The 57,671-nt window shown below is 43.5% G+C and carries 51 protein-coding genes and 4 tRNA genes (2 of these 55 only partly in view); 17 read left to right on the plus strand and 38 right to left on the minus strand.

Annotation, left to right across the window (positions count from 1 at the left end; translation table 11 throughout):
* Positions 1-197, plus strand: the final stretch of a protein-coding gene (locus KH172YL63_RS21150; RefSeq protein WP_173107927.1) for a GntP family permease. Its footprint begins 1,159 nt before the window's first position; only the last 197 of its 1,356 coding nucleotides appear in the window; the start codon falls outside the window, past its left edge; its stop codon occupies positions 195-197.
* Positions 198-295: 98 nt separating this feature from the next.
* Here the strand turns inward: KH172YL63_RS21150 and KH172YL63_RS21155 are convergent, their stop codons facing one another.
* The 4 genes from KH172YL63_RS21155 to KH172YL63_RS21170 form a co-directional block, all read right to left on the minus strand.
* Positions 296-883 carry an uL1 family ribosomal protein gene (locus KH172YL63_RS21155; RefSeq protein ID WP_173107928.1) on the minus strand — a complete coding sequence of 196 codons (588 nt, stop codon included), beginning with the start codon at positions 881-883 and terminating at the stop codon, positions 296-298.
* A gap of 9 nt (positions 884-892) precedes the next feature.
* The gene (locus tag KH172YL63_RS21160; RefSeq protein WP_173107929.1) at positions 893-2,071 is read right to left on the minus strand and encodes a ParM/StbA family protein; all 1,179 of its coding nucleotides are present in this window, start codon (positions 2,069-2,071) and stop codon (positions 893-895) included.
* 464 nt (positions 2,072-2,535) lie between these two features.
* On the minus strand, positions 2,536-3,312 hold the full coding sequence (locus KH172YL63_RS21165) for a 3-hydroxybutyrate dehydrogenase (RefSeq protein WP_173107930.1): 777 nt from the start codon (positions 3,310-3,312) through the stop codon (positions 2,536-2,538).
* Positions 3,313-3,334: 22 nt separating this feature from the next.
* The gene (locus tag KH172YL63_RS21170; protein WP_173107931.1) at positions 3,335-4,618 is read right to left on the minus strand and encodes a GntP family permease; all 1,284 of its coding nucleotides are present in this window, start codon (positions 4,616-4,618) and stop codon (positions 3,335-3,337) included.
* A 174-nt stretch (positions 4,619-4,792) separates the two neighbouring features.
* Between KH172YL63_RS21170 and KH172YL63_RS21175 the strand changes: the two genes are divergently transcribed.
* Positions 4,793-5,668 (plus strand): LysR family transcriptional regulator, encoded by an 876-nt coding sequence (locus KH172YL63_RS21175; protein ID WP_173107932.1) that lies wholly within the window; start codon positions 4,793-4,795, stop codon positions 5,666-5,668.
* Positions 5,669-5,821: 153 nt separating this feature from the next.
* Here KH172YL63_RS21175 and essA read toward each other — a convergent pair whose 3' ends face one another.
* The 7 genes from essA to KH172YL63_RS21210 all read right to left on the minus strand — a co-directional run bounded on the left by essA (position 5,822) and on the right by KH172YL63_RS21210 (position 16,742).
* Positions 5,822-6,301, minus strand: a complete 480-nt coding sequence (essA, locus tag KH172YL63_RS21180) for a type VII secretion protein EssA (RefSeq protein ID WP_173107933.1) — start codon at positions 6,299-6,301, stop codon at positions 5,822-5,824.
* A complete protein-coding gene (gene esaA, locus KH172YL63_RS21185) occupies positions 6,291-9,287 on the minus strand; it encodes a type VII secretion protein EsaA (RefSeq protein WP_173107934.1) in 2,997 nt (998 codons plus the stop codon). Before esaA ends, essA begins: the two co-directional genes overlap by 11 nt.
* On the minus strand, positions 9,284-13,741 hold the full coding sequence (gene essC, locus KH172YL63_RS21190) for a type VII secretion protein EssC (protein WP_173107935.1): 4,458 nt from the start codon (positions 13,739-13,741) through the stop codon (positions 9,284-9,286). The genes esaA and essC overlap by 4 nt, the downstream gene beginning before the upstream one ends.
* A 14-nt stretch (positions 13,742-13,755) precedes the next feature.
* Positions 13,756-15,036 carry a type VII secretion protein EssB gene (gene essB / locus KH172YL63_RS21195; RefSeq protein WP_173107936.1) on the minus strand — a complete coding sequence of 427 codons (1,281 nt, stop codon included), beginning with the start codon at positions 15,034-15,036 and terminating at the stop codon, positions 13,756-13,758.
* Positions 15,037-15,051: 15 nt separating this feature from the next.
* Complete coding sequence (locus KH172YL63_RS21200) at positions 15,052-15,291, minus strand: ESX secretion system protein YukD (protein ID WP_173107937.1); 240 nt, start codon at positions 15,289-15,291, stop codon at positions 15,052-15,054.
* A gap of 80 nt (positions 15,292-15,371) precedes the next feature.
* Entirely contained in the window at positions 15,372-15,665 is a 294-nt protein-coding gene (locus KH172YL63_RS21205; protein WP_173107938.1) for a WXG100 family type VII secretion target, read from the minus strand.
* 462 nt (positions 15,666-16,127) lie between these two features.
* Positions 16,128-16,742 (minus strand): hypothetical protein, encoded by a 615-nt coding sequence (locus KH172YL63_RS21210; protein ID WP_173107939.1) that lies wholly within the window; start codon positions 16,740-16,742, stop codon positions 16,128-16,130.
* Between the two features lie 175 nt (positions 16,743-16,917).
* On the opposite strand from KH172YL63_RS21210, the gene KH172YL63_RS21215 reads away from it, so the two are divergent.
* From KH172YL63_RS21215 to KH172YL63_RS21230, 4 genes are all read left to right on the plus strand, one after another.
* Complete coding sequence (locus KH172YL63_RS21215) at positions 16,918-17,607, plus strand: response regulator transcription factor (protein WP_173107940.1); 690 nt, start codon at positions 16,918-16,920, stop codon at positions 17,605-17,607.
* Entirely contained in the window at positions 17,604-18,608 is a 1,005-nt protein-coding gene (locus tag KH172YL63_RS21220; RefSeq protein WP_173107941.1) for a sensor histidine kinase, read from the plus strand. The genes KH172YL63_RS21215 and KH172YL63_RS21220 overlap by 4 nt, the downstream gene beginning before the upstream one ends.
* 100 nt (positions 18,609-18,708) lie before the next feature.
* Positions 18,709-19,470, plus strand: coding sequence for an ABC transporter ATP-binding protein (locus KH172YL63_RS21225; protein ID WP_173107942.1), 762 nt, complete (start codon positions 18,709-18,711; stop codon positions 19,468-19,470).
* Complete coding sequence (locus KH172YL63_RS21230; protein ID WP_173107943.1) at positions 19,460-21,403, plus strand: FtsX-like permease family protein; 1,944 nt, start codon at positions 19,460-19,462, stop codon at positions 21,401-21,403. Before KH172YL63_RS21225 ends, KH172YL63_RS21230 begins: the two co-directional genes overlap by 11 nt.
* A gap of 51 nt (positions 21,404-21,454) precedes the next feature.
* Here the strand turns inward: KH172YL63_RS21230 and KH172YL63_RS21235 are convergent, their stop codons facing one another.
* The 6 genes from KH172YL63_RS21235 to KH172YL63_RS21260 all read right to left on the minus strand — a co-directional run bounded on the left by KH172YL63_RS21235 (position 21,455) and on the right by KH172YL63_RS21260 (position 26,095).
* Positions 21,455-22,267, minus strand: coding sequence for a hypothetical protein (locus tag KH172YL63_RS21235; protein ID WP_173107944.1), 813 nt, complete (start codon positions 22,265-22,267; stop codon positions 21,455-21,457).
* A gap of 507 nt (positions 22,268-22,774) precedes the next feature.
* The gene (locus KH172YL63_RS21240) at positions 22,775-23,206 is read right to left on the minus strand and encodes a hypothetical protein (RefSeq protein WP_173107945.1); all 432 of its coding nucleotides are present in this window, start codon (positions 23,204-23,206) and stop codon (positions 22,775-22,777) included.
* Positions 23,207-23,248: 42 nt separating this feature from the next.
* Entirely contained in the window at positions 23,249-23,953 is a 705-nt protein-coding gene (locus KH172YL63_RS21245; protein WP_173107946.1) for a hypothetical protein, read from the minus strand.
* Positions 23,954-23,988: 35 nt separating this feature from the next.
* Positions 23,989-25,428: a ribonuclease YeeF family protein gene (locus KH172YL63_RS21250; RefSeq protein WP_173107947.1), complete on the minus strand. Its 1,440-nt coding sequence runs from the start codon at positions 25,426-25,428 to the stop codon at positions 23,989-23,991.
* A 13-nt stretch (positions 25,429-25,441) separates the two neighbouring features.
* The gene (locus KH172YL63_RS21255) at positions 25,442-25,720 is read right to left on the minus strand and encodes a YwqI/YxiC family protein (RefSeq protein ID WP_173107948.1); all 279 of its coding nucleotides are present in this window, start codon (positions 25,718-25,720) and stop codon (positions 25,442-25,444) included.
* An 18-nt stretch (positions 25,721-25,738) separates the two neighbouring features.
* Positions 25,739-26,095, minus strand: coding sequence for a DUF5082 domain-containing protein (locus tag KH172YL63_RS21260; RefSeq protein WP_173107949.1), 357 nt, complete (start codon positions 26,093-26,095; stop codon positions 25,739-25,741).
* Positions 26,096-26,360: 265 nt separating this feature from the next.
* Here KH172YL63_RS21260 and KH172YL63_RS21265 point away from each other — a divergent pair, with 265 nt between their 5' ends.
* From KH172YL63_RS21265 to KH172YL63_RS21285, 5 genes are all read left to right on the plus strand, one after another.
* Complete coding sequence (locus KH172YL63_RS21265) at positions 26,361-26,879, plus strand: PH domain-containing protein (RefSeq protein WP_173107950.1); 519 nt, start codon at positions 26,361-26,363, stop codon at positions 26,877-26,879.
* On the plus strand, positions 26,876-28,297 hold the full coding sequence (locus tag KH172YL63_RS21270) for a PH domain-containing protein (RefSeq protein ID WP_173107951.1): 1,422 nt from the start codon (positions 26,876-26,878) through the stop codon (positions 28,295-28,297). Before KH172YL63_RS21265 ends, KH172YL63_RS21270 begins: the two co-directional genes overlap by 4 nt.
* Positions 28,298-28,477: 180 nt before the next feature.
* Positions 28,478-29,950 carry a L,D-transpeptidase gene (locus tag KH172YL63_RS21275; protein ID WP_173107952.1) on the plus strand — a complete coding sequence of 491 codons (1,473 nt, stop codon included), beginning with the start codon at positions 28,478-28,480 and terminating at the stop codon, positions 29,948-29,950.
* 121 nt (positions 29,951-30,071) lie between these two features.
* A complete protein-coding gene (locus KH172YL63_RS21280; protein ID WP_173107953.1) occupies positions 30,072-30,836 on the plus strand; it encodes a sulfotransferase family protein in 765 nt (254 codons plus the stop codon).
* A gap of 159 nt (positions 30,837-30,995) precedes the next feature.
* Positions 30,996-32,192: an MFS transporter gene (locus KH172YL63_RS21285; protein WP_173107954.1), complete on the plus strand. Its 1,197-nt coding sequence runs from the start codon at positions 30,996-30,998 to the stop codon at positions 32,190-32,192.
* 94 nt (positions 32,193-32,286) lie between these two features.
* On the opposite strand, the gene yiaA is transcribed toward KH172YL63_RS21285, so the two are convergent.
* Positions 32,287-32,757, minus strand: a complete 471-nt coding sequence (gene yiaA, locus KH172YL63_RS21290; protein WP_173107955.1) for an inner membrane protein YiaA — start codon at positions 32,755-32,757, stop codon at positions 32,287-32,289.
* Between the two features lie 323 nt (positions 32,758-33,080).
* Here yiaA and KH172YL63_RS21295 point away from each other — a divergent pair, with 323 nt between their 5' ends.
* The 3 genes from KH172YL63_RS21295 to KH172YL63_RS21305 all read left to right on the plus strand — a co-directional run bounded on the left by KH172YL63_RS21295 (position 33,081) and on the right by KH172YL63_RS21305 (position 37,960).
* Positions 33,081-34,073, plus strand: a complete 993-nt coding sequence (locus KH172YL63_RS21295; protein ID WP_173107956.1) for a tRNA dihydrouridine synthase — start codon at positions 33,081-33,083, stop codon at positions 34,071-34,073.
* 224 nt (positions 34,074-34,297) lie between these two features.
* Positions 34,298-35,317, plus strand: a complete 1,020-nt coding sequence (gene adhP / locus KH172YL63_RS21300; protein ID WP_173107957.1) for an alcohol dehydrogenase AdhP — start codon at positions 34,298-34,300, stop codon at positions 35,315-35,317.
* Positions 35,318-35,608: 291 nt separating this feature from the next.
* A complete protein-coding gene (locus tag KH172YL63_RS21305) occupies positions 35,609-37,960 on the plus strand; it encodes an EAL domain-containing protein (protein ID WP_173107958.1) in 2,352 nt (783 codons plus the stop codon).
* A gap of 424 nt (positions 37,961-38,384) precedes the next feature.
* Here the strand turns inward: KH172YL63_RS21305 and KH172YL63_RS21310 are convergent, their stop codons facing one another.
* Positions 38,385-38,831, minus strand: coding sequence for a DUF4385 domain-containing protein (locus KH172YL63_RS21310; protein WP_173107959.1), 447 nt, complete (start codon positions 38,829-38,831; stop codon positions 38,385-38,387).
* 262 nt (positions 38,832-39,093) lie between these two features.
* Between KH172YL63_RS21310 and KH172YL63_RS21315 the strand changes: the two genes are divergently transcribed.
* Complete coding sequence (locus KH172YL63_RS21315; RefSeq protein WP_173107960.1) at positions 39,094-39,390, plus strand: nucleotide pyrophosphohydrolase; 297 nt, start codon at positions 39,094-39,096, stop codon at positions 39,388-39,390.
* Between the two features lie 131 nt (positions 39,391-39,521).
* On the opposite strand, the gene rlmH is transcribed toward KH172YL63_RS21315, so the two are convergent.
* The 18 genes from rlmH to KH172YL63_RS21405 form a co-directional block, all read right to left on the minus strand.
* A complete protein-coding gene (gene rlmH / locus KH172YL63_RS21320; protein ID WP_173107961.1) occupies positions 39,522-40,001 on the minus strand; it encodes a 23S rRNA (pseudouridine(1915)-N(3))-methyltransferase RlmH in 480 nt (159 codons plus the stop codon).
* Between the two features lie 95 nt (positions 40,002-40,096).
* Positions 40,097-40,255: a CxxH/CxxC protein gene (locus KH172YL63_RS21325; protein WP_173107962.1), complete on the minus strand. Its 159-nt coding sequence runs from the start codon at positions 40,253-40,255 to the stop codon at positions 40,097-40,099.
* Positions 40,256-40,376: 121 nt separating this feature from the next.
* Entirely contained in the window at positions 40,377-41,615 is a 1,239-nt protein-coding gene (locus tag KH172YL63_RS21330; protein WP_173107963.1) for a S1C family serine protease, read from the minus strand.
* A 499-nt stretch (positions 41,616-42,114) separates the two neighbouring features.
* Positions 42,115-42,909 (minus strand): MBL fold metallo-hydrolase, encoded by a 795-nt coding sequence (locus KH172YL63_RS21335; RefSeq protein ID WP_173107964.1) that lies wholly within the window; start codon positions 42,907-42,909, stop codon positions 42,115-42,117.
* Between the two features lie 5 nt (positions 42,910-42,914).
* Positions 42,915-43,718, minus strand: a complete 804-nt coding sequence (locus KH172YL63_RS21340; RefSeq protein ID WP_173107965.1) for a two-component system regulatory protein YycI — start codon at positions 43,716-43,718, stop codon at positions 42,915-42,917.
* The gene (locus tag KH172YL63_RS21345; protein WP_173107966.1) at positions 43,719-45,053 is read right to left on the minus strand and encodes a YycH family regulatory protein; all 1,335 of its coding nucleotides are present in this window, start codon (positions 45,051-45,053) and stop codon (positions 43,719-43,721) included. It lies immediately after the preceding gene.
* A complete protein-coding gene (walK, locus tag KH172YL63_RS21350; RefSeq protein ID WP_173107967.1) occupies positions 45,050-46,876 on the minus strand; it encodes a cell wall metabolism sensor histidine kinase WalK in 1,827 nt (608 codons plus the stop codon). Before walK ends, KH172YL63_RS21345 begins: the two co-directional genes overlap by 4 nt.
* 6 nt (positions 46,877-46,882) lie before the next feature.
* A complete protein-coding gene (gene yycF / locus KH172YL63_RS21355; protein ID WP_173107968.1) occupies positions 46,883-47,590 on the minus strand; it encodes a response regulator YycF in 708 nt (235 codons plus the stop codon).
* A 214-nt stretch (positions 47,591-47,804) separates the two neighbouring features.
* Entirely contained in the window at positions 47,805-49,292 is a 1,488-nt protein-coding gene (locus tag KH172YL63_RS21360) for a M23 family metallopeptidase (RefSeq protein WP_173107969.1), read from the minus strand.
* Positions 49,293-49,642: 350 nt separating this feature from the next.
* Positions 49,643-49,715, minus strand: a tRNA-Phe gene (locus tag KH172YL63_RS21365).
* A 172-nt stretch (positions 49,716-49,887) separates the two neighbouring features.
* Positions 49,888-49,964: transfer RNA gene (locus KH172YL63_RS21370), tRNA-Asp, on the minus strand.
* A 143-nt stretch (positions 49,965-50,107) separates the two neighbouring features.
* Positions 50,108-50,179: transfer RNA gene (locus tag KH172YL63_RS21375), tRNA-Glu, on the minus strand.
* A 9-nt stretch (positions 50,180-50,188) separates the two neighbouring features.
* Positions 50,189-50,264, minus strand: a tRNA-Lys gene (locus KH172YL63_RS21380).
* A 180-nt stretch (positions 50,265-50,444) separates the two neighbouring features.
* Positions 50,445-51,410: a nuclease-related domain-containing protein gene (locus KH172YL63_RS21385; protein ID WP_173107970.1), complete on the minus strand. Its 966-nt coding sequence runs from the start codon at positions 51,408-51,410 to the stop codon at positions 50,445-50,447.
* A 350-nt stretch (positions 51,411-51,760) separates the two neighbouring features.
* Positions 51,761-52,174, minus strand: coding sequence for a DUF350 domain-containing protein (locus tag KH172YL63_RS21390; RefSeq protein WP_173107971.1), 414 nt, complete (start codon positions 52,172-52,174; stop codon positions 51,761-51,763).
* A gap of 17 nt (positions 52,175-52,191) precedes the next feature.
* Positions 52,192-53,433 carry a glutathionylspermidine synthase family protein gene (locus tag KH172YL63_RS21395; protein ID WP_173107972.1) on the minus strand — a complete coding sequence of 414 codons (1,242 nt, stop codon included), beginning with the start codon at positions 53,431-53,433 and terminating at the stop codon, positions 52,192-52,194.
* Position 53,434: 1 nt separating this feature from the next.
* Positions 53,435-53,743 carry a hypothetical protein gene (locus tag KH172YL63_RS21400; protein ID WP_173107973.1) on the minus strand — a complete coding sequence of 103 codons (309 nt, stop codon included), beginning with the start codon at positions 53,741-53,743 and terminating at the stop codon, positions 53,435-53,437.
* Complete coding sequence (locus KH172YL63_RS21405; protein ID WP_232066078.1) at positions 53,740-54,234, minus strand: hypothetical protein; 495 nt, start codon at positions 54,232-54,234, stop codon at positions 53,740-53,742. The genes KH172YL63_RS21400 and KH172YL63_RS21405 overlap by 4 nt, the downstream gene beginning before the upstream one ends.
* Positions 54,235-54,325: 91 nt before the next feature.
* On the opposite strand from KH172YL63_RS21405, the gene KH172YL63_RS21410 reads away from it, so the two are divergent.
* Positions 54,326-55,348 (plus strand): ion channel, encoded by a 1,023-nt coding sequence (locus KH172YL63_RS21410; RefSeq protein WP_173107974.1) that lies wholly within the window; start codon positions 54,326-54,328, stop codon positions 55,346-55,348.
* A gap of 48 nt (positions 55,349-55,396) precedes the next feature.
* Here the strand turns inward: KH172YL63_RS21410 and KH172YL63_RS21415 are convergent, their stop codons facing one another.
* A complete protein-coding gene (locus tag KH172YL63_RS21415; protein ID WP_173107975.1) occupies positions 55,397-56,689 on the minus strand; it encodes an adenylosuccinate synthase in 1,293 nt (430 codons plus the stop codon).
* A 311-nt stretch (positions 56,690-57,000) separates the two neighbouring features.
* Here KH172YL63_RS21415 and KH172YL63_RS21420 point away from each other — a divergent pair, with 311 nt between their 5' ends.
* On the plus strand, positions 57,001-57,671 hold the 5' end (the start) of the coding sequence (locus KH172YL63_RS21420; protein WP_173107976.1) for an ABC transporter ATP-binding protein. It continues 1,054 nt past the right edge of the window; the window shows 671 of its 1,725 coding nt (coding positions 1-671); its start codon is at positions 57,001-57,003; its stop codon lies off the right edge, out of view.

Here is a 57,671-nt window from a genome sequence, read left to right on the forward strand (position 1 = left end):
CACTTGCACTGGTCGTCATGTCTATCGGGGCAGGTGCAATGACGGTCAGCCATGTGAATGACAGCTATTTCTGGGTCGTCACCCAGTTCAGCGGCATGAAAGTCACCGATGCGTACAAAGCACAGACCGCCGCCACGCTTGTTCAAGGGGTAACGGCACTCGTTTTCACTTTATTGCTGTGGATCATACTCGTTTAACTCGTTCAACGGATCAGCGATTCCTCCCCGGGAAATAAAGGGGATCAATAAAAAAGAACCTGAAGCATCAGCGGTTTCGCCATGCTTCAGGTTCTTTTCTATTTATTCATCTGCGAAAGAAAATCCCCTAAAAGATCTTCCATCGTTTCTTCCGGTTCTTCTACCTTCTCCACCTCAGGCTTCACGGCGCTTTCCCAATCGAAATTGTCGAGCTCTTCATCGGTTGAATGGGAACGGTCATCCACTTCTTCCTCTGATTCTTCGATGACCTGCTCGATATGCCATTCATGGGAGGGCTCATTGCCTGCAGCCGATTCTTCCTGAAGATAGAGGGCTTCATCGATATCCAGTGCATTGCTGCTTAAGGAAGCAAGCAGGGACGCAGTCCGGACGGGATTGGATAATAATTGATAAACGATGCTTCCGAGAAGGGCCTCTGAGTGTTCGTGCTTCAACCAATCCCGCTGCGACTTTTCCAACCCTTTTGGGAGGGGGATCGTGATCGCTTCACGCTGCCTGGAAATCGTATCATTCACACCATTCAGCACAAGCTCTGCAATTTTGCTCGAGAAGTTCCGTTTCTCTGTTTCCTTTAGCTTCTGCAGATGCTTTAATACATGATCAGGTGTATCTGAAGGAAGCCTAAATGTGATCGGCTGCCCCCTCGACATCCCTTTGTCTTTCATACCATCACCCTATTTGGTTTTCGCTAATTTTTGTTCTTCTTGCTGCTGAGAGGCCTTCTGGGCCTTTCTTGAAAAGTCGGCGATGAGCTTGTAATAAGCATTGGCCATCATCCAGATGCTCTCTTTTTCATCTTCAAAGAAATCGATATTGTATCCATCAAGATTGTTATTGAGCGTCTTGATATATTCTTTTAATACGCTTGATCCACCGCCGATGAAGTAGCAGATCTCCGTCTGGGAGTTCTTTTGCCACATATTGCGCAGGTGACGGTATTGCTTCTTGGCAAGCTCAAGCATGATGCGATCCACGATGTCATGGACGCTTGTCCGACTGCCTTTGACCATGATATGGTTGCGATCATTTTTCTTCGTGATGATCTCCACCACGTCCCGGCGGCTGTCGAGCTCGATGCCGTGCCTTGAGCGGATTTCTTCCCGGATCAGTTCAAGAGATTCGGAAACCCCAAGGTTGAATCCCTGCGCCTTGTCATCGTCCACTTTCCTGTCCTTGATGACTGCGATATCCGTTGATAATCCGCCGATATCCTGAATCAGGATCCGCTTATCGATCAAATCTTTATTGATGATATTCAGGTTATTATCCATCACAAGATTGATGAATGCAGCAAAGCCTTCAGGGTACACCTTCACTTCATCAAATTTAATATTTACTTTCAACCCCTGATAACGGGGCGTGACAAGGAACTCCACCTGGTGGACAGATCCTAGTAATTTAGAACGGTACCCGACGTCCTTTCCTTCTTTCACTTCACGTAAAGGAAGTCCTGTGCCCAACGTATAATTTGCTTCTATTACATTATTATTCTTTTTAAATTGTGTATCGTTACTCGCTGCGTCCAGTGCGATGGAAGCAAACAGCATGATCAGTGTCTGATCTTCTTCCGACTTACTGCTGCCCGGATCCAGTTCAGTAGAGTTATTGCTCTTCGCTGCCAGGTGACCTACACGATAAATCGCATTGTTATCTTTCAGGGTAGGGGAGTGGACACGGATATGTATGCCGTCTAGAGGTTCTTGTGTATCCAATTCCTCGATTCCGATAATCGGTCTGTCTTCAATATCCCTTGCGATCACGTTCGGTATATTGACCTCAGCGTCCATCTTTCCAAAAATACCTTTTAAAGAATCATTTCCAACATCAATGGCTGCAATTCGTGAATTCGTCATTCCAATCATCCTTCCATTCATGAATAAAAACTTTTCAAAAAATTTCAACTCTTATTAAAAGAGTAAACAATTTCAGCGCTCCGGTCAATGCTACTTTTTTATCGATTATGTGACAGGAAGAGAGGAGGGGATGTGTACATTTTTGTATCGTTGTATACGATTTATGTACACATCCCTTCAAATCAACAAGTGTACGTATTTGTATACTTGTATACATTATTGTCTGCATTCGTGTACATTTATGTTTACAAGTATACATTTTTGTAAACAAGTGATTTTTTTACATATATTTACTCCCTTCCCCTATGATTCTACTATGATAAAAATCTTTGAAACTACCATTCTACTGGAAACGAAACATAAAGGCGTACATGATCATGAAGAAAATAAGGGAAAAGAAAATCAAATAAAGATAAAAAAATACCCCGACAGATTTCCCTGCCAGGGTAAGTACTTCATAAAAATTATTGTGCTGTATATCCGCCGTCGATGACAACTGCCTGACCCGTCACACTCTTTGCCTTGTCACTTGATAGGAACATTGCATAATCAGCAATCTCACTCACATCAAGCAAGCGTTTCTGAGGGACTAACGGGTAGATGACTTCTTCCAGTACTTTTTCAAGGGGAACATTGCGTGTCGTTGCGATGTCCTTTAACTGGCCTCTTACAAGGGGTGTATCAACATATCCAGGACAGATCGAGTTCACTGTGATCCCGTAAGGAGCAGACTCGAGTGCTGCGACTTTCGTTAATCCGATGACACCGTGCTTTGCACTGTTGTACGCTGCTTTGCCGGCAAATCCTACTAGACCATTAATGGATGAAACATTGATGATCCGACCGAATTTCTGTTCCTTCATGATTGGCAGGACGTGTTTAATGGCAATGAAGGGTGCCGTCAGCATGATGTTGATCATAAGCTCGAACTTTGCTGTCGGAAATTCTTCAAGAGGAGATACATGCTGTAATCCCGCATTGTTGATCAACACATCGATGCGTCCGTATTGCTTATATGCCGTATCGATCATATTCTTGATATCGTCTTCACTTGTCACGTCTGCTTTCAGGCCGATCGCTTCATAGCCAAGACTTTTTAGCTCTTCTGCAGCTTTCTCTACGCCTTCAGCATTCAAATCGGTCAGGACCACTTTACTTCCGTTTTCTGCATACGATTTACCTAATTCAAATCCGATTCCGCTAGCAGAACCTGTAATGACTACCACTTTATTTTCTACCATGTTCATTCACTCCTTTTGAAATTTAAATAATCCCTATACTTGCCATGATGATCCCTACGATCATTGCGATTGTAGGAATGATCAGTCCAACGACAAACACATCTTTATAACAGTCTTTATGGGTGACGTTTGTGACGGCTAGAAGCGTCAGCAACGCGCCGTTATGGGGCAGGATCGATGCCCCCGATGAAATCGATGCCATGCGGTGAAAGGCCTCAGGACTGATGCCTGATGATTGGGACAGCTGATAATACGTATCCCCAAGAGCCTGCATGGCGATTCCCATTCCGCCAGAAGCAGAACCGGTGATCATTGCAAGGATCTGGACAATCAGAGATTCTGAGATTAATGGGTTAGATGAGATCCCAAGCAACACGTCCGTAATCCGGTCAAAGTCCGGTACGCTCGTCACGACTGCACCGAATCCAACGGCAGCACTCGTATTGATAATGGCCATGACAGAACCTTTTGCCCCTTCATTGATCGAAGGAATAAACTTCTCATACCGTTTGACATTGATCAGCAGGATCAGGATGATTCCTGCTAACAGTGATGGGATCGCGTCCAATTTGACTGCATTCAACAACAGGACGACCACTAACAAAGGCAATAAGGAAATGATCCAATTCGGCATCGTTTCCTCTTCTTTCGCGTCAGACCCTGCACGTTTGCTTTCTTTGAATGTATCACCTGCTGCCGCCATTTTCCTTTGGCGGCTGACAAGCCAGAAATAGCCGCCGACTGCCATGATGAGGGATGCGACGATCCCCATGAAGGAACCGGCCATCGGAGACGTCTGGAACGTCTTCATCGGGATCAGATTCTGAATCTGCGGTGTGCCTGGTACGGCCGTCATCGTAAAGGTGAAGGCACCCAGCACAATCGTCGGCGCGATGAGCTTTCTTGAAATGTTCGCTTTTCTGAATAATGCAAGTGAGATCGGATAGATCGCGAATACCACGACAAAGAGACTTACCCCTCCGTACGTCAGCACCGCTGCGGCGACGAGAACTCCGAGAATCGCCCTTTTCTCGCCGATCATTTTCGTAATTTGATAGGCAACGGATTTCGCTGCCCCCGTGTCCTCCATCAGCTTTCCAAACACAGCCCCGAGAAGGAAAATCGGGAACCACTGCTTGGCGAAATTCACAAATCCGGACATATATGTATTCGTATATGCATCCATCAAGTCCATTCCGCTTAATAATGCGACAATCCCTGCAACAATCGGCGCGATCCAAATGATCGACCATCCTAAATAAGCAAAGACCATCAACAGAATCAAGCCTAATAAAATACTAAACAATGCCTTTCCACCTTTCTTCCGGTAAAAACAAAAGAGAGTGCGCTTTCACGCGTCTCTCTGTGAACGTTTCACTAAAATTTTTAACGTAAGAAAGTTTACTCTTCTCTCATTAATAAGTAAAATGAATTAATATTATAAGTAGTATGCATAAAAGTTATAGAATGGATGATGTTCATGGATATCCGTCAGCTCTCCTATTTTAATGAAGTGGCCAAATATAAAAGTTTTACGAAAGCATCCAATATCCTGCACCTTTCACAGCCGACGCTGAGCAAGATGGTCAAGAGCCTGGAAGTGGAGCTTGAAATGGAGCTGATCGACCGTTCATCCCGTCAGATCGAACTGACAGAAGCAGGAGAAATCGTGTACGAGCAGGGGCAGGTCATTTTAGAATCTCTCGAACACCTTTCAACACACCTATATGACTTAATGAATTTAAAAAGGGGGACCATCAAGATTGGCATCCCCCCTCTAATCGGTTTTTTATTTTTCCCCCGCATCATCAAACGGTTCAAGGAAATCTACCCGAACATCCATATCCAGCTCAATGAACACGGGGCAAACAAAGTAGAGCAGGACGTGGCAGACGGATTGCTGGACCTCGGGGTGGTCGTCCTGCCTATGGATGAAGACATGTTTGATGTCGTCCCTTTCTTATCTGAAAAGCTCATGGTATTTGTCCACTCTTCCCACCGGTTGGCCGGTAAGGATTCAGTCGAAATGAACGAACTGAAGGACGAGGACTTCATCTTGTTCAGTGAAGATTTCGCCCTCCACGATATGATCATCCATGAGTGCAGAAAAGCGGCATTCCAGCCGAAAATCGCCTACGAAAGCTCTCAATGGGATTTCATCAGTGAAATGATCGGAGAAAACCTGGGGATTTCGATCTTCCCTGAGTCCATATCCAATAAAGTAGATCAAAGCGTGGTGAAAGCCATCCCGATTGTGAATCCGACGATGCCTTGGAATCTCGGGATCATTACGAAAAAAGGGAGATATGTTTCGCATGCGGTGAGAGAGTTTATTGTGATACTTGAGGAGCGGTAAAAATTTTCATTAAAGAACTTGAGGAGTAACTTTATAAAAGTGATTCACATGTACAACAAAGCCCAGAATGCAGATTAACTGCATTCTGGGCTTTTAAAATGAAATATCTATGAGGATTCCCACTAAGAAATTCCAATCGCTTTCTCCATTATCCTACCTTTGTTTTCCTTGAGTCGTTTTATTCAATATGATCATGACGGCGATTAGAAGAATGACACATATCCCAGCAAATACTGATATTAAGAGAGATAAGGAGGAAGAAGATTTGCTTCCCCCTTCAAGACTTGCAAGCCTCACTGTTTCTGCATTGCTAAACAGTTTCAGTGTTTCTGCCTTTGCTTTTATTGTATTTGTGTCACTCATTTCACTTTGAAAAATGTTCCCCTTCAGATCGGTCAGCCTGGTGTTTGCTGACCCTTTAAATGTGAGGTTCTTTTGCTCATCCGGAATCTTCACCTTTTGATCAGTTGAAGACTGATCATGAATAAAATCACCATTCTTCTTAAACTTCTTTTCTTGATAGTTGTTGGGGGTAAGTTCATGGATGCCTGTATTCGCCAAAATCGGCGGGGACGCAAGCATGAACATGCTGCTAATGATGACACTAATAACGAAAAGATCCTTAGCCTTCATAGGCTTCAGCACCCTCACCTGATTGCTTGTTTGATCGTTTATCCAATAGTATTTGTACAATGGTTAATCCTATTACCGTTAAAGCCAAGACGATTACTGCTTGATTGAATAATGATTCTGATCCATATTGAATGGACATATACACTGTAGACATTGGATCTTTAAAATGAAAATTAGGTGTCGTCAAAGCCAATAACGGAGTAACAAATAAGGCTACCAGCCCTACTGACACAAACCAGCCTAATAACCGATGTGCGAAAAACGCCACGCGAACTATACCTGAACCCGCTAATAATAGTAAGATAGTAAAAATTGTCCATTCCACTGAACGTGATTCTTCCAATGGATAAATATCAAGTCCATAAAGACTGATGACGAAACCTACGATTAGATTTAATAGGATGAAGATCACACCTTGTATCCAACGGGGTGCGTGTTGAAAATAGTAACTTGTATAACCTATCAGTAAGCTGGATATCAAGATGATGAATAGTATGACTACCGGTGGAAGCACACTCGCACTCTTCTCTTCCGGCACCTCCCCTTTCACGTTTAAAGGGTTCGTTAAGAAGTCATATACATACCCATTTGACTGTCCATCCACAAAAGCATTACCAAGAACACTGAATACATCATCACGGAATAATTGAGTGGAAGCCACGTTCGTCGCCCACTTGTTATTCAATGTATCAGCATCAGTTTGAACATTCGTCACATTTGATTGTAGCTCGCTAGTATAAGAAACGATTGTACTTTGACTCTCATTTACTGTATCCAGGAATGAATGGATAGACCTGATTTCACTCCCTATATGTTTCTGATTCCCTACCAAGTCCGGACCTGTAGATCCTGATGTTGGATTTGGTGCAGGCTGTTCAGGCTGTTGAATACGATTGAGTACAGTTTGAGCTTCTTGATTGATTGCATTCAAGCTTTCATCAAGCTGTTCTTGCTGGTCATTGAGCATTTGATTATATTCTGCGGCAAAGACCGTAAAGGAATCTTGAAGCGTATTCAATGCATCTTCCGTATCAGGTAAACCTTCATTAAGTTTTTCCCATTCTAATTGTTCACTACTACTTACCTTCAGGATTTCATTTACTTCGTTTTTAAGACCCTCATCTTGAAGAACCGTCGCTTTTACGCCATTTTCAGTCAGCATCCTGTTTAAGGTCGCTTCATACCGATCCAGGTAAGCATAATACTTCAGAAGATTCATGAGCTTATAATTATTGATCCCGCGGGCAAAATACCCTGACAATGCATTACGTCTGTTTTCTGATAGGGCTGCCGAATTCAAGATAGACATTTCCTTATCTTCTATCGCAGCAACGATATTATGAATGTTCTCAGAGAACATTTCCAATTGCTTCATCAATTCTTCATTTGTTTCTATTAATGTTTTCACCTGTTCTTTGAGCTCTTTATTTTCGGACGTCAAGGACTCAATTTGCCGGGTCAACTCATCAACCTTGTCAATAAGAGTCTGATTATCCTCAAGAAGTTTTGATACCTCTCTCAATAGCCTATCAACCTCTGCCTGAAGAGGGTTTTCAGACTGATTATTTTTGCCCTGCAGACTCGTACGGACTTGCAAGATCCGTTCATTGATGGTCTGAATATTATTCACGGCTAAATTGATTTCTTCAGCAGTGGGTTCTGTTAGATTTTTCAGCGTATTCTTCAACTCATCCATTTCTGTAGATATCAATTCAAGCTCGGTTATCTCATCGCTTAAATTGGGAGGATGAGGGGTGGGATCATTTGGTTTCCCTGGTTCCTGTTCCCCTTCCTGAGATGAAATGACGACTTGCTGAGGAAATGTCTCCTCTTTATCTGTAGTCGGTTTCGGTATGTCACTTTCTGGCGGAGGATTAAATATTCCTCCATCTCCTTCAGACAATTCATTATTCAATTCAAATATATTGCCCTGTAGACCATTTAAAGTCGTGGTGTCCTGCAATTGTTGGTAAAAATCCAGCACCCTTTCTTGAAGTGAGTAGAAGTCATCCACCTGTCTGGCTACCTCTTCAAACCTGGTCTGTTGCAGGTCTGTAAACATCTGTTGATTGTTTTTCATCCCATTGTCAATCTGTGTCAGACCAGTTGTTACTTCATCACTTCGCTCGGTGAAAAAGGACTTTGATTTTAGGTAACGGGGTTGCTGGTTCTCGGTTGATTTATTGATCAACTGAACAGACTGTGACTGAATATCAGCTAATAATTGTTTCTGATTATCTTGGTATTCTCTATATTCATTCACATATTCCACAAAGCTTGACAGGCTCCTTTCAAAGGATTCCAATGTATCCTGCTGTTGTGGTGTCCTGCTGTCAGCTTCTTGGATGGAGTTCTGCAGATTCGATAACATCGCTGTCTGCTGTTGTATCTGACCGGCAAGGTCTTTTGAGCTAGGTTTATAGAATGCTAACATAGTTTCCTGAAATGCCTGCTCTTTCTGTAGGATCTCATCGAATTCAGCTCGTATGTTTTCCATATCTGAGGAAACATAATTCCAATAAAGGGAGGACATTTTGTGATTGACCCTTTTGGTTGCCTTTTCGATTTCCAACAATACCTTTTCCTTATTCACGGCATTTAGCTGACTCTGTATTTTGTAATTCAGGTTTGTTTTTTCAGGTCTTTCTTCATCGTAAGTCATGACTTTGTCAGAGAAATCCGAAGGGATATACACAACAGCATCATATTTTGAATTTTGAAGGCCATTTTCTCCTGCACTTCTTCCTACGACTGTCCATTCAAATGAAGATTGATCCTCTAGTATAGACGTTACATCCCCACCAAATGCCAAGGGCTCCCCATCAACTTCAGTCCCTGCATCCTCATTCACGATCGCAATGGATTGAGTAGCGTTTTCTTTTACTTTCAGGGGGTTTTCACCTACTGAACGAAAAAATAGAAGAGGAGTTGCAAGAATCATCATGACCGCGATTAAAAGTTTAAACAAACTTACTTTTTCTGTCATGCGTGTACTTTCCTTTCCGTTACCATAAGCGGTATTTGAATTTTTGTTTCTTTTCCATTTTCAACATAGTAACCGAATCCTGGTTGAATCTCTGGCTCCCTTCGGTCATAACTGAGTGTGAACAAGGTTTGTTCTGACTTCTTCATCAATACAAGGGCTTGTCTAATTTGTTTCATTTCGACAGTCAATGTGTCATAGCCCTTTGTCAACTCACTGTTATTTCCAGATACAATCATAGAAAAACCTAGGTGACTATAGTTTTTCATACACTTTACAATCCTGTCCTGGAGAAGAGGATCAAGATGTTGGAGGAACCTTGCATACCCATCTACAATCAGCATTACAGGTGAGAAAGATGGGAGAGAGCTTCCCTTTTGTATGGACAAGTGATATTGCTCTTCTCTTGAGCTGAATAACTCTTCTATCCTGTTTAGCCACATGGATATATGCTCCTTATTTTCCATATAAACGACCCTGTCTTCTCTCATCAGATTCGATAGTCCCCTGTCGATGGAATCAAAGATCGCGATATGTTCACTATCCTGAAAGAGTGCAGTATTGGCTAATACTTTTAAAACATTGGTCTTTCCTTTTTGAGCCTGCCCCAATACTAAACAATGTTTTGTTTTTTTGAGGTTCACATATACTGGTGTTACCGTTTCTTCATCCAAACCTATCGGTAGCAGTCCTGCTTTCCGGCCTGAATCTGTATACTGGGTAAAGTTAACCATGGTTAACTCTGTAGGCAGCATCGGTACCTGCTTCGGTGAGGATAAGCCTTTATACTTCTCAATTAACAACTGAATATCTTCTTTCAACAGACTTAACTGTTCGTAATCATCCTTTCCTTCATTCGGAAGAAAGACTTGAGAGAAATAGGCCGTGTCTTTCTTTACAATGGCCCTTCCTGGAATGGCTTCGGGAGTAAAAGGCAATCTTCCAAGCATCGTATATGCCTCAGAACTGTCCATCAAATAGTGGACGATTTTCGTTTTAAGATTATTCATCAGGGACTGTCGTACAGAATTCACTCTTGTTGCTGTGAAATACATATAAACACCGAGTGACTGTCCGTCCCTGGCAAACTGGTTGATCTGTGCTTCGAGCTCCTGCATCTCTTCTTTAACGAGATCGAAATTATCAATGGTTACGAATATTAGAGGGAGCTTTTCTTTACTTACTCTGTTATACATCTTGATTGAACTAACCTCTTGTTTCTGGAACAATTGTTTCCTGCTTGCCAGTTCATCCTCTAATATTCCGATGAACTTCTCGATTTTCCTTTCCTCATCAATGAGGAAATAATCTGCAGTATGAGGCAATTGTTTTAATGGGAGCAATCCTCCATTTCCAAAGTCAAGGAGGTAATAGTGGATTTCTTCAGGTGTAAACTGATTTGCCATCCCCATCAATAAGGTGATGAGCGTTTGCGTTTTACCATAACCCGATGAGCCAAACACCCCTATATTCCCATCTTCAATCACTTCATAATGATATGGTGTTTGACTTTGCTTTTCCGGTTCATCGACCATTGAGAGAAGGATTTGGTTTGCCTCAGTCTGGACCATATCTGTCTTATATACACGATTGGCCAAAGGAGGCAGCCATGGACTCGACAAACGCTTTAAGGCGAGTTCATTCTGTAACACTTCTATACGGTCGACAACCGCATCAATCTCACTGAGCATTTCTTTTTGCGTGCTCTGGTTCATTGAAACCTCTGATAAAGGGATCAGCCCCAAATCTGTCACAATCGCCACTTCATCCTCCGCTTCAAAAGATTCCTCCTGATAGGGCGCCCCGCTCCAAGCAGACTGGAACAAATCGTATACTTCATTATTCCCTACCTGAAGGTACCCTCTTCCTGTTACCGTGAGGGAAGCTGCATCTCCGTTTTTAAGAATTTCACGACTGTCTTCTGTATTCTGGACTTTTAATGCGACCCGGAAACGGGCATTACTCCATATCTGGTTGTCAATGACACCACCGGGCTTCTGTGTAGCCAAGATAAGGTGAACACCCAGGCTCCGGCCTATACGGGCAGCACTTACTAATTCTTTAATGAATTCCGGCTCTTCACTCTTCAATTCTGCAAATTCATCACTAATAAGGAATAAATGAGGAAGAGGTTCCTCTGTTTCCCCTCGTTTATATAGCCTTGTATAATCGTTGATATGATTCACTTCATACTGGTCAAACAAGCGTTGGCGCCTTTTCAGTTCGCTTTTTATGGATGCAAGTGCACGGGTACTGAAATTCTTGCTTCCTTCAATATTTGTAATCGTCCCTAATAAATGAGGGATATTTTTGAAGGGCTGAGCCATCCCCCCGCCCTTATAATCAATTAGTAAGAACGCCACCTCATGGGGATGGAAGTGGACAGCTAATGATAGGATATACGTTTGCAGGAATTCACTTTTACCTGAACCCGTCGTTCCTGCCAATAATCCGTGAGGGCCGTGGGCCTTTTCATGTAAGTTAAGTTCAACAATGTCTTCCTTACCTTTTAATCCGACAGGGACAGCAAGGGATTTAGCGGACTCCCTCGTCTGCCAGTTCTCTTCGATCGGCAGCTGGTCTACATCCTTTACCTTGAGCATATCAAGGAAGGATACACTCGTAGGAATGGAGTTTGTCATCCCTATTTGATGATTAAGAGTCCTGAGGGTCCTGGCAAATTTCTCATTTCCATCTTGTTCGTATCGATCCATTCTGAATGGAATTTTCACAGCCTTCTTATCCTGAATCAGGATATCACCTTCGTTGTCATTGATATAACGTACAAGGGTATGGACATTGTCTGAAAGGCTTTCTTTTGCCTCGGCTGCAAAGATGACCGACATACCAAGATAGCCGTACTCACCTTCCAAATACTCCAATATTACATGGTCTGAAATGAGCTGGTGATTGGTGATCACAAAGACGAAATGAGGACTATACCTGACTGTTTCAGCGTCCTCGTCGATATCCCTTTCACGAAGCACCTCGTAAATGGAAGAAAGAATCTGGTCACGGGTTTTCTCATTATAAATAAATCCTTTTGCAAATGACTGGGGCAATTGCAAATGGGGAAGCCACTTCATCCACTCCCAATCCTTATACTCTTCCTCATGAAAGATAAAGATGAATCTCACGTCATGATAACTGTGGAAGAAAGCTAATTGGCCAATTAACTGGTGAAGCTCATTTTTATATACGGATTCCTTACCGATTAAACCTATCGCTCCTTTATGAAGATCCACTGTTACCGGCAGTTGATCTACTTCACGATAAGCTTCTTCCAACTTCTGCGATTCTTCCAACAAATCGTCCATTTCACGATTTGACATATCAGAAGAACTCACTGAAATACTGTAGCTTGATGGTAATTTCCCTCTTCCCAATCGAAACTGAAGAAAATCGGGGCTCTCAATGCTTCTCTCCCACAATCTGTCGGAAAGCTGGTCAGTAAGGTATTTCATTCTTTCAAAAGAAGGAAAATGAAATTGTAATACTTCTGACTGCTTATCTGCCAGAGACTGCAGTTCTTCTCTTTTACTCTCCAAATATTGAGTATAGATACGCTTTCTGCGTTCCTGTGATTTCTTTTTATTACTTTTATCTTTGAAGAACTGCACGGTTGAAGTTACCAGGGTGGTTGTAAACATAACCATTGAAATGATGATGAATATCCCTCTTGGAATCACAATGGCCACAATTCCCATAAGAAGCAACATCATCAGTGGCGGAAGGATAATTAACCACAAACTCCTGTTTGTATCATTTGATTCCTGACTCGGAAATGATAACTGAACCTTTTCATCCGGCAAATCGTAAACCATCCTTGGCGTTCGGCGGTAGTTCGGATATTTCTTCTGCATTTCAGACATAGGGCGTACAGTTTCCATAAGCGATGTCTGATAGTCTTCAATACTATGTATCTCGATTAAATCATCTTCTACCAACGTGATGGATAAGAACGGCGCAAATACAATATCACCGACTTCAAGTATATGTTTGCCTGTGACTGAATGACCGTTTATATAGATAGCATCCTTTGTTTCCAACATCCATTCCCGATTACCTTTCTTGAACAATGTAAAATGGAAGTCTGATCCTTTACAAGGATGATAGATGGTGGCATCCCCATTCACAGAAGATATGTCGAATTCCTGTTTATGGCCTATATAATAAATTTCAGTCTTTGGGTTGAATGAAGTGAGGACGACCTTTACATTTGTATGTGTGTCATCACTTCGCACCCATTGCTCTAGACCAGGCTCGAGAATGATCCTGTCATATCCATTCTGAACAAGCTGAACGTCTGCACCAATCCACTCTATTTCAATAGGAGAAGACAATGACTGAATGGTGACTGTATTTTCTATATGTGGTCCCAAGGTTATTTTTTTATATTCTTCTTCCAGAAGGATTGATTGATAATAGTGATCATGAAATACCCATAGGATATACATCTGCTCACCCCCTGTTAATTCGTTTTCTTCTGTTGTTCATTCGAATTTGATTCTGAAGGTGAAGAACTTCCGCTATCTGAAGCAGAGGGCTCGGATGAAGGTTCGGCATCGTCTTCCCTCGAATTTATAGATTCTTCTTCCAACGTCTTCATTTCTTCTTCATATTCTGAGATTTCACTCTCAATCTCATTTAATTCCTGCTGTCTTTCCTCACTGTCAAGGTCTCCATCTGCCTTTACCTGCTCCCGGTATTTCAGAAGGCCGAATAATATCAGGTCACGATCCTCCAAAAAGCGGGCCACTTCAAGTGCGTCCTTGGCATTTCCTCTTCCGATATTAATCCAATACTCATAATAAAGCGGGTCTGATTGAAGAGAGACCGTATTACGAACATTTTCTTTTTGAACCTCCGTCAATGATTCATTAATGACATAGGAAAGGGCAAGCTGGTATTGAGAAACCTTAGGAATTTCATCGATTTCATAAGGTTGAAGTTCTGTCACCACATCACTATACTTCTCGAGCAGAAAACTTTCTTGGGCAGCAACCACCCTATCTTGTTTAGGGTTCATAAAGAATAGAGAATAGATGGAATATAGCAAGGCAGGAATCAAACAAATTGTCACCCCAAACAGGACATACCGATTCATTTTCCACTTCTTTTTGCTTACCTTCATAAAGAAACTTTCGTTTTCTTTCGTTTCCGTAATGGATTCATTTAAGATGTCACTCAATTGATCCAGGCTTTCCACTTCCAAAATCATTTTAGACAATGGAGACAGTTTCAATGTTCCAGTGAATTTGAGGTATTCTTTAAAGGTATATTGTGAGTCTACTAATGCAGCAACCGCGGCTTTCGTTTCCTTCAGCAACAGCTCCTTGTCTTTTTCATAAGGGGGAAGACTTTCTTTCACACCGAAGTGAATAAAATGAGGAGTCAATCCTTGATCAAACACAATGTTTTCGGGACAGACGATAAGATGAAGACGGGACAAGCTATGATTCTGGATTTGTTGTACTAGTTGATAAGCAGTCATCAATCTTTCCTTTTTACTCGCCTTTAAACCTGAAAAAAATGCAAAAGACTCCGGGATGCTGTTTACAATGGAGAGTTCGTCGTTTTCCATCATGATTTCTTTTTGAATAAGAGGGGACAAGTCCTTCAGGAAGTTGATCTCTGAAACTTCATCCAGCTTGATCTTTTCTTTTTGAAAGATCAGGGTGACTCGATTTTCTTTTCTATGTATGTCTGCTTCCAGTTTTTCCTGTAAGTAAGATCCACTTCTATGCACCATTTCTATTGGTCTCCTTTATAAAATCTCAATACGATCTCCTGTACGGATTCCAGCATCAATCAGGCGTATATTTCCTGGAATAACCTCCTGCTTGTTGGTTATCCGGATCCAATAGCCTTCCCTGGAGCCTGCTTCAAGCTTTTGAGACTGCCATACTAAATCGATCAGCTTTTTTACAGTGTGATAATTGGATAATCTCATATCGATGCGTCTATCATCGTAGCGTTTTAAATCTATGGTGATTTCTATATACATAACCGTTGTCACCTCATAAGGAAGGAGCGCCCCACATAATGATAAGCGCTCCTTCTTCTTTAAAATGGATTGGGATAAACTTATCCACGAATTTGATTGGCGATTTGAGCATCTGCATCTTCAAGGGACTTCGCTGTGCTAGTCAATTGCATTGAGATGTCTTCAAGAAGCTGTTGCATCTGAAGGAATGAAGGACGAAGAGTTTGATACTGCTCAGCAAACGCACGGCTTGATTCACCTTCCCACATACCTTCAAGCTCAGAGATCATATTGTCAAGGCGTGAGATCTGCTCACCTACTTGACTGCTTTCTCCTGTGTATCGGTTTGACATACTAATCAATTCTGCCGGGGTAACGCGAATTATTCCTGACATGTAATTCCTCTCCCTTACTTTAAGTTGTTGGTAATCATCTATTTCAATTCAGAATACCCAAGTAAATTGCCAAAGTACCAATATGTAACGTCCACAACCAAAAACCATAATATTACAATTAATGCCACACTTCCAATATCATACTATTATAAACATACATATAAACACAATTTTTACAGAAAAAAGGAAACTTTATAACTACAAGAATATTTTTATTCAGGTCCTTTGTTGTATGACGCTCACGATCCCATTAGGACATTTGTAACAGTATGGTTACTTAAAGCCTTCTGTTGATGTAAACACTGTATATATAACTTTCAATGAGCACTTTGGTTACAAGTACTTACTATATATCCTTATTTTTACTTTTATAAACCATTTTTTTGAAACAATTTACCAGAGAATCATAGACCTAAAAAAAACTCCCTCCATGAGGAAGTGAGTTTTTACAAGTGAAGATCTTTATAATTCTTCTACATTTTGTTTTGGTTTATCCATGTTATATGTGACACCATACTCCTCAGCGAGAAGTTGCATATCTGCATGATAAGCCTCCACAAGCTTATAATATTCCTCCATTTTTTCATTGGATTCATGAATCAACTCTTCATTCTGATCTTCAATCGCTTCTTTTTCGAGAATGAGAGCTTCATAGAAGGTTTCGGTCGCTGTCACGATTTGGATCGCCATGTCTTCAAGCTCTGGTATATCTGACTCAATACTCCTCGCTTCTTCCAGTGCTTTCTCGTAGGCTGGAATCGTATTACTTGTCAGTTCTTCGTAGACTGTTGGGTCATCGGTATAGTTGCCACCCGACACCGAAGCCAGTGACTGAAATGCGACGACTTCATATTGAGCCACCCTGTAGACATCTTCATTAATAAATTCAAGGATTGCTTTTTGCCTATCCCCCACCCCTGTATCGTCTTTCATCGGTTCCACTATTTCTTTTTCCTCTGAATCGCTCCCTATCTCTTTGGAATCAGCTACCTGCTCCTTATTGATTGAGTTCTCTCCTTCAACGCATCCACTTAATAAGAACAGTATGATGATTGACGCAAAACGTAGCTTTCTCATGGGTTAATTCCTTTCTTCTGCAATTGGCTAAATTGCTTTTAGAAGATAAATACCCATTTTTTGTTAAAATAATCTGGATTCAACCTATTAAACTCATGATATCTTCAGTCAGATGGCAAAGTGATTCGATTTCCTATACAATTTATGTAAATAGCAAAATAGTGTGGTGAATGTGATGTTCAAATTATTACTAATAGAAGATGATACCTCCCTTTTCAATGAACTACGGGATAGGCTTTCCCAGTGGTCCTATGACGTATATGGCATCCAAGACTTTAATCAGGTGATGGCAGAATTCGCAGCCATTAAACCTGATCTTGTGATCATCGATATCCAACTGCCTAAATTTGATGGATTCCACTGGTGCCGGATGATCCGGAGTCATTCCAATGTACCGATCTTGTTCTTATCTTCACGTGAACATCCGACGGATATGGTGATGGCCATGCAGCTTGGTGCGGATGATTTCATTCAGAAACCATTTCATTTCGATGTACTCATCGCCAAGATTCAAGCGACGCTAAGAAGGGTGTATAACTACAATACCGAGCAGGTCAGTATCAGGACATGGTCCGGAGCAACGGTTGATGTGGAGCGTAATACCGTATCCAATGAAATTGGCTCCATTGAACTGTCGAAGAATGAAATGTATATTCTAAAGCTGCTGATCGAGCAGAAGAATAAAATTGTCAAAAGGGACGATCTCATCAACAGCCTATGGGATGACAAGCGATTCATCAGTGATAACACGTTGACCGTCAACGTAAACCGCCTCAGGAAACGTCTTGAAGAAATAGGATTGGGTCGCTATATCGAAACGAAAGTTGGGCAAGGGTATGTTGCCATAGAAGAGGATTCGCTATGATCCGTACATACATATGGGAGAGGAAAAGCTGGATTGGGTTCATTATCGGACTTCACTTGATGTGGATTTTCATTGCTTACATCGATTCAGCCATCCCCCTGCAACCGATTCTGTACATGACATTTCTTTCACTGCTATTTTTCATATTATTTTTGTTCATCCGTTATCAGAAAGAAACCCGTTTTTTCAAACGTCTGAAAGAATGGGATCATAACCTGCAGGTTACAGGGCTCGACTCTCCAGATTCACCATTTGAAGAAATGATCTCAGAAAACCTGGCTGAGCAGGCTGGTCTGCTGCGGAAAGAGGTAACAGGCAACAGACTGATGCTTCAACAGGAGAAAGATGAGCTTCTCGCCTGGATCCATGAAGTGAAGACGCCGCTGACGGCGATGCATTTGATGATTGAACGGATGGAAGATAAATCATTAAAGGCCCCATTAATATATGAGTGGCTCAGGGTTCACCTTCTATTAGACCAGCAGCTTCACCGTAAGCGGCTCGCCTTTATGGAAAATGATTTATATATTGAGGAGACGGATCTTGAGGCCGTCCTGTTCCAGGAAATCAAAACCCTCCAGTCCTGGTGCATCCAAAAAGGGATTGGCTTTGATATTGAGCTGCCGTTCACTCATGTATTGAGTGATGCCAAATGGCTTGCCTTTATGATTAGGCAGCTGTTAACCAATGCCGTTAAATACAGTACAGAATCGGATATTCAAATAAATAGTGAACAGATTAATGGGAAAACGAAACTTACGATCCAGGATTCAGGCCGGGGGATCGATTCCAGGGACATGCCGCGGATTTTTGACAAAGGCTTCACTTCGACAGTCGATCATCATGATCATGCCTCCACCGGAATGGGGTTGTACCTGACTAAACGGGTGGCAGAATCCTTGCTCATATCCGTAGAGATCCAGTCAAAAAGAGGAGAAGGGACCACCGTGGCCCTAATCTTCCCAAAGAAAAATGATTTCCTGCAATTGACCGGCGTGTGACAAAAATGTCACATGCTTTTCTGTTTTGTTCGAACAATAAAAGGAAAAGCAACTTCCTGCTTTTTATAATAAAGGTATTAAATCAAAGGAGTTTTTCAAGATGAGGATATTAGAAGCAAATAAATTACAAAAAAGCTACGGAAACAAAATGAATAAGCAGGAAGTGTTAAAAGGGATTGATTTATCCATCGGGAAAGGAGAATTCGTCAGTATCATGGGGGCATCCGGGTCAGGCAAGACAACCCTTTTGAACGTCCTATCTTCCATCGACAAAGTGAGCGCTGGATCGATTAAAATCGAAGGAAGCGAAATGACTCTCATGAAGGAAAAACAGCTTGCACAGTTCAGGAAAAACCACCTTGGTTTTATCTTTCAGGATTACAATCTTCTGGACACCTTGACGGTGAAAGAGAATATCCTTCTACCGTTATCCATCACCAAAATCCCAAAAAAAGAAGCAGACCAGAAATTTAATGACCTTGCTGCGGAGCTCGGCATCTACGAATTGAAAGATAAATATCCAAACGAAATCTCAGGCGGTCAGAAACAGCGGACATCAGCAGCCCGTGCCTTCATCCATGAACCAAGCATCATTTTCGCAGACGAACCGACTGGTGCCCTCGATTCAAAATCTGCATCCGACCTTTTACACAAGCTGAGTCAACTCAATCAAAAGCTTCAAACGACGGTCGTCATGGTCACCCACGATCCTGTCGCCGCAAGCTACTGCAGCCGGGTCATCTTCATCAAAGACGGTCAGATTTACACACAATTAACAAAAGGTGATCAGGAAAGACAGCCATTCTTCAAAGACATCATGAAAACCCAAGGCGTGCTTGGCGGGGTGCAAAATGAACATTAATACCCTCATCTTCAGAAACCTGAAGAAGAATCTGAACAATTATTACTTATATGTATTTGCGTTAGTATTCAGTGTCGCCCTTTATTTCGCCTTTGTCACTTTACAATATGACCCCTCCATGGATGAAGCGAAAGGAACCATAAAAGGTGGGGCTGCCGTACGCACAGCCTCGGGGCTGCTTGTCGCAATCGTCTCGATTTTTCTCTTATATGCCAACACCCTTTTCATAAAGAGAAGAAGTAAAGAAATCGGCCTTTTTCAGCTAATTGGTATGACCAGGAATAAAATTTTTCGTATATTAAGCACAGAGAATTTCATTCTTTATTTTGGTTCATTGATACTCGGCATCGGTATCGGTTTCTCCTTCTCGAAACTGATCACCATGATCCTTTTTAAAACGACGGGAGTAGATGCGGTCGCCAAACTGCACTTTTCCAATCATGCTTTTGTTCAGACAATCCTCGTTTTCAGTGTAATTTACTTGCTGATTATGCTCATGAACTTTTTATTTATTAAGAGACAGAGCATCCTCTCACTGTTCAGAGTCCAATCATCGACCGAAACGAAAGTGAAGAAGATGTCTAAGTTTGAAATCATTATCGGGATCCTTGGACTGATTTCCGTTGCATCTGGTTACTATGCCTCTTCCAAACTGTTTGGGGGGGATTTCACAACAATGCCGCAGTTGTACGGGGCTATGTTATTTATCCTTGGAACAGTAATCATCGGGACTTACCTGTTTTATAAAGGGTCCGTAAGTTTCATATTTAACGTCATACGAAAGAAAAAAGGCGGATACCTGAATATCAACGAAGTGATGTCCCTTTCTTCCATCATGTTCAGGATGAAATCAAATGCCTTACTGCTGACGATCATCACAACGGTATCGGCACTTGCCATCGCCTTATTATCCTTAAGCTACATCGGTTATTACTCGGCTGAAAAAAAAGCTGTCAATAACGTTCCGACGGATTTCACTTTCATCAATACGCAAGACTTCGAACGTTTTAAGGAAGCTTTAATTGAACAAGACATTGATTATAAGAAAGAAGAAATTGAAGTCATCCAAGTCCTTCTCAATCTAAAAGATATAACAGACACTGAGTCCGGTATCCTGAACGGCACACTGGATGCCATGCCAAATTCGGTCATCAGTGAAAAAAGCTTAGAAGGTGTCGACCTCCAAGAAGACGAAACCCTCTTTACTGGTTATAGTGACTTACTACAAAGGATCATTCCTTTACATGATTCAGGCGTGACGGAGCTTAAAGGAAAGAACCAAGTCACCAGGCTAAAGTACTTGGGCATGCGGAGGGAATACCCCATTTCAGGATGGTTCACAGCCGGTGGCTCCCCGGTCGTCATTGTGGATGATCGGCTATTCCAGCAGTTGAAACAAGATTTGGATCCTGCTATTCAGAAAGAATCTTCACTCTACATCGGTATCAGCATTGAAGAAGATGACCTCAGGGAAGCAAACGACCTGTTTCAGAAGTTAAACCTCCAAGAGAGATGGGGAAATGCCTCACAGCAAGATATGATGACTGACCAGAAAAAAAGCATCGGTCTCATCATGTTCATCGTCGGCTTTCTGGGTCTCACCTTCCTCATCACATCCGGTTGTATTTTGTACTTCAAACAAATGGATGAGAGCGAAGACGAGAAACCGAACTATACGATTTTAAGAAAATTAGGTTTCACACAAAAGGATTTACTGACAGGCATCCAGATCAAGCAACTCTTTAACTTCGGGATTCCTTTGACCATCGGCCTCCTCCACGGTTATTTCGCTGTACAGTCAGGATGGTTTCTGTTCGGAGCAGAAGTTTGGACGCCAATGCTTATCGTCATGGGCTTATATACGCTGTTATATTCCATCTTCGGTGTATTGTCGGTTTATTATTATAAGAAAGTGATCAAAGCATCACTATAACGAAAAGAGCCGTCCCAATTCACGGGGATGGCTCTTAGATGTATTCCCTATTTACTTCCTTTTCTGACTCTTTATTATGAGAGGATTTCCTTTTACTCGATCTAACACGCCTAAGATCTCTCTTACTAAATTAACTCCGGATGCTTGCTGAGCTTCCAACCACTCCATACCGTCTTTATTCACCATTCTTAACGTCCAATTATAAGTTGGAGATGAAAGGACGTGAACACCTTCTATATTCCATTTAAGTCCGTTCCTATAGAAAACCATCAATCTATTCGTATGAATCTTTCTTTGTATTGTTCTATTAAAATGCTTTAATAGTAAACTATCAGAAGCAATGTTATTATTGATCCTTACTTCGTTTACATTATCAATGGCCCGATTTTTACAATAGATCTGATAATCATTCGGAATTATATAAAGGGGATCATTCAATCGAACCGACCGGTCTTCAATTCCCATCAGCATCCTTGGAAAGATAATTTGTTTCATTGTGTAGTCAGGCGCAGGATGCTGAATGACCTTATAGCTCATTTCATCTTCTTTTATACACTCAATGACTCGATCATCACTGAAATAGAAAATACTTTGTTCAATGTGATCAGTTACAATTTCTGCAACCAGATTGCTTCTTGCCAGAACCCACATGGCCTCAATAAATTGATCCTCAAATTTTAATTCTCCGTGAATATAATCTACAATGCCCATCATCTTGAGCTTTTTGAACATACTCTCCCATTCCTCTTGCAGATCATCTTCTTGGTAATAAGGAAATGGGTTTGTTACTCCTATCAGTACTTTCCCGCCTAACATCTTTACCAGTAAGTACAAATCTTTGCTGGTCACTACCCAATCACCCAATTGTAATCCCCCTTTACTCAACGGATAGAATATGCGATGACCATGACAATCATATACACAGAATCAGTTATGAAGTATAACATCAAAATTGTTCGATAATATATTCAAAAATTGAAGCGTCTACTATTAAAGATACATTCAACTATGATTCTTCATTTTGGAGCTATGTACAAGTAATGGAATACATCATTTTCACGTTCATAATTTGAATCGAAGTCAACAACAAAACCATCAATAATAGCCCTAATACAAAGTAATCGCTAGTTTTCACGCAAATATGTTTTCATAAAAATTTCTGTTTAACAAAGTCATACACAAACGTATTAGCCATACCAAGATAACAAGATACTAGTAATAAGACATTTTGAATTTATAAGGGGCTACTATATAAAAAAAGAGCCCAAGCATGAATACCAATAATCGGAAAAAGACCTGCCCAAAAAATGGGGCAAACAAGATATACCTTAGAGAGAAAGTCCATGCAAATTAACAAAAGCCCGATATCGTTTATACTATTTTCTTATTTTCATGAATATAGGATATAACTTTATTAATATCCGTCGTATAAAATAAAATTTGGTTCATGTCATACATTACTTTATGTTCAACGATAAGATACTCATCAGGATGGATGTTGTTAAAAAATTTTTTCCACTTGTGCATCTTCTCCATCTTCTTTGTTTCTTCGTCTAATTTTTCAGAATCAAATTTATAGACTCCGTAACTTGGTACCTCTATTTTCGTTTGGGGGAATTTCATCTGTAACTCCTCTATCATATCTCTTTGAGGTTCAATTTCTGTTACGACCACTACATTTTCTTCTGCTGCATCCAGTATTTTGTTCGATTGATTATCATATTCTTCATCGCTCAATTCTTTTTCTGGGAAAATAGCGATGCAAAAAAGGTTTTCTTTTGTTTCTTTTTTATTAAAGAACATGTTTTTCGAACCTCCAATTATAAAAGTCTTCTGATTGACCATTTAACCATTTTTTCTAAGTCTTCTTGGTAGTCCAAATTGCGGATATACTTTTTTTAATATATGTTCATTCTTACGGATAAAATAGTATCGGTACAAAGACGTTGAAAAGAAAGCCGTCAGTAGTGACAAAATTGATACTCCTGTAATTATGATAATGTTAAAAACAGACATCGTCATGAAAGAAGTAATGATAATTTGAGCTACTACATACCCAATGCTTGAAACGGTTAATATTGGTGATATTTTTATCTTGCTTCCTTTCTTATGTAGTCTCTCATAGGAACCTGAATGTAGCATTCTGTAATTAAATACTTGAAAGAATACTAATAATGAAAGCAAGAGTATTAGCCCAGATATAAAAGGAAGCTTACTTAAAACACCAATATTCACATATAGGAATTTTTGTACAACCAAAAAATATATATAGGTATTCACCAGTCCGTATATCCCAAAAAACAGATGATAGGATTTCTCATATTTATAGGGATCCACAATATAAAGAACCGCCCAAATATGTAATATGCCCACCGGAACGATTGATGGCCAGAAAAAAGCATATGAGAAGGGTTCTCCCAAAATAGGAAGTAGCCCAATAAGATCCAAAAAAAAGATGAAAAAGGTAATGATATTTCGTCTATTCTCCAATGGCCTTTGTAAATTCAAGTATGATAATGTTATTGGGTCTATATCTCGATGTTTGTTCAAAACTGCCACCTCTTAATTTTTTTCATTTTATTTTTTTAACTAAACCATGACCCGACTTTATTAATTAGCCCAGTAGTCCCTTTTTTAATAGCATCTCCAATTGAATCACTTTCGCCATCACCATCGACATCCATAAGCTTTAAATCACTTAATAGGGTGGTCACTACTACCCCTCCTACTGCCCCTGCAACTGCACCTACCGCTACTCCAACTGGTCCTCCCAATGTTCCTGCATAGGCACCCGCCTGCGCTCCTGCATAGGCGGCACCCCAAATGGATGCTCCTGCTACTACAACATCTCCAGTTACATTTCCAGCTATTTCACTTCTAGACTGATTATGTTGAACACCGTGGACAATATCACCAACGACAGTTGTCCCAACACCAATATAACCAATTTTATTTCCCGACCACTTAAATGACTCTTTTATACTAGTCATGGGATCGACTAGTTTATAAAGTTTTTTATAGTTTGTAGCATTTTTACCTGAATAGGTCCTTTTTTTCACCTTGTATACTTCGGGTCTATCCACCTTGACCCTTATCCTTTCCTTACCCTGCGCTGTTGTATATGTGCTTTTTGTTACACCAAAACCTTTTCTGGAAAGAGTGACGCCTTTTGCAGCCCCATATCCTGTTGAAGCCATCACCCCAAAATTAGTCGCCGCATTAATTGGTTGCTCACGCCACTGATCAAAATTAATCCCTAATGTGGGAGTCGGATCCCATGCAGGCTGCAGCCCATTCACAGTATCTGCAGCTTCTACACCATTTTCAACAAATCTAGGATTGTTTGTTAATTCATAATAGGGGTTTGTTGCCTCGCTGTCTGTATATTGAGGGTTATAGCAGCTATTTGGCTGATAGGTGACAATTGATATCTTCCCACTGGAAAAGAGACCTTGAACCTGCTGGATATATTGATTCATTCTGGTAACATCTTGCTGGATAGGTTGAAGGGCATTAGATTGACTCTGGTCAAACTGGTGTAATTTTTCTACCGTATGATCCTTTTGACGCTTTGCTATGTGGACCTCTTGAAGAAATGAGTCATCTGAAAGCTTTGGTAAAGAGACAATGTCCTGGACACTTTGAATCATTGCGTTGGATTCACTTGTTATATCCATAACCATATTTTTGGATCGGTTCAGCCCATTGTCGACATCGTGCTGGAGGAAGCTTTCCTCTATATAGCCATTTTGTGAGGGCTCCATCTCTTGTAATTCACCTTTAATTGATTTTAGAGTTGATTCATAAGTCGAGACCATTTGCTGGTAGAATTCCAGGAAAGATTGATGGGAATCCCGATAGAAAGCCCGTATAGATTGGCCTCCCCTGCCCTTAAAGGATTCTTCTTGTGCGATAAAATCACGTATGGAGGATTCAATTTCAAGCATCTGGTCTTTTTGTTGATTTAATGTGTGAAGCAATTTTTCCAAACCTGACTCTAAAGACATGACATCGAGTGTTTTCATCCTTTTTCTCTCCCTACCTTACTTTCATATGTGACGAAAGATTTCGGTCTGCTTGAGCCATATCCTGGACAGCCTGACGCGTCTGTTCTTCATTTCTCATAAGTAATTGTTTATAATCCTCTATCATCTGTCCCATCATCTGGTTTAACTCATTTATTTTGGTGACTACCTCCAAGGCGTTTCCCTGTCCTATGTCATAAGGCAGATTAGATTGAAGTGCTTCTGTTGAAAATTTCAACTTTGTAAGACTTTGCTCTATTTCCCCATGAACAACCTTTATTTCTTTGACCATTCAAAAAACCTCCAATCATCATTTCTGGTGCTCTGAATTCTTTTCCTCTAACTGCATGATCTGTATGATATGTTCAATCGACTCAATTTCACTTCGAGTTTGCTGCATTTTACTTGTTAGTATAGAAAACACTTCATGAAATTGATTTATCTCGATGTCATTAAAATAATGAAGCATCCCTTCATGTCTAATTTCATTAAAACTATTTGCAAGCGTACCTTGCCAGGTTTGTGCTGAAAGTTCCGGGCTTTCAATCATTTTTCGATAACCTGATAACTCCTGCTGATTCCTATGAAGTTTACTATCACAATCCTTCAGTCGTTGAAGCTGTTCACGCTTCTCCTTTAATAACCCGTAATAATAAAATAAAGACAACAGACATCACCTCAAATCAACACATTTTATAAATTTTTCCAATCACATCAACTATATCATGGATGAAATTACGTCAATATGATAGAATCTGTTTATTTTTCAACGTCCAAAACAGTACTTTTGACGCACATCGCATCTTTAAACAAAGTAAACTAATATTTAAGTATCACAATTTATGTAAATCAAAACCTAATTTTCACTATATTTTCCATATTATGAAACCTTTTATTTCTTTCACACGTAATATTAGGAAGAGGTGAAGCCTATGTACTTACATATAAAAGAACCAACCGGAACCATATCAAATGAAGCAACAAAAGTCTGGAGAATTTCCAACACGATTGGGCATACAATTACACTGCTTGTCATAGGGATTTTGTTATTCTGCGCAAATCAATTCGAATGGTACAACTGGGTAGGGATCGTTCTTTACATGATTGGAGCATTTTTCATAATCTCAGCTATTTTCTCCATCCTTATTGAACCTGTATATTTGCAAAGGACATGGCGCTATCAGGTCGACCGGGAATTTGTACAACTGAAGTTCGGGAAGTGGCAGCAGCAACACATACTGATTCCCATGGAGAAAGTAGAATATGTCCGAATTGAACAGGGGCCAGTGCTACGGCGGTATGACCTGTACAACTTGGAAGTCGGGACCACGACTTCTAATCATAAAATCCCCGCTATACCATCTGATATAGCACAATCATTAAAAGTAGAAATTGCAACCTTCGCAAAAATAAAGGAGACTGATTCACCGGAAGGAGAAATAGGAGCATGACGCACTCTGGAAAGCGATATCCTCCTGCTTATATACTTGTAGAACTGGTTACCACAATAAAGAACCTTGCTGGACTCTACCTGCTCCTGTTCATCCTTAAGGCAAATTCAACCGCCGGATGGGTAATATGGGGAAGAAATGCATTGTTGGTCATAACAGCGGGGGCAGTTCTCTTCATATTTATCAAATGGTTCTTCAACCGGTATGAATTGGGAACATCGTCCATCATCTTCACAGAGGGGGTATTTGTTAAGAAACAAAAAACAGTCCCGTGGCAGCGGATCCACAGCCACAGTTCCAATACGACCTTCGTCCATCGCTGGTTCAAATTGACTTCATTATCGATGGAAACAGGAACAAGCGGAGATAATGCCACTTATGAATTTCCTGTCATTACTGAAGACGAAAAGGCGCGCATCCTGGCTCACCTTGCTCAAAAACAGGACTTAACAGAATTGAAAGAAGTGACAATGCCAAAAAGAAAGATACATTTTCAGACGACAAGGAAAGATCTGGTCAAAGCATCCTTCACTTCTCTCAGTTTCCTGGCAATCTTTCCACTATTGAGCGCCGTTTATTTCAACCTGGCTGATTTCTTTTCTGTTGAAAAGTCTGCACAAAGCGTATGGCACTATTTACTGGAACATATTTGGATGATGGCAGTTTTATTTATCGCTGCCATGTCCCTTTCCGTTTTGATCGGCTTCGTGAAAACGTCCATCAAGTATGGAAACTATGTCATCAGTGACGACAACGAACGGATTTATATTGAAAAAGGGATCGGGAATGAGGTACGCTTCTCCATTCCGAAAAATAAAGTACAGGCTGTCAAAGTGGAACAATCCATTATTAAAAGGGTGCTGGGACTCGTTTCGATCAAATTGATCAGTGCCGGCTCTACTGGAGAGGAAGTCAGTTCGTTCTATCCATTCATGCCGAAAAAAGAAGCGTATAACATGCTTCATACCATACTTCCCCAGTACCCGATCAAAGAAGAGATGATCCGCTTCCCACTAAAAGTTCTGTGGCTAAAGCTGATGCAACCCTATTATCTTACGATTGCAGCTACTGCCTGCCTATGGATGTTCAAATTGGAATGGATGTGGATGGGCGTACTGATTTTCGTCCTCTCCATTGTCCTAAGATTCCTTGATTACTGGTTTACCAGTTATTCACGTCACGGTTTGACCGTCCAAATCCGGAAGGGCGGGTGGCTGAATGAAACCTTCATCACCCACCGGACCCGCATCCAGCAAATGACCGTGAAGCATTCATGGCTGCAGCGGAAGTTTGGTGTAGCAACCATCACGTTCTCGAACCGGGCAAACCCTGATCATGAAAGTCTGTTACACGGTGTGTCTAATCATGAAGCCTCTGAGCTTTACAACTGGTACCACAAAAAATCCGCCTCCCATTGAGACGGATTTTTTTCATTCACTCCCGCTTCAAACCCTCCCCGCCATACTAGTCCTCATCATGAATCAACGCACACCTCTGATAGACTACTTAGTAGTAAAGATAAACTACTCCCCCCTGTTCTTTTTCTCCCTCCGCAAAATATACATAGAAAGACAAGCCTGCCGTAAGGAGGAGAAAAAATGAACCGTTTCGAAAGCCACCTGAAAAAGAACCTGCTCCACGTCCATAAAAATCTCTATCTAGCAAAAGATGACGAACACTATTATGAAAAAATTCTCCGCTATCATGATCCTTCTTCTCCGGAAGCCCATTATCACCTTGGACTGAAATGGGAGCAAAAAGGGGCATGGATGAAAGCTTATAAGCACTATCAGCAAGCGGCAACCGTCCACTCTCCCTATTATTTCAAAGCAAAAAAAGCAAGCAGGCTCCTTGAGGAACAATTCCTAAGGAACCAGTCAGAAGACACGGGACAAACGATCAAAAGGACACTGCCTGTGTATGTCAAAGTGCTGGTGTTCGCCCTTCTGTTCATCAATGTCTGTTTACTGGCCTTATTCTTGTTCTATCCGCCGCTGAACACGACCATTTCATCTACTATAAAGAAATGGAATACCGGTGCAGACATCGTGTATGAAGCGGAAGATCTTCCTTACGTCATCTATTTCCCTATCGACACCCCAAGGGAAGAGATTGAAGCAGCGTTACACGATCAGGTGATTCAATTGGGCAGCACGGCGAAAAACAAAAATATTCTGCTGTACGGAGTTGTGACGACTGATGATTATCTGAACTTCCAGACGCTCCCTTTAAAGAACGACTCCCTGATCGACAGCTCCTTCGTTCGGGCAGAATATAACTCTACGCTGAACGATCCCGTCAAAATCCGCTTTCTCCAACAGGGCGCAAATTCAGAGGGCGCTGCGCTGCAATATATCGGTGTCAATATCGTCCGCACCGCCCTTCAGTCTTATATAGAAGACAAGGGCGCACCCCCTGAACATATCGGGCAGCTCGCATCAGACTACCCCGATAATTATTTGAGCTATATCCCTATTGAAGTCATCACCGGAACCAATTCGGTTACTGACCTGTTCACAGGCCAGGGGGGATGGGTATACAATCCGCATGCGTCTCAGATCGCAGACATGTTTTACCCGAACGCCCCGGCCAATCCCCTTCACCCCTCACCTGTACCCTTCAGCCCCATCACAATCACGATAGACAAATCTGCCTTTTCCCTTATTGTCTCGAGTCCCCCTTACATTCTTTCAGCTGGCAAAATCGGGACAGGCAAGAACGATTCCACCCCGGAAGGCTCTTTCCCCGTATTAAACCGGGTATTGGAGCCAAAAGGAGAACATCCGGGCATGTTCGGGACAGCAGCACTCGGCATGGGGGAAATCGCGATCCACGGGACATCCGATGAACAATCCATACAAAATACGAAATCCCACGGCTGCATTCGCATGACTAATCCAGACATCCAGGTGATATTCGATTTTGTTCCCAAAGGGACAATGGTGACGATTCACAATCAGACCCCTGATAAACAGATGGACACGCTGACAAATCACCTTCATCAACTTGTACCCGGTGACAACCGAATGAACAAACAGACGTCTGATTTGGTTTTTGACTGGGCAGGGTGAGAGAGAAGAGCGGGCCGCTCTTCTCTCTTCTTAGGGATTCAGCCCTCTCTCTACCAAAAACACAGGCACAATCATAAAAATTCCATATACTAGATTATCTCATGGGAAAGGAGGAGCCATCATGAAGGATCAAAACGGTCTGGCTGGACCGGTTGTGATAGGGGGAGTTGGGGGAAGCGGCACGCGAGTAGTGACTGAAATTGTAAAGCAACTCGGCTACTTTATGGGTGACGATACGAACTTTGCCAACGACAATATTTTGTTTGCACACTATTTTTTCAAACAGGAATGGTATAAAGAATTTGCCAGAATCGAAGAAGCATCATTCTATCAATCATTGATAGAGTTCGAAGACGCCGAAATGAAGTCGGTGGCTGACGCTTCAGAAAGCTATATCGGCTGGGGATGGAAGAACCCCCCCACTCATATTTATCTCGATTATTTAAGTCATCATTTTCCTCATTTAAAGTATATTCTCGTCATCCGGAACGGGCTTGATATGGCTTATAGTGCTAACCAGAACCAGCTTCATCACTTAGGGAGTTTCTTTTCTGTTTCATTGCCCGATGACGAATCGCTTCATCCAAAAGCAAGTCTGGAATACTGGATAAAAGCGAATGAACGGGCCATCCAAATAGGCAGGTCACTCCTTGGCAAAAGATTCTATATCCTGCGCTATGAGGAACTTTGTGAAAATCCGGAGAAAGAGATCACCAAGCTCATCAAATTCCTCGGGACAAGCCATAGGAAAGATTCGATCGCTGAACTTGCTTCCTTGATCTCGACCCCTGAAACCATCGGCAGATATAAGCAGCAGGATTTAAGTATCTTCTCTAAAAAAGACCTGACAGCTGTCCGTCGATTAGGATTTAAAGTTGAGCAATAAGCAACACAGTCTTACAGCTGTTATCTACAGGACAAGGCAGGTTCTTGTCCTGTATTTGTTTTGACTGTTAACTGTACTCCGAAAAAATATTTTATGGTATGATGAATGAATTGTTTACCTATATTCCATATGTCTATTCATCATAGAAAAGAGGTACTTATGCAGGAGACAGTCTTAACGAAGCAACATTGGTTTCTGATTTCTACACTTTCATTATTAACGTTTGTGCTCGGTACAAGCGAATTTGTCATCGTGGGGATCTTAACGGAGATCTCTTCCGGCCTTCATATCACGAATGCGAAAGCAGGTACGCTTGTTTCTGCCTTTGCGATCACGTTTGCCGTCGCGACTCCTGTTGTGATGTCTGCAACGAGCCACTTTCCGAAGCGGAAATGGATGCTGTATCTGATTGGCGCATTCATTGTGCTGAACGGTCTGTGCGTAATCACGACGAGCTACGTGCTCCTCCTCACATTCCGGATGATGACCGCCGTTGTCACAGGCGTACTGATTTCATTGGCCATGACGATTGCAAGTGAAGCCATCCCGGTTACTAAAAGGGGGATTGCGATTTCATTCGTCTTCGGCGGCTTCACCCTTGCCAACGTGGTCGGGGTGCCGATCGGAACGGTCATTGCTGAATGGTATGACTGGCATGCCACGTTCATATTGACGACAATCCTTGGTGTGGTGGCGTTTCTCGCATCGTACATGAATCTGCCGGTGAAACTCAGTCAATTCCGAAGTTCCATGCGTGATCAGTTTTCTCTGCTTACACACCCGCGGATTCTGATGGCCTTTTTCATACCGTCCTTGGGATTCGGAGCGACTTATGCCGTATTCACCTATCTCGTCCCGATTCTCAACATGATGGAAGCACCAAGCAACTCGATCAGCTTGATCCTGTTTGCCTACGGATTCATTTCCATCTTCAGCAATATCCTGGCCGGAAAGATCGCCAGCCACAATCCCATCGGACGGCTGCGGTTCGTTTTCCTTATCCAGGCTTTCGTCCTCTTTGGTTTATACTGGACGACCGGTCACTTCATCATCGGCTTGATTAACATCGGCCTGATGTCCCTGATGGCCATCCTGCTTACCACATCGACCCAGCTGTATTTGATTGACCTTGCAGGAGTGTATCAGCCGAAAGCGACAGGACTCGCAGCTTCGCTCATGCCGGTTGCAAGCAATGTGGGGATTGCCCTCGGCTCTGCCCTCGGAGGCATCGTCTATCATCAGGGACCACTGATGAACGTCACGCTTGTCGGCGGAGTCGTCGCGATTTGTGCAAGCCTGTTGACCTTCATGAGCCACCGGTTGGACCGGAAGCATGAAAACCTGAAAGATGCATAATGAAAAAGAGGCTCAAAGGACCGGATTCGGTTCTTTGAGCCTCTTTTATTCATGATCCATGTATGGCACTGCACACAGCACCTCTGTACTAATCTCAATCACGGTCCCTTGCCACCTGCGTATCCCGGATGTTTTTCTGGATGGTGATCGCCGCAAAAAGGCTCAGAACAAATGACATGGCATAAAAGCCTTTTTCACTCAGTATGATACTGCCGGCATTATAAAGGCCTATTGCCATCAGGGAAATGGCTACGATGACAGCGAACCAGCTGAGCCCATAATAGATGCCAGACACCGGAATGTCCTCTTCCTTGTCCCTGACCGCCTTTTGCAGAGACACGGCAGCGTATAAACCGAATACGAGGACAGCGAAATAATAGCCCTTTTCATTCAGCTCCATCCCAGCATTGAACAGGCCGATCAAATAAGCGGAAACACCCACTACAAGTGCTGCCCAGCTCGCCCCTTTAAACGCGCCGGTCGGTTCCCCTTCTTTTCTTTCAACTTTGACTTTAGGTCTCTTTCCATCCTCTTTTACCAATGGGCTTTCATTCCATTCAGACATTGACCGCTCCCCTTTTTCTCAATATGTCTACTCCACATTCATTATAGCAATTTTTTACAGCCGCCGGATATTTAATTGGATTATTTTTCTATATCGTGATGATACCTAGACCTTTATTAAACAAATCATGTCCCCTTATCGCGTTTCCAGAATTTTTATGGCGTTCTCCTGAAACAAGGCGTGTCGTTCTCTTGCACTTTTCCGTTAATACCATTAAAGTATATACTGGTTGATTTTTAGCCTGTTTGGTAAAGGATAAGACTGACACATACTTTTATACTTCGGGAAAAGGGTTTCCCATAAGGAAAGGGTTTTAATATATTATGAAAAATAATTTTTGGCATGAGTTGCCTCGGCCATTTTTTGTACTGGCACCGATGGAAGCCGTGACCGATGTCGTTTTTCGTCATGTTGTAAGTGAAGCGGCTCGACCTGACGTGTTTTTCACAGAGTTTACGAATACAGAAAGCTACTGCCATCCGAAAGGAAAGGACAGCGTCCGGGGACGTCTGACGTTCACGGAGGATGAACAGCCGATCGTTGCCCATATTTGGGGTGACAAGCCTGAATACTTCCGTCAAATGAGTATCGGGATGGCTGAAATGGGCTTCAAGGGAATTGACATTAACATGGGGTGCCCTGTGCACAATGTGGCAGCAAACGGAAAGGGATCCGGTTTGATCCGACGCCCTGACGTCGCAGCGGAACTGATCCAGGCTGCAAAAGCCGGCGGACTTCCGGTCAGCGTGAAGACCCGCTTAGGATATACAAAAGTGGAGGAATGGCACGACTGGCTGAAGCATTTGCTGGAGCAGGATATCGTGAACCTCTCCATCCATCTGCGTACGAAGAAAGAAATGAGCGACGTGGACGCCCACTGGGAACTGATTCCTGAAATCAAGAAGCTTCGGGATGAGATCGCCCCTCATACCCTCCTGACGATCAACGGGGATATTCCTGACCGGGAGAAGGGTCTTGAGCTCGCCGAGAAATACGGGATCGACGGCATCATGATCGGACGGGGAATTTTCCATAATCCGTTCGCATTCGAGAAAGAGAAGAAGGAACATTCAAGCCGTGAATTGCTTGACCTTCTCAGACTACAGCTCGACCTTCATGATAAGTATTCCACCGAGCTTGAGCCGCGGGCATTCAAACCGCTTCGCCGCTTCTTCAAGATTTACGTGCGCGGATTCCGAGGAGCGAGTGAATTGAGAAACCGACTGATGGAATCAGAATCGACAGACGAAGTAAGGGCATTGCTTGATGAATATACGAAGGGTGTAGAGGAAGAAGAAGGATTTTCTATCATCTAACACCTGCAAAAAGAGGAGAACCACTACGGTTCTTCTCTTTTTTTGTGGGAAAATCCCAGCTTTTCATCAATGTTACTTATTTGTTCAATATTTCACAAACTTTTTAGGATAAACGGTGCTATGATGAAAATGTAATGATGATCACTTACATTTGGCACAAAGAATGGCACCTGAAAAAACTCTTTTCAAAACTCAAACTTTTAATCAAAAGGAGACATCTCATTATGAAAGCTGTAGTTGTAAATCCTAATGCGAAATCAAACATTGAAGTGATTGAAAAAGAATTAAGACCATTGAAATCAGGGGAAGCGCTTGTTGATGTAGAATACTGCGGCGTGTGTCATACGGATCTTCACGTTGCAGCCGGTGACTTCGGGAATGTTGAAGGCCGCATCTTAGGACATGAAGGGATCGGCATCGTGTCTCAGGTGGCCGATGATGTAACGAGCTTAAAGGTCGGCGACCGTGTCAGCATCGCCTGGATGTTCCACGCCTGCGGCAGATGTGAATATTGCACAACCGGACGTGAAACGTTCTGCCGAAATGTACAGAATGCAGGTTACAGTGTCGACGGAGGCATGGCCGAACAATGTATCGTGACCGCTGACTATGCTGTGAAAGTGCCAGAAGGACTGGATCCCGCCCAAGCAAGCAGTATCACTTGCGCAGGCCTCACAACCTATAAAGCGATCAAGGTCGCTGATATCAAAGCCGGGCAATGGATCGCCATTTACGGCTGCGGCGGACTTGGTAACCTTGCCATCCAATACGCCAAGCACGTCTTCAACGCAAAGGTCATCGCCGTTGACATCAATGATGACAAACTGGCACTGGCAAAAGAAATAGGGGCAGATATGACCATCAATCCACTCACACAGGGGGATGCAGGAACTGTCATTCAAGAACAATTGAACGGAGCTCATGCAGCCGTTGTAACCGCCGTATCTAAAACAGCATTCAATTCTGCGGTCAACGCAGTCCGGGCATGCGGGAAAGTCGTAGCCGTCGGATTGCCGTCTGATACGATGGATCTGAACATCCCCCGCCTTGTCCTTGACGGCATTGAAGTCGTCGGCTCTTTAGTCGGTACCCGCATGGATCTTGAAGAAGCATTCCAATTCGGGGCGGAAGGCAAAGTCGTCCCTGTCGTTCAAACCCGCTGCCTCCACGAAGTGCAGGATGTGTTCGACGAGATGGAAAAAGGGAAGATTCAAGGCCGCATGGTGATTGATTTTAATAAATAAACAGATATAGACGTTGGATAATGTAGTCCCGGACTCTTGAGAACCATCAGGATCCGGGACTACATTCGTTTACCCCCATACACCCTTCAGACCTTTTCCATCAACGCCTCACTACCTTTCTATTTTTAAAAATCCTCTCATCAAATATAGAAAAATAACCCAAATGGATATACAATGGAACAATACGCTTTCCTGTACTAAAGAATCTTCTTTTTTCTCTGTGAATTCAATCCTTGCTATAATAATTGAGTCAACGGACCTTTAGCAATCAAACAACATTTGAGGTGAAATATGGAACACTTTGCATCTTCGCATATGAATCATAGCCTTTCTCTCGTCATTCTTTCCTATCTCATTGCTACTCTATCAGCCTATGCATCTATCGATTTAGCCAAGAGAGTCAAGTTTGCACAAAACAAACTAAAGACAATCTGGCTCTTTGCCGGGGGGACGGTCCTTGGCATCGGCATTTGGTCCATGCATTTTATCGCGATGCTCGCTTATCGCTTTTCAGAATCGGTTTATTACGATATGTTTTATGTGTTTTTATCGATCTTATTCGCGGTGGGCGGCTGTATCTCCGGCTTTTACCTCGTCTCCCGCAGTACGTTTACACTTTTCCGGTTCCTTTTGTCAGGAACGATCATGGGCCTTGGGATCACCCTTATGCACTATGTCGGAATGGAGGCGGTGAAACCCGTCATCCTTTCTTACGATAAACCTTTATTCATCATTTCTGTATTCATAGCAGTCGCTGCATCCCTGGTCGCCTTATGGCTCGGCTTTTTCTCGCCTTACTCCAAGAAGAAAATCAATTGGAACTTGAAGATGCTGTTTTCTTTCATCATGGCATGTGCGATTACAGGCATGCACTATACGGGCATGAGCGCGACACGGATCAAATATGATGCTTCAGCTGCCATCAAAAGTTCAGCCATGATGCTCGACACTTCCCTCATGGCATGGATCGTGACTGGAGGGACGTTTCTCATCTTCATCATCTTCTTCTTTTCACTATCATACGACCGGATGGCCAATAAACATAAACTGGTCCAGGGAACGATATTGGATTCAGCAGTGGACGGGATCGTGGTCACGGAAGAATCTGGCGCGATTATACATGCCAATCCAGCGTTTTATGAGCTGATGAATGCCGATGGAAACGATCCCAGATTTCAGTCCCTGTACCACTATCATCCGAACCTCCGTGACATGACGGCGTATAATCAGGAATATCAAATCGAACTAAGAAATCTCATTATAGAAGTCAAGAAGCATCCGATCAGCGGTGAATCGCTCCAGAACTCCCTATGGTTCTTCCGGAATATCACGGAAAAGATCCTCAATGAAAAACATATTGAGTTTCTCGCCTATAATGATTCCTTAACCCGATTGCCGAACAGATATAAACTGGAGCAGGAATTAAAGGCGCGCATGGGAAATCAACAGAAAACCGCTTGTATTTTCCTGGACTTGGACAGGTTGAAGCTGACGAACGATACATTGGGACATAAAGCCGGGGACGCCCTGCTTCAATATGCGGCGAGCCAGCTTTCCAAGGTGATCGGGGACACCGACATCCTTGCTCGGGTCGGCGGAGATGAGTTTATCATACTATTGTCGGGAGAACGGGCAAACGGTGCCGAAGAAGTGGCCGACAGGTGCATTGAAGTGATGGATATCCCCTTCTCCATTAACGGCTCCAATATCCGCGCCACCACCAGCGCCGGTGTGTCACGATTCCCGGATAATGCGTCTACTGCAGACGAGCTGTTAACCTTTGCCGATTTGGCCATGTACGAATCGAAACGTAAAGGAAGGAATCAGGTGACGATCTTCAACCCGGAATTAAACCAAAAGATCAAGCGGACCCTGCTGATCGAAAAAGAGCTGACGACAGCGATAAGCAATGACGAGCTCTACCTTCTTTATCAGCCAAAAATATGCGCATCGGCAGAAAAGATCTTGGGCGTGGAAGCATTATTGCGCTGGAAGAATCCTGTCCTTGGGCAAGTTTCACCGCTTGAATTTATCTCTATCGCAGAAGAGAAGGACATGATCTGCGCCATTACGGAATGGGTGCTTGAGGAAGCGTGCCGTCAATGGACAAAATGGGAAAACAATGAGCAAATCAAGATCGCCGTCAATATTTCTCCCATCCAGTTTGCCAAAGAAGACTTCCTGGAACGATTAAGCGGACTCATCGAAAAAACAAACATGAACCCACGTTTCCTTGAGCTCGAAATAACAGAATCATCATCACTCGCATTTGAAAGCCAGACAAAGGAAAAGCTGACACAAATCAAAGAAATGGGCATCGATATCTCCCTCGATGATTTCGGCACCGGATATTCTTCCTTCAAACACCTGAAGGAGTTTCCGATCGAAGTCCTCAAGATTGATAAATCCTTTATAGACCATCTGATCGGCAACAAAGGCCAGGAATCCATCGTGCGCTCGATGATCCAGCTCGGTCACAACCTGAACATGAAGGTCCTGGTTGAAGGCGTGGAAACAAAAGTGCAGGCAGACTGGCTAAAAAATGAAGGCTGCGATATCATACAGGGCTTTTACTATAGCCGCCCTACCCAGCCTGATTATATACAGGATTTCATCAGGGAGAGGGAGCTTGCTCCTTTATAAGGTAAAAAAAGAGATCGAATCGTCTGTGGGGGACGGATTGGATCTCTTTTTTGCTGTTTCATTATAAGTACGCTGACGAATCATTTACTTTTTATGGTATTGTTTAAATAAAGATTCGAATTGTGAAATGAGCAGGGAGGGCCCTCGATGATTTCGTTTGTGAAAAATAAATACTTACTGTTAATGTTGAGTGCATTTATTTTTACTGTTTCTTTTTTAATCATTTCCTATCGATATTTTAATAGCAAAGAGATAAATATGCTGACTTCCAGCTGCTATGAAAATCAAGGAAATGTCATGTTAGAAATTTATGATCATGTTACAAAGCGTTATTCTTTCGAGTGTGAAAAGTAGAAGTAACTTTTATACCTTTTCACCTAATATGGTGGTGCTTTAACGAAATAAGAGAGCTCCACCTTCTCCATCACCCATACTTCTCCTGATGCGCCTTCTTCTGCTTAAGATACTCTTCATCTTCCCTGGCAAGCTTCCACTTCTCCATGAATATGGCGGCAGATTCGGCCTTCACCGGATCTTCCTGCCTTTCGTTTACGTTGCCATCCTCGTCATATTTCTTCCCGCCTTTGTAGTTCGTGTAGCGGCGTGCCCGGGTATAGCCCATCTGCAGGAATTTCCTTGCCATATCCATGCCGACAAAATCCTCTTTCTCCTTATAATCAAGGAACATTTGATAAATTTTATCCGAGGACTCCTTCGCAATGTCAGGCGTCTTGAACCGCCAATGCTCGAGGATTTCACTTTTGTAAGGTTCCACGAGCAGCACGCCCTGTTCGCCCTTGCCGACTCTGTACAGTTCTGGATTTTTGCGAAAATCGATGTAGTCAAAATCTAAATCGTAGTCGAAAGCCATGGTTGTCACCCTTTTTATATGGGGTTTACCCGTGGGAGGGGGTGATTATGCAGGCTAAGCAGGAAAAACATCCTGTATTTTCACAGCTAATTAACAAGATAGGCGCTCGCTTTGATAGATTCATAAATTGTTAATATCGTACGCTTGACTATGATACTATTAGCTTTAACAAGGGACAATAAGTAAGGGCTATCAGATCATTTATTTAGTTATAAGAAAATATAAAGATTACATTAACGTGCTAATGAAAAGGGGAAACATAATGAGTGACATTCAAGACATCATAAATGCCATCAACAAATTCAGGGATGACCGCAACTGGGGGAAACACCATAATCCAAAAGACCTAGCCATCTCCATCGAAGCAGCCGAACTCCTCGAAGACTTCCAATGGGTCAGCAGCGAAGAAGCCGTTAAAGCAAACCATGAAAACATCAAGGAAGAAATAGCCGATGTGCTGATTTATTCGTTTATGTTGTGTTCGGAGCTTGGGTTGGATGTGAAGGAGATTGTGGAGGAAAAGATGGTGAAGAATGGGCGGAAGTATCCTGTAGGATAAATGCCAATAGGATGAACAAGCTGATTTTGGAGACTGAAGGAAATATAAAAAGGAGACCTAAAAATTGGTTCTCCTTTTTTGTATTAATTATTTTTCTCTTTCTAATGAGTTTAATCTAGGTCGGTTTATCCCTATTTGTGATACGGTTCCCCCCGATTAATCCGAAACGCCCGATAAATCTGCTCCACCAAAATCAACCGCATCAGTTGATGGGGAAACGTCATCTTCGAAAATGACAACGTCTCATTCGACCGCTTGATCACCTCATCACTCAAACCCAGTGATCCGCCGATGACAAACGCCACTTTACTTTTTCCGTATGTAGCAAGCTTGTCCAAATTATCAGCGAGCTCTTCTGAAGAACGCATTTTCCCCTGGATGGCCAGAGCGATGACGTGGTGATCAGGGGAGATTTTCGCCAGGATCCGTTCGCCTTCTTTGTTCTTCACTTGTTCCATTTCAGATTCACTTAATACTTCAGGCGCCTTTTCATCGGCAAGCTCTACAATTTCAATCTTTGCGTAGGCGCCGAGGCGCTTCACATATTCGCTGATTCCTTGTTTTAAATATTTCTCTTTCAACTTTCCGACCGTTACTATCGTGATATTCACAAATCCACACTCGCTTTACAAACAATTTACAAACACGTTATCCACAGTATTTATCCACATATCCACAAAACCCATCCGTATATAGTATGGGAATATTAGTTCGCCACTACATATATTGCGTTATTCCCACAATATTCACAGGTTGTGGATAACTTCTTATCTTCCGTAAGTTCGGTCAGCTGAGGCGCTACCTCATGCTCATCGACGACGATATCCATGGCTAATTCCACATGCTCCAGGCAACAGTAAATCATATTTATTCCTCCTTTAATGTCTTTCGATATCCGTTTATATACTTATCCACAAATATCATACCATGTAAAGAAAAAGCAGGAAAGGGCACATGGCCTTCCTGCTTTTTCGTTTATCCACACCCTATAATCGTGATTCGTCAGTCAACTTCATAGTGACTTCTTTCTTTTCACCGTTGCGGTAGAATGTGACTTTCATTTGATCGTTCACTTCTTTAGTATTGTACAGATGCTTTCTTAAGTCGATGACATTCTCGATCTTCTCACCGTCTAGCTCCGTGATGACATCAAGCTCCTGAAGTCCAGCCTGTGCTGCCGGGGAGTTCGGAACCGTTTGGCGGATCATGACGCCATAGTTCACATCTTTCGGAAGCTTTAACGTTTCCTGTTGGTGGTAAGCTGAAATCTGGTTCACGTCTTCGAGGGTGACACCCATCGCTGGACGCCTAACCTCACCATACTGTTCCAAATCCTCGATGATCGGCTGTGCATAGTTGATTGGAATCGCAAGTCCGATCCCTTCAACAGCTTCCTGGGCAATCTTCATGGAGTTGATTCCGACGAGCTGTCCTGAAATATTGATCAAGGCACCACCGCTGTTACCCGGATTGATTGCTGCATCGGTCTGAAGGACTTCCGCATTCCAATCTTCCATCCCGTCCTGGTTGATATCGACCGGAATCGTTCTTTCTACACCTGACACGACACCTTGTGTAACCGAACCGGAGAACTGCATCCCAAGTGGGTTACCGATGGCGATGACCGGCTCGCCTGCTTTCAGCTTGTCAGAATTCCCGAATTCTGCGATATCATCTTCTTTGACTTTACTGCCGTCGATTTCAATGACGGCAAGATCCGTCCAAACGTCTGTCCCCTGCAGCTTGGCAGGTACCTTCGTTCCATCTGCAAGCGTCACTTCCAGCTGATCCGCATTTTCGACCACGTGATTGTTCGTCACGATATAAACCGTTTTGCCTTCTTTTTTATACATGACACCAGATCCGGTTCCTGCCTGCTGGTCCTGGGTTTGTCCACCATTTTGCCCCCAGAAGCTCTGAGACTGGATGTTCGTGATCCCGACGACAGAGTCGCCCGCTTTCTCAACCGCTTTCGTCACATCCGTCGTCACATCGACCGACACCTTTTGGGTCGTTCCATCGTGGTAGGCCTGATCCGTCTCCTTCAGATTATCATCCGGCTGACTCGAGTAAGGCAATATATTATAGTTCGTCAGCTGGGGAACGGCGACAATGACAAGGATCGCGCCAAGAATGACACCCAGCAGCCCCGCCAGGAACATTCCTCCCCGATTCCCCTTCTGCCTGCTTCTGCCCTCAGCATGATGATCATCATAATATCCCATGTGTCTTCATCCTTTCTACAACCTGTTCCTTTTGTTATTTTATCTTTACTAACCTGATTATAATCAGCCTATATTAAAAAATGATGAAAAAAAGGTAAGAAATTCATAATGTACCACCAAAAGCGCAGGTGGCTCGCTCAGAGGCGACAAGCATAAGGCAAACCGGCCGGAAAGGCGTTCTTTGCCTTTTTGGACGGTTTGACTTATGACCTCGAGCCTCTAGCCACCGGAGCTAGACGATACCAAAAGCGGAGGCGGCTCGTTCAGAGGCGACAAGCATATGGTGAACCTACCGGAAAGGCGTTCTTTTCCTTTTTGGTCGGTTTGACTTATGACCTCGAGCCTCTAGACGCCGGAGCTGGACGTCACCAAAAGCAGATGTGGCTTGCTTAGAACCGAGCACCCCTCCATCTATCTCACTCTCCACCCCACAAACCAAAAAAAGGTGAAGACAATTGTCCTCACCTTTCCCATACCTTTAACTGCGTAATCCTAAACCTTAAATGGCAACCAAAGGTGTCGGCACTTTAGGGTCTGTGTCATATAATTCGATTTGCTCGCCTACGATGATGCCTTTGGATTCGAGCGTTTGGGTCACGCTCATCCTTGCAAGGTCTTTCATGTTGTTGTCGAGGCTGAGGTGGGCGAGGTAAAATCCCTTGGTGTTGTCGCCCATCACTTCACTCATGGCGATGGCGGCGTCCTCATTGGATACGTGTCCGTAATCACTGAGGATCCGGCGCTTGATGTTCCAAGGATAGCGGCACATTCTCAGCATTCCGACGTCATGATTGCTTTCAAATACATAGGCGTCGGCATTGGAGATAATGCCTTTCATCCGGTCGCTCACATAGCCTGTGTCTGTGACGAGGACGAGCTTTTTGTCTCCGTGATGGAAGATATAGAACATCGGTTCAGCCGCATCGTGGGAGACACCGAATGATTCGATGCTCATCCCCCCGAAGTGCTTGGACGTTTCCATATCGAATGAAAATTTCTGCTCTGTATCGATTTTCCCCACAAGTCCGTCCATGGCATGCCACGTCTTGTCGTTGGCGTAGATCGGCAGCTTGTACTTTCTCGCCAGCACGCCGATTCCCTTGATATGGTCACTGTGCTCATGGGTGACGAGGATTCCGGACAGGTCTTCAATCTTTCGTCCGATCTGGCTGAACAAGCCTTCCATCTGCTTCCCGCTCAAACCGGCATCGACGAGGAAGGAATGCTCTCCCGACTCTACAAATATTGCATTTCCTGTACTGCCGCTTGCAAGTACACTAAAATGCATCGTCATATCTCTCACTCCAATGTTTCTTTTTCTGGTTTGGTGACTTCCACAATATGTCCTTCAACCGCATTGATGAATAAATCTTCTTGTTTGTCCCCTGATTCGATGATAAAGTGCCACGTTGGCGCCAATACCTGCGATTCTTCAGCAAGGAAGGTCCAGTATCCGAGCTTCGGTTTTTTAACGACACTGCCCGGGCTGATTTTCTGGCTTGTATAAAGGGCCTGCATCGCTTCGAAGGATGGGATGATGAGTTTATTTTCCCCGAATTCATTCAAATCTTCGAGCATCGACTGCCTGTAGGAGACAATTTGATTGTTATTATTCACGTTCAGGATGATTTTCCCGTTCGTATTATTGAACAGCTGTCTTCCCCGGAACGTCTGATAATAAATGATTGATTGCTCATCCTTGTTATATTGCCAAAAGCTATATTTGTCCCCGCCGATCAGTTGGGTTTTCAGGAAGTCGTTCAAATCTTCCTCTGAGAAGTCGTCCTCGAGCTCATAGGGCTCATCTAAGGCCGCATGGATCGTGTTTTCATTGATGATGTTCACTTCTTGATTCTTCAATGACTTGATATCTTCATCGGTGAACTTCCTCGACTTTGCCACGATATACTTTTCTTCGATCCGATCCTTCGTCAGTGTCTTCGGGTACGTGATCTTATCGGCCTTCAATTTATCCTCGAAGGTAGCCTGACTGAGCGTCTCCGGATTACTTTCAGAGATTTTATTCACCAGAAGGGACATGAGGAAGATATCTAATATGAGGAAAACAATGATAAAGATGCTCTTTGTTTTACTCCAATCCATCTACATCCCCTCCTTGCCTTCAAGCGATAAACGCAGCCAGTTACCGTCATATTTGTAATACCAGGAAGGGACAAAGATAAGCTTCCTGCTTTCGTTCGGATCCCTTGTCATCTTATAGCCGATCGTGATGTCTTCAATGTTTTCGAGGATGCCTTCCTGATTGAGCGCATACACGACGGAAGATCCCGACGGCAGGCGGACTTCTGTCAGGTCATCATCGAATGAGAAGTCGAGGGAGAAGTATGGGCGACTGTACTTATTAACGCCGTTTTCTCCCCACGTCTGGGAGATCTCAGCCATCCCGTTGTCATTGAAAACAGGATGATTCTGAAGGAACAGGCGGTAGACGATTTTATTTTCGTACGGACTGATGGAGAAGAACTGATAGTCATCGGTCCAGCCGCCGTGGTCATTCACGAACTCCATGCTCTTTTGCAGAAGCATCGACGGAGAGGAGCCGTTCTGCTTTTCCTCGGACGGATTCACGAAGGAAAAGGTGTTATGCTCCTTATTCACCGTCAGCATCGACGACACATCCATATACGTCAGCATATCACCGCTCGCATTCATGTTCACAGAATTCGGATCGGTGAAAAGGGCTGACTTATACTCTTCCAGGGAGTTTAGATCGGTATAGTATTGATAACTGAAATAATCCTGTGACGTCTTCGGCAGAAGGATCGTCTTCTTGTTGTTCAGCGGCTGCTCCACATATTGATCATACAGGTTGTTATACAGGGCGCGCTGGACAAATTCTCCGGAAAACGCGTCAAGTGTCGCTCTGTTGACCCGGCTTTCCAACACCATCTTCTCTTCTTTATCCTCCACATACGCGATGAAGTAAATCGTGCCTGTGTCCGAATTATCCTGGGTCAAATCAATGACGATCCGGTTAAATGAAGCTGCCGGCATGTTTTTCTCTTCCAGGTTCAACACCTGATTGTACACAGAGAACGGAACCAGGTCAGGAAACACGAGCTCCACTTTATTTGCGCCGTGGATCAGGGTGTTGATGTCCTGCTGACTGTACTTATTGGACACATTTTTAATATCAAACAGGGACCATTTCGCCAGGTTTTCGACGACCTTGTTGATTTCTGTTTGATTCATCGTACCGACTGTTTTATCTTTTCCGTGATAAAAGAGCTTGAATGGTTTGACGAGGTGATTATTCAATTCATTATCCAATAGCTTTTCCCCGACCGATACGTCGTAGGCATCATTGCTGCTGATTGTGGCGTAATCAGGCGAGTAGGTCCAAAGGTTAAAGGTAAGGAACACACTCACGCATACGAGAAGGGTTAAGACTATCGATTTGATTTTTTCGTAATTCATGACCAATCATCCTCTTGTGTGGAATCATATGGGAGGGTAAATACGATCGTCGTCCCTTTACCTTCTTTACTCTTCGCCCACACATCGCCACCGTGTGCTGAAATCATTTCCTTCGCAATGGCAAGTCCCAGTCCGGTACCGCCCATCTGTCTCGTCCGGGCTTTATCGACCCGGTAGAAACGTTCGAATATCTTCTCAAGATTATCTTTCGGAATCCCCAAGCCCTGATCCGACACGCTGATTTCGATGAAACCGTCTTTTTCCTTCACTTTAAAAGTGATCGTGCCGCCTTCAGGCGAATATTTCAATGCATTCGAAATGATATTATCAAGAACCTGCGTGATCTTGTCCTGATCGATTTCAACGAACATCGCTTTATCCGGCAGGAACCGGTTGAACGTCACGTTCACATCCTTGGTCATTTCGAAACGATCAATGATTTTATGGAAAAATAGAATAAAGTCGATCCAGTCTTTATTAAATCGGTAATCCTTGCTGTCCATTTTAGATAATTGAAGGAGATCATTTACGAGGCGGATCATCCGCTCAGTCTCGTTCTGGGTCACATCAAGGAATTGTGGCGCGATCTCTTTATCCTGCCATGCCCCTTCTGCGAGTGCTTCCAGATAGCTCCTCATCGTCGTCAGAGGCGTGCGGAGCTCATGTGAAACGTTGGCAACAAATTCACGTCTCTCAAGATCGATCTTCTCCTGCTCGGTGATGTCATGCAAGACGGCGATCAGCCCGTTGACGAACCCGGTCTCTTTTTGAATGATAGAGAAATTCGCCCGTAGAATATACGGCTTATCCTTCGTACTGTAATCAAGGATGATCGAATCCTGTTCATTGGATAAATCATCGAATGTATACTCTTCATCCAGTCCAAGCAGCGATACGATAGGCTGTGACACGACTGTTTCACGTGAAACATCCAGCATATTCGCAGCCGGATCATTGATAAGGATGACCCTGCCCTTTCGATCAGTGGCGATAACGCCGTCGGTCATATAAGACAACACCGAAGAAAGCTTTCTCCGTTCACCCTCGGTCGTGGCCTGGGCTTCCTGAAGACGCTTCGTTAAATTATTGAATGTGATCGCCAGCTGCCCGATCTCATCGTATCCATACACCTTAACCTTCCTCGAGAAATTCCCTTTGGCCATCGCCAGGGCTTGCTTTCTCATATCGGAAATCGGTCTTGTGACGGTTTGGGCCAATAAAACACCAAGAACGGCCGTGATGGCAAGCGCGATCATCGTCCCGTTCGTGAAGATTTTATTGATTTCATTCATTTGATCATATACAGTTTCAATTTCCCCGGCGATGTAAATCGTCCCGATGACTTCATTGTTCGATTCAATCGGTTTCGTATACACCCAGATCCGGTCCTTCGTTTTTTCATCAAGGTAAATATCATCGTCGCCGAAACCGAGGGCGAGCGCTTTTTTCACTTCTTTTTCAGAACTCATCTGACCGACCAGACCCTGGTTATTCGGATCAGAAGTCCCCTCAATCCGGCTGCGGTTGTTGATGACCCTGATTTCGGCAATATCCGATGTCTTGCTGCTGTCATCCAATATCCGGTAGATGTCTTCCTGCAGAGTCGGATCATCCTCACTCCGCTTCTTCAGCATCGCTTCCTTGACGGTGTACTCCAATAAATTCACCCGGTTGGTGATGGAGGTCTTAAAGTTCTCCACAAGCTTCTGCTCAAGCTCCCTGACGAAATAAACCCCAATGATTTGCATCGCAAGGAGGATGAGCAGAACATATATCAGTACGAATTTCAAATGGATCGAACGGGTTAAGCCAACTTTCTTCATTACATACTACTCCTGTTCAGGATTTCTCAAGTAATAACCGACTCCTCGACGTGTAACGATCCATGTAGGGTGACTTGGATTATCCTCAATTTTCTCACGGAGGCGTCTCACGGTCACATCGACGGTACGCACATCACCGTAGTAATCATATCCCCATACCGTTTGAAGCAGATGTTCACGGGTCATCACTTGTCCGATATGCTTCGCTAAATAATGAAGCAGTTCGAATTCGCGGTGCGTCAGTTCAATGGTTTCCCCTCTCTTCGACACCACATAGGCATCCGGATGGATCGTCAATGAACCGACGGTGATTTCATTATTCTCGTCCTCAACGGCCTGCTGGGCACCGTGCTGATGCCTGCGCAGGTTCGCTTTCACACGGGCAATCAATTCCCTGGTGCTGAACGGCTTCGTCACATAATCATCGGCACCCAACTCCAACCCGAGCACCTTATCGATTTCCGAATCCTTCGCCGTCAGCATGATGATTGGCATTTCATATTTCTTGCGGATCTCACGGCACACTTCCATGCCGTCCCGGTTCGGGAGCATGATATCAAGCAGCACAAGATCCGGCTTCAGCTCCTCCGCCATCTTGACCGCTTCATCCCCGTCGTAGGCACAGTGCACCTCATAGCCCTCTTTCTTCAAATTGAACTGCAGTATATCCGCAATCGGCTTTTCATCATCAACGACTAATATCTTCTTTTCCATATGATTTGATCTCCTTTAGAAAAAAGTAATGTATCGACATAAATTGTGATTAGTATAAGGTTCTTCCCTTAAATTTATCACTTTCACTGTATAAATTCATCTTTTACCCTATCATACCCTTTATTCCCTTGCTTGTTCGTTAATCTAAATATAACAAAGGGGACTGACAAATAAAATGATTCTGTCAGTCCCGTGCTTCATTGCCTATATAAAATTATAATACCTCAAGCGGATTAATGAGCGCTCCGTTTTTATACACTTCGATATGAAGGTGAACGCCTGTCGCTTTCCCGGTATCACCCATGATCCCAAGCTTCTGTCCACGCTCCACCGTCTGACCGGCAGAAACAGAAAGGGAGTCTAAGTGAGCATACACCGTGCGATAGCCGTTTCCGTGATCGATCACGACTTTATTCCCGTAACCGCCGCTGTCCCAGCCTGCTGAAACGACTCTTCCGTTATCAACTGACTTGATTGTACGGTCACTCGGGCGGGCAATATCAATCCCTTTATGCATTTTCCCCCAGCGAGGTCCCTGCTTAGAGGATACATAACCGCCATTCGTCGGCCATGCAAAGTTTCCAGATCCCCGTGACGGCGTGACCTTTGTCCCTTTAATGACGATATACGTGACAGGATCTTTTAATGTCTTTTCTTCTTTAACATTCTTATCAGTTTGAGATCCATTGACCTCAGTTGTTTCAAACGTGACGGATTTCTCTCCATCCTGACCTTCCTGCTTCACCTTCGTATCGCCTTTATTCATGGAAGAATCCTCTTCCACTTCTTTTTCATAAGCGATCTTTTCAATCTTGTTGACTTCTTTTTTCACCAGGATATGAAGAAGCGGCTCAAAGACCGTGACGTTCAACTCAGAACCAAGCTTCAACGGATCGTCTTCTTTGATCTGTCCATTCAGCTCAAGCAGCTTCCCAGTCGTCAAATGGTGAGCTTCCGCAATCGTACCAAGAACATCGCCTTCCTTGACGCTGTACTTCTTCTCTTCAAGCGTACCCTTCTTAAGAAGATCCGCAGCTTCCTTCGGCGTCATCATCTCTTCAGGCGTCGCCTCAGTCTTTTTCATCTCAACATCTTCCTGGAACGAAACTTCTAATAAACGTGTTTCATTTTCCTTCAAAGGGGGTAAAGAAGTGGATGAGTCAGCTTTCTTTCTCGCTTCCAACTCGTTCAGCTCTTCTTCCGACACATAGTTAAGCTTGAAGGCCTTCAATGCTTCTTCAGCAGCCTTCTCGTCTTTCACATACGCAACCGGTTTATCGTTCACCATCAACGCATACGCATCTGCTTCAATGGACACGGATGTATTCAATTTATCAATCACTTGCTGATTATTTGTCTTCTTAGCCGTAAACACATTCTCAGGTATGTACGATACATCATGATTGAATTCAACCTGATCATCCTCGAATTTCTTCTGTACATCCTTAAGCTTCTCTTCCAAAACAGCCTCGACTTCATCCTTACTTGTCACTGCCCCAACATACTCACTGCCTGCATACACATGATAAATCGTATGCAAATTCCCATCCGACCCAGCATTCGCTGCAACAGATGAAAATGTCAATGTCGTAAGCGCAAGTGTAGTGATGCCAATCTTCTTCATAAGCTGATTTGATCTATGACGAATATTAAGTTTTTTATATTTTTCTAAAATTGGTGCTAACTTCTCTCCAAAACTCATCGAGCTGCCTCCTATAAACTAAAGCAAAAATCCCAGTTAAAGGTAGTTCATTAAGCCTAATTTAGTAAAATTTCTATAAAATTCGTACTTTACTAATTTACCATAATTCGACGAAAACCGGGACAAAGAATCAATATTGTAATAAAACTGTATAATTTGTCGGAAAAACAACACCTGGCCAACGTACGGTGATCATCGTCACCGCCGGGTCCTATAGGTCTAAAGGTGGACTTCTTATTGAAATAAAATATGAAGGAAACTGAAGTGAAAACCGGAGTTATGTTACATACATGTTACAAAATAAAAAAAGTACCACGAGAGTCAAAGTCGTCGCAGTACTTTTTGCAAGATGGCTCAGGACGGAATCGAACCGCCGACACATGGATTTTCAGTCCATTGCTCTACCAACTGAGCTACTGAGCCAGATTATGTAATTCCCCTAAAAGGAGATATTGACTGTCCATCGTCCAGCTCTCAGGATGGTCAATCAAGTTGTTGCTCGAGCTGTACGCTGATGATCATTCAGGGAAGCTTATTCACCGTGCTCTACCAACTGAGCTACTGAGCCAAATCATATTATGTATTGAAATAAAAATGGCGGTCCGGACGGGACTCGAACCCGCGACCTCCTGCGTGACAGGCAGGCATTCTAACCAACTGAACTACCGGACCAAAGCTTTTTGCGCTAGCAAAATAGGTTTCATTTCTTTGCGCTAGCAAAAATAACTTTCATTATTCTGCACTAGCAAACATTCAAACTAGCAATCTACTTTCAAGAATCGACATCGATCAATCTCTCTTCAAGAAAATAAAAATGACCCATACGGGATTCGAACCCGTGTTACCGCCGTGAAAGGGCGGTGTCTTAACCGCTTGACCAATGGGCCGTAAAAAAATGGTGAGCCATGAAGGATTCGAACCTTCGACCCTCTGATTAAAAGTCAGATGCTCTACCAACTGAGCTAATGGCTCTAAGTCTATATATAAACACGAGGCAGAAGCTTGATCAAAGCCTCTTTCGTGACAACGAAATTAATATTATCACAGTATGAATGTCGAGGGCAATAGTTTTTTTGGTTTTTTTGTCGAAAGTTATTTCTTGGGGAATAATGGTTGGAAACTCAGGAATTGAGAGGGGAAGATTGTGATGAATCAGTGAAAGTCCAAGGTATAGTAGCGTCCTTTATTGTCACCTGTAGGCTTTGCGTATGGGTAGCAATCTTTTATTAATCTCGTTGCAAGGGACGGTGAAGAAATGAGAAGGAAGTCTCTAAGTTCCTGGCTTGTTATCCGGTTACTGAATATCAAAGAATAATCTTTTAAAGCCCCGATATGACCATCCTTCGATTTCCCACTGCACCGTGGACAAAGCCAGTATCCATATTCCCGTACTAACGGTAAATGCTCGCACTCCTTACAAATGACCCCTGGTAAAATATCCTTATCACTTATTTTATAGGATTGTAGAATGGATAGGTTGAGAGGTGTATTTCTTTTTGACATGAGTTTGATGATTTTTTTGAGTTCTTTTTCTGAAGCCGTCCTGGATTGGAAATGGTTTTGGAGTTGAACAATCTTATTGGGGAGTGAAGCTGCGTGGATAACCTTTTTGTTCAATGCCTGATTATTTGCGCTGATAATGGTTTGAGGGTTACTGATGACGACCAATCCGTGCACAGGTATGGGAGGAAAGTGATGCTGCTTCAGCCATTCCTTCAATTGATATTCCTGCCTGTTCAGCTGAAGGATCGGATCCGGATACGCATATTCAACACCATCTTTTGTTTGGACAAATTGATTGAAAATGGTATCAAAGTTCACAGCCCCAGCTACATTTTTCACTTCTAAAATAAGTATAAAGGATAGGGTTAGTATAAGGGTATCAATTTGAAAGTAACGCCCGTTCACTTCCAGTCTTACATCGTGGAAAATGTAGTGGTTCTTTCCGGGAAGGTACCCCAGTTGGTAGTCTATTGCTTTTTCACCGTTATAACCGGCTTTCATTTTTGCGAGGTTTTCTTTCAAGAAGGAGATTTTTGGATAGTCTTGTGGCAAACGCCCCAAAACTGCTTCCAATTTTAATAACGTAAGAGGGATTTTTCTTTCATTTACGTCCATTTCGTCACTCCAATCATTATTTTATCCTTATCTACTTCTCCATAGATTGAAAAATACCTGCTTTGACGATGAAAATCACATCTGATATTGGTCGGTGGAGTTGATATTATCGACTTTGTTCCATATATTATCGAGTTTTCTGATATATTATCGACTTCGGACGAGATATTATCGACTTTCCGAATATATTATCGAGTTCTAGCAGTATATTTTCAACTTACAAAAATTGGATTACCAGCCGCGCCCCGCATCCGCAAAAATCCACGCCACGCGCCAAACCAAGCCACACACCCCACAAAAAACCGCCACCAGAGCCAACAAACCCACTCCAGCAACGGTTCCCAACAATATTAATACGTCAAACTCCCAGCCACAACCAATCCTACGATAATGGCTGCGGAAAAGAGGCTGAAGCCGATGGCGATGTTGCCTTCTTCGACTTTTTTGGCCAGGCTGATCCGGGGTGTGAGGACGTATTCGATGATCCAGTAGGCGATGACTTGGGTCGCGATACCGACCAGTCCCCAGATGAAGGCGTCGAGCAGGTTAAGGCTGTTGGCCCAGACGGTGTAGATGACGATGGCGAGCCCGATCGCTTTTCCCCATAGTTTGAGGGCGACGGCGATGTTGCCTTCTTTGATGAGGGCCGCTTCTGAGAATTTGGTTGTAAAGGCGAAGACGGTGACGCCGAGGATCATGAGTCCAAGGCCGGTGCCGACGTGGGCAAGAAAGCTGAGTAGTGCTTCACTTGTTATGATTTGCATGAGATTCTCTCCTTTGGTTATGTTTCCTGCAGTCCTACAGGCAGGTAATATGATTCGTTATCGGTGATGGCGTTTCCGGCCCTGATTCCGATCGAGCCCGGTTTGCCGTTGATGATGAAACTTCCGACCATCAGGCTAGCTTCCTTCGCTCCGTCATTGGTCATGATCGATGAGACGGGTAGCGGGGTGAACTGCTGGTAGACGGGAAGGGTCTGTTTGTACGTTTCTTTTTTATCTTCCAGAAGGATCTTCCCGGTTGCTTCGATGATCTTGACCGTATCTCCTTCCCGGCCGAAAGCAGGCTTTTGGACGTAGGTGATGCCGTTTTCCTCGAAGTGGTCTGCTTCGAGATAGGTCGGCAGGAAGTACTGACCGATCCATTCGTGCTCACGCTCATCATAGAAGGTGCTTCCTTCTTCATGGAGACCCCAGATAAGGGCTTGAACGCCTTTCGATTGAAGTAAGAAGGAAGACGGTGGGTTTAAGACCGCTACCTTTTTGTCTACAACCATTTGCATGAGCTCCCGGCCGACATAGTCTGATGTGACCGGATCCCGGTCATCGACGAGGTGCTCGACGGGATAGGTTTGCCGGTACAGAATGTCGATCCTTTCTCCGCCAGGCGTATAGACACCATCACCCTTCAGCTGCAGCCGGTCGAGGCTGACATATTCGGACGGTACACCTGAGAGCTCTTGGAGATACTTCGTTGTCAGGTAGTCTTCTTCATGATCGTCATGTGAGGTGAAGACGATTTTCGCTTCGCCTCCCCGTTGAAGGGAGTTCCAAGATGAAAGGAGACTCCGTTTCAGTTCTTTGGCGAGCAGCTCTTCACATCCTGCATTTGGATCATCACTGGCGAAATACCGGCACACTTTACCATTCACGTGAAAAAGCTCTTTAATGAATGTCGGCGTATCGCTGTTGAACTCCAGCAGTTTGATGTCACCTTCCCGGACGACGAAATCGAAGCGGCCGATGATACACTCCTGGGGGATGGACTTGAACCTTATGTAAGAGAGGGATTCCCGGGGAAATCCAAGCTCGATCAGGGTGTCGTCCCCAAGCTCTCGGAGGAGGCCGGCTGTCTTCTGGTAAATGCCGTACACACGGCTCGTCGCTTTGCGGATCGAGTCGACGGTGTCACGGGATTCCTTTTTCATATCGAGCAGGGCGTATTCCATGTCATATAAATCATGCCAGAAATCCGGGATGCCTTCGTAGAATTCTTTCCTTTTTTCACGGTGGGAAGCTTTCATATTATCCTCCGAATCCACCTTTAGAGCCGCTGCCGATTCCAGATTTATAGCTTTTGGAATAGGATTTGTAGCTTGAGAAATTTTTCAGCTTGGATTTGTTTTTAAACATTTTACCGGCAAAGTAATAGTAGCCGAAATGGGATGAGCGGTCGTCATCGCAGTAGTAGGTTCCGCTTTCATCATCCCAGTCCCAGTCGTCACAGTCGACGTCGGTCGGTTCAGGCGGAAGGTCCTGATTGCCGCAGCCGCTGACTGATATGGCCATGACGGATGCTGCCACGCCCGCCATCATTTTCTTCGTTTTGTTCATGTCGTTTCCTCCTCTAGCTTATATCCCGTTGCATTGACGTACAGTATATACACATAGCGATCTTCATCGATTTCAGCTGAATCCCGTTCCCATTCCACTCCGTCTATATAGGAATAAACCGATCCGATGACACTTAAAATTTCCAGGTGATGATCATGATGTTCGATTTTTAAAATGGGATGATTTTTGCGCGGATTCAGTTCACGGATCTCAAGGATGAGTCCTTCCGGAGGAAACAGTGGGTCGTTCAAAGGTTCTTCCTCGTACACTTCAACGTACAGGATGAATACGTTCCCCTCTACCGCTGATGACAGCTGACGGTAAGTGACGCCTTCTTTGATGAAGAATTCACATTCCCTCCTGGCAAGGATCTGTTCCAACTCGATCGCTGGATAGTGGTAAATCGGTTCAAAGGTATCGTTCCCTTTTTTCAATCGATATTCGAGTACCGGTTCCTTCATATAGTCTTGAGCCCCCAACATTGTTTTCATTACTTTATACGGCCCCCGTATGGAAAAGGTTTCATTTCCCCGAAGTTCATTGGTATGATTGAACTATGATGACTAAATAAGGAGGGGTTATATGATTATTTTCCACAGGCTTTGGAAACAGATTACGAAGATGGACTTCGGTTTTATCTTTCTATTATCCCTGATTATCATCCTGTTTGGAACCTTTGGCAGCCATTTTTTGGAGCCTGAGACGTTCCCAACCCTTTTTGACGGGTTCTGGTGGACGATGACAACGTTGACCACGGTCGGATATGGGGATTATTTTCCCGTTTCGGTCGAGGGAAGGATGCTTGGGATTTTCCTATTCATCTTCGGGATCGGCATCATCGGGGTGTTGATCAGTAAAACGGTCGATTCGATCACTACGTTCCAAAAATTCAAGAGGGAGGGAAAGCTAGTGTATACATATGAAAATCATTATATTTATATCAACTGGTCGAAGAAAACGGCGAGGGCCATCGAGGAGATTCTCGCCCATGTGCCGGAAGCGGAAATTGTCCTCATTGATACCCTGCCTGTCACGCCGATCGAGCATGATCAGGTCCATTTCATCCAGGGGGATCCGTCTGATGAAACCATTCTCTTGAAGGCAAATATTTTTGAAGCGAAACGGGTGGCGATCTTTTCTGATTCGAAGATTGATGACCCTTCCCTGGTGGACGGGAAGACCCTGTTGATTGCGTCAGCCGTCGAGGGATTATCGAAAACCCACGGCAGGGAAGTCCATACGATCGTGGAAGTGTCTGAGGACCGGCATATCTCAAAATTCCAGCACGTATCCGTTGAAGACTTTATCCTGTCCAATGATTCTGTCTCCCTGCTGATGGCAAAAGCGACCCTTCATCCCGGGACGACGAACCTGTTCAGGCAGCTGCTCAGTAAACGGTACGGAAACAACATCCACGAATTCCACGTGAAGGATCATTGGAAAACGATCAAGCAGGCATCGGAAGAACTACTTGAACAAGGGGCCATCCTCCTCGCTGTGAACGATAATATGGATTTCACAGATGCGATGAACCGGGAGCTCGAAAGTGAAGACATTCTCTATGTCGTGTGTCATGACCGGGTGTTTGAACAATTGAATCAATAAAAAAACGCTTAGCCTTTAAACGTAAGGCTAAGCGTTTTGTTTATGGATTTAGTTCGGGCTCCATACGCTGCGCACGACATTTGTTTGCGAGCGGTCAGGACCGACCGAGAAGATGGAAAGCGGGATTCCTGTCAATTGAGATACACGCTCCAAGTAGTGGCGTGCATTTTCAGGAAGATCCGTCAGCGTCTTGCATCCAGTGATATCTTCGTTCCAGCCTGGAAGCTCTTCATACACAGGCTCACAGTCAGCAAGGATGTTCAGGTTCGCCGGGAATTCTTCAATGACTTCACCTTTGTACTTGTAAGCAACACAGATTTTCAGCGTTTCGATACCTGTTAATACGTCGATCGAGTTCAATGAAAGATCTGTTAATCCACTCACACGGCGGGCATGGCGTACAACAACGCTGTCAAACCAGCCGACACGGCGGGCACGTCCTGTTGTTGTTCCGTACTCACGGCCTACTTCACGGATCTGATCACCGATTTCATTCGTCAATTCAGTAGGGAAAGGTCCGTCCCCTACACGCGTTGTGTAAGCTTTGGAAACGCCGACTACGTGGTTGATCTTGGTTGGGCCGACACCGGAACCGATTGTCACGCCTCCTGCTACCGGGTTTGAAGATGTAACGAACGGGTATGTACCTTGGTCGATATCAAGCATAACCCCTTGCGCCCCTTCGAATAATACGCGGCGGCCGTTATCGATCGCATCGTTTAAGACAACGGATGTGTCGACAACGTAATGCTTGATCTGCTGACCGTACTCATAGTATTCCTCAAGGATGTCTTCAATGTTGAAGCCTTCTGTTTCATAGAACTTTTCAAAAAGGCGGTTCTTTTCTTCCAGATTGCGTGCAAGCTTCTCTTCGAACGACTGGCGATCAAGAAGATCTGCGATACGGATTCCGACACGAGCGGCTTTATCCATATAAGCAGGACCGATTCCTTTTTTCGTTGTACCGATCTTGTTGGCACCTTTACGCTCTTCATCGATTTCATCCAGTTTCAAGTGGTATGGAAGAATCACGTGTGCACGGTTGCTGATTCGTAGATTGTCTGTTTTCACATCGCGGTCGTGAAGATATTTCAACTCTTTCACAAGCGCTTTTGGATCAACAACCATCCCATTACCGATGACGGATGTTTTTTCATTATAGAAAATACCTGATGGAATTAAATGTAATTTATATGTTTCACCGTCAAACTTAATTGTATGACCCGCATTGTTCCCACCTTGGTAACGTGCGATCACTTCTGCATGTTCAGAAAGGAAGTCAGTGATCTTTCCTTTTCCTTCGTCTCCCCATTGTGTACCTACTACTACTACTGAAGACATATTAAGCACCTCCGACGGGAATTAGTATTCCCTCTTTTATCAAACAAACTCATTCTATCAACACTAAAAAGGAAAGTCAATCAAAACACGAACATTCATATAGGTAATTGTGTTTATGTTCGTGTAATTACGCACTTCCTGCTATTTAAAATCCTTATTTCAGAAAAAATATATAGGACTAATCCGCGTATCTTAAAAAATGGACAGGAGGACCTGCCTAATAGATTATCTGGCGCAATGTTCATTCTTTTGCTAATCTAAAATAAGCATTTTGAATTTTACATACAATTGAATATCGAGGTGACCATCAAATGATCAAACGTTTTTTCAGCTATTACCGTCCCCACCGGCGGCTTTTTTACCTTGATTTTGCCTGTGCCGTGCTGGTCGGATTGTTGGAGCTCGGCTTTCCGATCGCCGTTTCCTGGTTCATTGATTCATTGCTGCCAGAAGGGAATTGGGCGACGATCCTGTCGGTTTCAGCGGGACTGCTCGTGCTGTACTTACTGAGCTCGAGTATGCAGTTCGTTGTGAACTATTGGGGGCATAAGCTCGGGATCAATATCGAGACCGATATGAGGCGGGAGCTGTTCCATCATGTGCAAAGGCAATCGTTCCGCTTCTTTGATAACACGAAAACCGGACATATCATGAGCCGGGTGACAAATGACTTGATGGATATCGGGGAGCTTGCCCACCATGGTCCGGAAGATCTGTTCATTGCCGTCATGACCTTTGTCGGGGCATTTTGGATCATGCTCAGCATCAATGTGGAGCTTGCACTGGTTGCGATCATCATTGTCCCGTTCCTGATCTGGCTTATTTCATACTCGAATATTAAGATGAACGCAGCCTGGACGAAGATGTACGGAAATATCGCCGACGTCAACAGCCGGGTCGAGGACAGCGTGTCAGGTGCCCGTGTCGTTCAATCATTCACAAATGAGTCGTATGAAATGGAGCGCTTCAACGAAAACAATCA

The sequence above is a fragment of the Bacillus sp. KH172YL63 genome (assembly GCF_011398925.1).
In the GTDB taxonomy this organism is placed as follows: domain Bacteria; phylum Bacillota; class Bacilli; order Bacillales; family Bacillaceae_B; genus Rossellomorea.

What these genes read in the sequence shown, in the direction of transcription:
- adhP (WP_173107957.1), top strand. Translation starts at nt 34,298, where the DNA reads ATGAAAGCTGTAGTTGTAAATCCTAATGCGAAATCAAACATTGAAGTG.
- KH172YL63_RS21215 (WP_173107940.1), top strand. Translation starts at nt 16,918, where the DNA reads ATGTTCAAATTATTACTAATAGAAGATGATACCTCCCTTTTCAATGAA.
- KH172YL63_RS21410 (WP_173107974.1), top strand. Translation starts at nt 54,326, where the DNA reads ATGATTATTTTCCACAGGCTTTGGAAACAGATTACGAAGATGGACTTC.
- KH172YL63_RS21315 (WP_173107960.1), top strand. Translation starts at nt 39,094, where the DNA reads ATGAGTGACATTCAAGACATCATAAATGCCATCAACAAATTCAGGGAT.
- KH172YL63_RS21275 (WP_173107952.1), top strand. Translation starts at nt 28,478, where the DNA reads ATGAACCGTTTCGAAAGCCACCTGAAAAAGAACCTGCTCCACGTCCAT.
- KH172YL63_RS21255 (WP_173107948.1), bottom strand. Translation starts at nt 25,720, where the DNA reads ATGGTCAAAGAAATAAAGGTTGTTCATGGGGAAATAGAGCAAAGTCTT.
- KH172YL63_RS21400 (WP_173107973.1), bottom strand. Translation starts at nt 53,743, where the DNA reads ATGAACAAAACGAAGAAAATGATGGCGGGCGTGGCAGCATCCGTCATG.
- walK (WP_173107967.1), bottom strand. Translation starts at nt 46,876, where the DNA reads ATGAAGAAAGTTGGCTTAACCCGTTCGATCCATTTGAAATTCGTACTG.
- KH172YL63_RS21335 (WP_173107964.1), bottom strand. Translation starts at nt 42,909, where the DNA reads ATGACGATGCATTTTAGTGTACTTGCAAGCGGCAGTACAGGAAATGCA.
- KH172YL63_RS21155 (WP_173107928.1), bottom strand. Translation starts at nt 883, where the DNA reads ATGAAAGACAAAGGGATGTCGAGGGGGCAGCCGATCACATTTAGGCTT.
- KH172YL63_RS21160 (WP_173107929.1), bottom strand. Translation starts at nt 2,071, where the DNA reads ATGACGAATTCACGAATTGCAGCCATTGATGTTGGAAATGATTCTTTA.
- essB (WP_173107936.1), bottom strand. Translation starts at nt 15,036, where the DNA reads ATGGTGCATAGAAGTGGATCTTACTTACAGGAAAAACTGGAAGCAGAC.
- KH172YL63_RS21405 (WP_232066078.1), bottom strand. Translation starts at nt 54,234, where the DNA reads ATGAAAACAATGTTGGGGGCTCAAGACTATATGAAGGAACCGGTACTC.
- KH172YL63_RS21325 (WP_173107962.1), bottom strand. Translation starts at nt 40,255, where the DNA reads ATGATTTACTGTTGCCTGGAGCATGTGGAATTAGCCATGGATATCGTC.
- KH172YL63_RS21415 (WP_173107975.1), bottom strand. Translation starts at nt 56,689, where the DNA reads ATGTCTTCAGTAGTAGTAGTAGGTACACAATGGGGAGACGAAGGAAAA.
- KH172YL63_RS21225 (WP_173107942.1), top strand. Translation starts at nt 18,709, where the DNA reads ATGAGGATATTAGAAGCAAATAAATTACAAAAAAGCTACGGAAACAAA.
- KH172YL63_RS21265 (WP_173107950.1), top strand. Translation starts at nt 26,361, where the DNA reads ATGTACTTACATATAAAAGAACCAACCGGAACCATATCAAATGAAGCA.
- KH172YL63_RS21360 (WP_173107969.1), bottom strand. Translation starts at nt 49,292, where the DNA reads ATGAGTTTTGGAGAGAAGTTAGCACCAATTTTAGAAAAATATAAAAAA.
- essC (WP_173107935.1), bottom strand. Translation starts at nt 13,741, where the DNA reads ATGTATATCCTATGGGTATTTCATGATCACTATTATCAATCAATCCTT.
- KH172YL63_RS21200 (WP_173107937.1), bottom strand. Translation starts at nt 15,291, where the DNA reads ATGTATATAGAAATCACCATAGATTTAAAACGCTACGATGATAGACGC.
- KH172YL63_RS21250 (WP_173107947.1), bottom strand. Translation starts at nt 25,428, where the DNA reads ATGAAAACACTCGATGTCATGTCTTTAGAGTCAGGTTTGGAAAAATTG.
- KH172YL63_RS21240 (WP_173107945.1), bottom strand. Translation starts at nt 23,206, where the DNA reads ATGTTCTTTAATAAAAAAGAAACAAAAGAAAACCTTTTTTGCATCGCT.
- yycF (WP_173107968.1), bottom strand. Translation starts at nt 47,590, where the DNA reads ATGGAAAAGAAGATATTAGTCGTTGATGATGAAAAGCCGATTGCGGAT.
- KH172YL63_RS21385 (WP_173107970.1), bottom strand. Translation starts at nt 51,410, where the DNA reads ATGGACGTAAATGAAAGAAAAATCCCTCTTACGTTATTAAAATTGGAA.
- KH172YL63_RS21230 (WP_173107943.1), top strand. Translation starts at nt 19,460, where the DNA reads ATGAACATTAATACCCTCATCTTCAGAAACCTGAAGAAGAATCTGAAC.
- KH172YL63_RS21285 (WP_173107954.1), top strand. Translation starts at nt 30,996, where the DNA reads ATGCAGGAGACAGTCTTAACGAAGCAACATTGGTTTCTGATTTCTACA.
- KH172YL63_RS21330 (WP_173107963.1), bottom strand. Translation starts at nt 41,615, where the DNA reads ATGGGATATTATGATGATCATCATGCTGAGGGCAGAAGCAGGCAGAAG.
- KH172YL63_RS21395 (WP_173107972.1), bottom strand. Translation starts at nt 53,433, where the DNA reads ATGAAAGCTTCCCACCGTGAAAAAAGGAAAGAATTCTACGAAGGCATC.
- KH172YL63_RS21210 (WP_173107939.1), bottom strand. Translation starts at nt 16,742, where the DNA reads ATGAGAAAGCTACGTTTTGCGTCAATCATCATACTGTTCTTATTAAGT.
- yiaA (WP_173107955.1), bottom strand. Translation starts at nt 32,757, where the DNA reads ATGTCTGAATGGAATGAAAGCCCATTGGTAAAAGAGGATGGAAAGAGA.
- KH172YL63_RS21295 (WP_173107956.1), top strand. Translation starts at nt 33,081, where the DNA reads ATGAAAAATAATTTTTGGCATGAGTTGCCTCGGCCATTTTTTGTACTG.
- KH172YL63_RS21305 (WP_173107958.1), top strand. Translation starts at nt 35,609, where the DNA reads ATGGAACACTTTGCATCTTCGCATATGAATCATAGCCTTTCTCTCGTC.
- KH172YL63_RS21165 (WP_173107930.1), bottom strand. Translation starts at nt 3,312, where the DNA reads ATGGTAGAAAATAAAGTGGTAGTCATTACAGGTTCTGCTAGCGGAATC.
- KH172YL63_RS21175 (WP_173107932.1), top strand. Translation starts at nt 4,793, where the DNA reads ATGGATATCCGTCAGCTCTCCTATTTTAATGAAGTGGCCAAATATAAA.
- KH172YL63_RS21340 (WP_173107965.1), bottom strand. Translation starts at nt 43,718, where the DNA reads ATGGATTGGAGTAAAACAAAGAGCATCTTTATCATTGTTTTCCTCATA.
- esaA (WP_173107934.1), bottom strand. Translation starts at nt 9,287, where the DNA reads ATGACAGAAAAAGTAAGTTTGTTTAAACTTTTAATCGCGGTCATGATG.
- KH172YL63_RS21280 (WP_173107953.1), top strand. Translation starts at nt 30,072, where the DNA reads ATGAAGGATCAAAACGGTCTGGCTGGACCGGTTGTGATAGGGGGAGTT.
- KH172YL63_RS21220 (WP_173107941.1), top strand. Translation starts at nt 17,604, where the DNA reads ATGATCCGTACATACATATGGGAGAGGAAAAGCTGGATTGGGTTCATT.
- essA (WP_173107933.1), bottom strand. Translation starts at nt 6,301, where the DNA reads ATGAAGGCTAAGGATCTTTTCGTTATTAGTGTCATCATTAGCAGCATG.
- KH172YL63_RS21390 (WP_173107971.1), bottom strand. Translation starts at nt 52,174, where the DNA reads ATGCAAATCATAACAAGTGAAGCACTACTCAGCTTTCTTGCCCACGTC.
- KH172YL63_RS21270 (WP_173107951.1), top strand. Translation starts at nt 26,876, where the DNA reads ATGACGCACTCTGGAAAGCGATATCCTCCTGCTTATATACTTGTAGAA.
- KH172YL63_RS21310 (WP_173107959.1), bottom strand. Translation starts at nt 38,831, where the DNA reads ATGGCTTTCGACTACGATTTAGATTTTGACTACATCGATTTTCGCAAA.
- KH172YL63_RS21345 (WP_173107966.1), bottom strand. Translation starts at nt 45,053, where the DNA reads ATGAATTACGAAAAAATCAAATCGATAGTCTTAACCCTTCTCGTATGC.
- KH172YL63_RS21205 (WP_173107938.1), bottom strand. Translation starts at nt 15,665, where the DNA reads ATGTCAGGAATAATTCGCGTTACCCCGGCAGAATTGATTAGTATGTCA.